The sequence below is a fragment of the Pseudomonas costantinii genome (genome assembly GCF_001870435.1).
GTDB lineage: Bacteria > Pseudomonadota > Gammaproteobacteria > Pseudomonadales > Pseudomonadaceae > Aquipseudomonas > Aquipseudomonas costantinii.
Map to the genome: position 1 here is coordinate 227,223 of NZ_MDDR01000016.1, position 56,193 is coordinate 283,415.

A 56,193-nucleotide genomic window follows, 5' to 3' on the forward strand; every position below is an offset into this window, starting at 1 on the left:
GCGATGTAGGTGACGCCCCCGCAGATAACGATTTCAATGCCCTTGCCGCGGATGTAGTTAGCGATCTGGCGATTCATCTCCTCGGCCACCCGAGTAATCAGCGCCCGTTCACGCGGCAGGTAACCGCGCACCCAGCGGCCAATCATTTCGCGGTCCTTGAGGAAGAAAAACACCAGAATCGGCACCAGTACCAGGTAGATCATGATGTTGACCAGCAGCGGCAGGCTGGACAGGGAAAAAGTCAGCGCCCATTGCCCGAATTTTCCAATCTCGCCGCGCGCCACTTCGATTGCCTGAAGCACCTGCTCATCCGACACCAGGTGCGGATAGCGCTCCGGCAGCAGTAGCAACAGCGATTGCCACTTGGCGAGCATACCCGGCAACTCATTGAACAGGGTGATCAACTGATGCCACAGCAATGGCAGCACCACCACGATGAACACCACCAACAGCCCCATGAACAAGGCAAACACCAGCCCCACCGCCACTCCGCCCGGCAAGCGCAACCGCTCCAGGGTGGTGACCAGGCCCTGCATCAGGTAAGCAAGCACCATCCCCGCCAGTACCGGCGCCAGCATGCCGCCCAAGGTGAGCACGGCGGTAAAGGCCAGGAACAGCAGAACCGCCAGCACCACGGCTTCTTCGTCGGAGAAATAGCGCTGAATCCAGTCTCGTAACACTTTGAACATCAATCAACCTCGGGCGGTAGGGGCAAACGGTTCAAGCCTTGCGCAACCAGTAACGGTAAACACCGGCAGCGTCTTCTTCGTGTAGCAGAGTGTGCCCGGCCAACTTGGCAAACGTGCGGAAGTCACGTTGAGAGCCTGCATCCGTGGCGATTACCTTGAGCACTGCACCACTGGCCAATCGATTGAGTTCCAGCTTGGCCTTGAGTAAAGGCAACGGGCAATTGAGGCCACTGGCATCGAGTTCGGCATCAAAGGCTACAGCGTCGCTCATGGTTTTCTCCGGACAAGCGTTTGGGGTGCTTAGAATATCTGGTCCGGAGCTCAGTGTCCGGCTACAGTAAGCTCTTTGTCGAAAGGCTTTGTGCATGACTTTTTTGCGCCCTACCCTGCTGACGCTGGCTTGCCTGCTGGCCTCTCCAGGCTTTGCTGACGACCTGCCGTCACTTGGCGACGCCAGTTCTGCCATTGTCTCGCCACAACAGGAATATCAGTTGGGTCGTGCCTGGCTCGCTTACTTGCGAGGCCAGGTCTCGCAGCTCAATGACCCACAACTCAAGGATTACGTCGAAACCAGCGTGTACAAGCTGGTAGAGACCAGCCAGGTCAATGATCGACGTCTGGAGTTTATCCTGATCAATAGCCCGCAACTCAACGCCTTTGCCGCACCGGGTGGGATCGTTGGGGTCAACGGTGGTTTATTTCTCAACGCCCAGACCGAAGGCGAGTATGCCTCGGTATTGGCCCACGAATTGGCTCACTTATCTCAGCGCCACTTTGCTCGGGGCGTGGAAGCACAGTCGCGCATGCAGATCCCGATGATGGCCGCTCTGCTCGGCGGCATTATCGCAGCAGCAGCGGGCGCGGGTGATGCCGGTATTGCCGCAATCGCCGGCAGTCAGGCAGCAGCAATCCAGGAGCAACGTCGGTTCTCGCGCCAAAACGAACAGGAGGCTGACCGTATCGGCATCCTCAATTTGGAGAAGGCCGGTTACGACCCGCGCTCCATGCCAACCATGTTCGAACGACTGATGCGCCAATACCGCTTTGACGCCAAGCCACCGGAATTCCTGCTGACTCACCCCGTTACCGAGTCGCGGATCGCCGACACTCGCAACCGTGCGGAACAATCCAAACCCGGCGGAAAGGAAGACAGTCTGCGCTATCAATTGATTCGCGCGCGGGTGCAGTTGCAATACGAAGACACGCCCGGCCTCGCCGCCAAGCGCTTCCAGGCGCAATTGGACGAGAACCCGAAAAATGATGTGGCACGTTATGGCCTGGCCATCGCCCAGATCAAAGGCACCCAGTACAAAGAGGCACGGGAAAGCTTGCAACCGTTGCTGGCCAAGGCACCCAATGACATCACCTACAACCTGGCGCAGATCGAGTTGGACATAGCCAACAACCGCTTACCAGATGCCCAGCAACGCACTGATCGGATGCTCACCCAATACCCCGGCAACTATCCGTTGAACCAGGTACGGGTAGACTTGCTCCTCAAGCAGAATCGTACCGCTGATGCAGAAAAGGCCTTGGACGGCTTACTGAAGTCTCGTCCCGACGATCCGGATGTGTGGTATCAGGTCGCCGAGACGCGCGGTCTGTCTGGCAACATCATCGGCTTGCATCAAGCCCGCGCCGAGTACTTTGCACTGGTGGGCGATTTCCAGCAGGCTATTCAGCAACTGGACTTTGCCAAGCGCCGGGCCGGCAACAACTTCCCATTGTCCTCTCGTATCGACGCGCGCCAGCGTGAGTTGATCGAGCAGGAACGCCTGGTAAAAGGGATGATGAGCTAAACCCATCACCCACAAAAAAGCCCCGCCTTCGTTAACCGAAGACGGGGCTTTTCATTTGGCTAGCGAGTTATTCAGCCAGCTTGAAGGTGATGAAGCTGGCGCGCCCTTGACGCAGAACACGCATCGACACCGAGCGATTCTTCGGCAACGCCTTGGCGATGTCGGTGAATTCCTTGGTGGAGTTGATCGCCTGGTTGTTCAAGTGAGTGATTACGTCACCCGGCTGCAGGCCGATCAGGGAGGCAGGGCCATCCTGCACTTCCTTGATCACAACACCGCTCTTGAGGTCGAAGCTCTTTTTCTGCTCATCGGTCAGCTCAACGACGGCAATTCCCAACCGGTTGCTGCTGCGTTCAGCACCCGGTTTGGCATTACCCAGGGCATCCAAGGTCGAGCCCTCTTCCGGAATTGCACCTACGGTCAGTTCAACGGTCTGGCGTTTGCCTTCACGAATCACTTCCAGCTTGGCTTTGCTACCAGCCTTGAGTGCGCCCACCAGATGTGGCAAATCAGCCGACATGACGATCGGTTGGCCGTTCATGCTCAGGATCACATCACCCACTTGCAGGCCGCCCTTGGCAGCCGGGCCGTCGTCCTGAATCTGTGCGACCAAGGCACCGGCCGGCTTATCGAGGCCAAAGGATTCAGCCAAGTCTTTATTCACTTCCTGGATGACTACACCCAACCAGCCACGACTAACTTTGCCACCGTTCTTCAACTGGTTGGAAACATCCATGGCCACGTCGATCGGGATCGCGAAGGACACGCCCATGAAACCACCGGAACGGGTATAGATCTGCGAGTTGATACCGACCACTTCTCCCGCCAAGTTGAACAGCGGACCACCGGAGTTACCTGGATTGATCGGCACGTCAGTCTGGATGAACGGCACATAGTTTTCATTTGGCAGGCTGCGTCCGATAGCACTGACAATGCCTTGGGTGACGGTATGGTCAAAGCCGAACGGCGAACCGATCGCTACCACCCACTGACCGGCTTTCAGGTCCTGGGATTTACCCAGCTTCAGCACAGGCAGGTCTTTGCCATCAATTTTCAGCAACGCCACGTCGGAGCGAGGGTCCGTACCGATCAACTTGGCTTTCAGTTCACTGCGATCAGCCAAGCGCACGAGGATCTCGTCAGCGTCGGCAATCACATGGTTGTTGGTAAGGATGTAGCCATCGGGGGAAATGATGAAACCCGAGCCCAAGGACTGCGCTTCACGCTGGCCACTGCCACCACCGCGGGGGGAGCGCTGTTGCGGCATGCCACGCTCGAAGAACTCGCGCAGCATTGGCGGCAAACCTTCAAGGTCCGGCATCTGCTGGTTCGAGACTTTGCGATCCGGCAGTTTCTGCGTGGTACTGATGTTCACCACGGCAGGCGAAGCCTGCTCTACCAGTTGGGTGAAATCAGGCAGCTCGGCCGCTTGCGCGGACACGGCCTGACCCAGCACCAGCACCGTGGCGACTATGGATAGGTAAGACTTCAAGCGTGGTATCGACATACAGCTCCCGTTACGACGAGCAGGGTTGAGCGACAGGGTTCAAGAAACGCCGAAAACTGCGACCGACATCTTTGTTCCGCGAACAAAACAAGGCCAGAGCCGACAAGCTCTGACCTATAAAAAACATGGGGATTTTTTGCAAGTGAAAATACTGATCCAGACATTTCATGCTCTCAGCAACCAACCAAGCATAGGCTCACATTGAAAGGTCAGGATGAACATAGGATTAACAACTCACGGCTTGGAGGCTGTCTTTTCACCACGAACCGACAGAGCGATACGCTCGGCAGTACCAATGGGGATTTCACCGACAACGGTCACCATCACCTCGCCATCTGCTGTGTTCAGACGACGAGACACGGCAACCGTCGGGCCCAGCTGAGTACGGGTCTCGCTCACACTCGCACCGTCGGTCGACTCAAGAAATACCGAAAAACGTGCAAGCCCATCGTCATACATCAGGCTGTCGACGGTGGATTTGGTCTGGATGTCTTTGCGCGCGGTACTGTTGGTTAGCTGGAAACCAGGAGGCAGCCAATCCAAATGCCACGCCTGAGTGGCTGGCACTTCCGGCGCTTTGCTGTTGGCAAGCGCTATAGGTGTGCACTCGCCACTGGGCTGCAAATCGTGATCAGAGGGCACTGCCGACGTATCCAGTCGAGTGAACTGGAAACGCTCTAACAACTGCCCCAAGTCGTTGAGCAACAAAGACTTGAGCGGCAGAGCGGTTTCACGATCCAGATGTAACTCGAAGCCATAGCGGTATTGGTCACGCGGAGTGATCGACACAATCACCGCATTACGACCGGCCACACGCGATTTGCCGATTACGGCCAGTTCGTAGAATTGGGTGAGTTTTTGCGGATCAAGTGCGCGCGAAGGTGCATCACGCGAGTTGCCAAGGCCTGCAACCAAAGTGCCACTGACACATTCAGTTCGACCGTCTACCCGCAGCACTTCCTGAGCCGAACCATCAAGCTGCAATAGCCGCTCACGAACGTGACCGTCTTGGACACGATGCCAGATGTCATGGGTAGAAAAACTGCCATTACGTTCGTAGATGAACGTACCTTCGAAGCTTTGCTGCTGCTCTGCACGCCCAAGTCGAGTCAACCAGTCTTGGGCTTCCTCGGCGTGGGCGGATAGTGCAAACCAACCACTGAGCAAAAGCGTAAGGAGCTGTATGGCGCGCATAGGGCTCCTTATAGATTTAGCGGTTTTCCAGGCTTGCAGCACGTGCGTATGGCAGAGCGCTTTCAGTCCCTTTCAAGGCTGATTCCTGTGCGTGCTGGCGCAGGTAGCCTGGAAGACGCTGATCCTGCCAGCCGGACTGCCCTTGAAGTACGCCATTAGCCATAGGGCCAGTGGTGTCGGAGCTTTCCTTGTAGCCGGCCAGTACAGCTGGGCCCTTGACTTGCGGACCGGCCATAACCGGTTGCTGAGTCTGTTGAGCCAGTTCGGCACCAGCGATTTCGTCCTGGTTGTATAGGCGAACACCTGCCAGCACAGCAATAGTCACCGAGGCAGCGACTGCCAGGCGACCCACGCTACGCCAGGGACCACGAGCAGCTTTTGCTGGAACGGCTTCATCGGCCAGCGCAGCAGAAACGGCCGCAGCAATATCCAGACGAGGGATTAGAAGATCCTTGTGCATCACCGCCCGAGCGACTTGGTAACGAGACCAGGTATCACGGGTTTCGGCATCATCGAATGCATTGAGCACTCGGCGAAGTTCCAGTTCATCCGCTTCGTTATCCATCACTGCGGACAGCGATTCCTGCAGGGCATCACGACTCATGGCGGTTCCTCTCTTGGCTGTCGCCGCTGTCTTTAGTTTTCCTGCAACAACGGTTGCAAGGCTTTATCGATGGCTTCCCGGGCCCGGAAAATCCGTGACCTTACAGTCCCCACCGGACACTGCATGACGCTCGCAATGTCTTCGTAACTGAGACCATCGAATTCACGTAAAGTTAACGCTGTACGCAAATCTTCCGGCAGTTGCTGAATTGTGCGATGAACGGTGCCTTCGATCTCGTCGCGCAGCAATGCTCGCTCCGGCGACTCGAGATCCTTGAGGCCGTGATCACCATCGTAAAATTCTGCATCTTCTGAACTTACATCACTATCCGGTGGGCGGCGTCCGCGAGACACCAGATAGTTCTTCGCCGTGTTGATGGCGATGCGATATAGCCACGTGTAAAACGCACTATCACCGCGAAAATTGCCTAGCGCACGGTACGCCTTGATAAAGGCTTCCTGTGCAACGTCCTGCGCTTCATGGGTGTCGTGCACAAACCGCACGATCAACCCGAGAATTTTGTGCTGGTATTTCAGCACGAGCAGATCAAATGCCCGCTTGTCGCCGCGTTGAACGCGCTCGACCAGCTGCTGATCCTCTTCCTGGGTTAGCATGAACACTCCTCGTTGTACTTGAAGGAGGCTTGCATAACTAAACGATCAGGCTTGCAAACATAGACTCGGACTTTTCGCAAAAGTTCTCCCCCTCCAAGCAAGTTTCCGGCACGCACTGATTTGGCACACACGAAAAGCGCAGCACGAGCAATGCCGGCTGCGCGAATAATCTTGTCGCCGGTTTTCTGACGCGCCTGATGCCCGACGGGTCAATAAACTCAACGTTTTCCCAGCTTTCGGGCAACCTGCTATTGAGTCAGGGCTCATGCAAAAAGTTCCCGCTTCAATAACCGGCTGATTTCACCCGCGCCGTGCACCGTAATCTCACATTGCCACGAATGCCCGGCTATTGTGCCGCTCCCCCCCTCTATATACTAGTGGCCTGTGTGACCCTTTGATTCGCCGATCCAGGCGTCCTGTTTGCAGCCCCCTTTGGATCGCTTTTTGCGGAATCCTTCAAATGAGCCAACAGTTTCAACACGATGTCCTGGTGATCGGTAGTGGCGCGGCCGGCTTGAGCCTGGCACTGACCCTCCCAAGCCACCTGCGCATTGCAGTACTGAGCAAGGGCGACTTGGCCAATGGCTCGACATTCTGGGCCCAGGGCGGTGTCGCCGCAGTGCTGGACGACACCGACACGGTGCAATCCCACGTCGAAGATACCCTCAACGCTGGCGGCGGCCTGTGCAACGAAGACGCTGTACGCTTCACCGTCGAGCACAGCCGCGAGGCCATTCAATGGCTGATCGACCAGGGCGTGCCGTTTACCCGCGACGAACACGCCAGCAGCGACGACGGCGGATTCGAGTTCCACCTGACCCGTGAAGGTGGCCACAGCCATCGCCGCATCATCCACGCCGCCGACGCCACTGGCGCCGCGATCTTCAAGACACTGCTCGACCAAGCCCGTAAACGCCCTAACATCGAACTGCTGGAGCAACGGGTTGCCGTCGACCTGATCACCGAGAAACGCCTGGGCCTGGAGGGCGAGCGCTGTCTCGGTGCCTATGTGCTCAACCGCAGCAGCGGCGAAGTCGACACCTACGGCGCGCGCTTCACCATTCTCGCCTCGGGCGGCGCGGCCAAGGTCTACCTCTATACCAGTAACCCCGACGGTGCCTGCGGCGACGGCATCGCCATGGCTTGGCGCTCCGGCTGCCGGGTGGCCAACCTGGAATTCAACCAGTTTCACCCCACCTGCCTGTATCACCCACAGGCCAAGAGTTTCCTGATCACTGAAGCCCTGCGCGGTGAAGGTGCGCACCTGAAGCTGCCAAATGGCGAGCGCTTCATGCAGCGTTTCGACCCGCGCGCCGAGCTTGCACCCAGGGATATTGTCGCCCGTGCCATCGACCACGAAATGAAGCGGCTAGGCATCGACTGCGTTTATCTGGACATCAGTCACAAGCCCGAAGACTTCATCAAGACCCACTTCCCGACGGTGTACGAACGCTGCCTGGCCTTCAACATCGACATCACCAAAGGCCCGATCCCCGTGGTGCCGGCCGCGCACTACACTTGCGGCGGCGTGATGGTCGACCAGCACGGCCGCACCGACGTACCCGGCCTGTATGCGATTGGCGAAACCAGTTTCACCGGCTTGCACGGCGCCAACCGCATGGCCAGCAATTCGCTGCTGGAATGTTTTGTTTACGCCCGCTCGGCAGCATCCGACATCCTCGAACAACTGCCACGCATTCCCGTACCGGCCGCCCTGCCCCGCTGGGACGCCAGCCAGGTCACGGATTCGGACGAAGACGTGATCATCGCCCACAACTGGGACGAGTTGCGACGCTTCATGTGGGACTACGTGGGGATTGTGCGCACCAATAAGCGCCTGCAGCGCGCACAACACCGCGTGCGACTGCTACTGGACGAGATCGACGAGTTCTACAGCAATTATAAGGTCAGCCGCGACCTGATCGAGTTGCGCAACCTCGCCCAAGTGGCGGAACTGATGATCCGCTCAGCCATGGAACGCAAGGAAAGCCGTGGCCTGCACTACACCCTCGACTACCCGCAGATGCTGCCCGAGGCCCGCGACACTATTCTGGTGCCAACCACCTACGGCGGCTGAACTTCAGGCGTACCCGCAGGCGCCGATGCACATCGGCGGCCTGCGAGTCTTTCGGCACACAGATCGATTGCACCCGCCATTCGCCCGGCACTCGGTAGCGCAGCACCACGATCAGCGGTAATGCCAGGCTGTCGGGACGCAGCTGCACGCTGTGCCAACCCCGCTCAACACTGAATAATTGCCAACCGTCTTCGTCGCGACGCAGACCACGAATCGACGAACGGTGGGTTAACAGGATATGCCGCGGTAAAACCCAGGCGGCATGAGCCAGGCAGAACAACATGCCCAGGCTGGAGAAAGGCAGATCGATAACCAGCAAGGCACCCAGCGCGAACAACTGGGCAAGAAGATAGGCCGCCAGCAACAGCCGTGAGGCCTGCCAGCGGCATTCGAAGCTATTACTTGGGCTGGACACGATCCAGGATCATCCGAACCATGCGCTGCAGCTCCGGGTCCTCAGATTCGGCACGCTCCATGAACCAGCCGAACATGTCCTGGTCTTCGCAAGTCAGCAGCCTGACGTAGAGATCGCGATCCACTTTATTGAGCGTCGCGTACACCTCTTTAGTGAAAGGTACCAGCAACACATCCAGCTCAAGCATGCCACGGCGGCTGTGCCAGTAGAGGCGATTGAGTTCTACATCTTCGACCATGGAACGCTCCTCAAATAGAGCGCAAGTATACAGACCCGACGGCACCGGAACAGTCGGCTTTGGTCGCCCCACACGGAAACTATCCATTTACCGGGCGCCCCTCTATGATGCACCCATGACTTTTTGACCTGCGATGACCCATGGCTGACTCTGCTTTCTTTTGCCCCCTGTCTCACGAAGGCGTTCTCGCCGTCCGCGGCTCTGACGCTGCCAAGTTCCTGCAAGGGCAGCTGACCTGCAACCTCAATTACCTGAGCGACACCCAGGCCAGTCTCGGTGCGCGCTGCACGCAAAAAGGGCGTATGCAGTCGAGCTTTCGCATCCTGCTGCAAGGTGACGGCGTACTTCTGGCAATGGCCACGGAACTGCTCGAACCGCAATTGGCAGACCTGAAGAAATACGCCGTGTTCTCCAAATCCAAACTCACTGACGAAAGCGCCGCCTGGGCGCGTTTCGGCCTGTCGAATGCGGATCAAGCGCTGGCGACCCTGGGCCTTGAACTGCCTGCCGAGACTGACAGCATCGTGCGCACCGACACGCTGATCGCCATTCGCGTCTCCCCCGACCGCGCCGAACTCTGGGTGCCTGCCGAGCAAGCCGAAACTGTACACAACCAACTGGCCGCACAGCTAAAAGAAACCGACTTGAATGAATGGCTGCTGGGCCAGGTCCGCGCCGGCATCGGCCAGGTCATGCCCCAGACCCGCGAACTGTTTATCCCGCAGATGCTCAACCTGCAGGCGGTCGGCGGTGTCAGCTTCAAGAAAGGCTGCTACACCGGCCAGGAAATCGTCGCGCGCATGCAGTACCTGGGCAAACTCAAGCGCCGTCTGTATCGCCTGAGCCTCGATGCGGCCGAATTGCCCGAGCCAGGTACCCCGCTGTTTTCCTCCAGCCATAACAGCTCGATCGGCGAAGTCGTCATCGCAGCAAAAGCTGACCAATCGATTGAACTTCTGGCAGTACTGCAAGCCGAAGCTGCCGACAGTGGTGATGTACATTTAGGCACCCTCGAAGGCCCCGGTTTGGAGCTGCTTGAACTGCCCTACCAACTGGACCGTGATCGAGAGATCCAGCGTTAATCGCCGTACCCTTTTGCAATACCCTAGAGAGCGTGAATGAACAAGCTGGCGGAGAAAGTCCAACAGGCTTTGGTGATGGCCATCGACAACGATGACCTGGTTCTGCCGACATTACCGGAAGTGGCCCTTAAAATTCGTCAGGCCGCCGAAGACCCGGATATCAGCATCAGCCACTTGAGCAAAGTGATCGGTCGCGATACCGCCCTGTCGGCGCGCCTGATCAAAGTGGTCAACAGCCCACTGCTGCGGGCAACCCAGGAAGTTACCGACCTGCACACCGCCATTACCCGGCTGGGCACCAACTACAGCAGTAACCTGGCGATCGGCCTGGTGATGGAACAGATCTTCCACGCCCGGTCCGACGTCGTCGAACAGAAAATGCGTGATGTGTGGCGCCGCAGTCTTGAAGTGGCAGGCGTCAGCTATGCCTTGTGCCGTAGCCACAGCCAGCTCAAGCCGGACCAGGCAGCCCTCGGCGGTTTGGTGCATCAGATTGGCGTGCTACCGATTTTGACGTATGCCGAAGACCATTACGAACTGCTGTCGGACCCTGTCAGCCTCAACCATGTGATCGACAGCATCCATCCATTGCTGGGGGACAAACTGCTGCGTGGCTGGGACTTCCCGGAGATGTTGGCGAACCTGCCGGGGCAATACCTGGACATGGAGCGCGACTCCGCAAACCTGGACTACATCGATCTGGTACAAATCGCCGTGCTGTATTGCCACCGCGGCACCAACCACCCCCTGGCGAACGTGCCTATTTCCAGCCTGCCGGCGATCAAGAAACTGCAGGTCGACCCCTACAGCGATGCCCTGCGTGCCGAGCTGGATGAAGCACGGTCAATGTTTTACTGATTAACCCGCGATAAAACTCACACGCACCTTCAACCCCGCCAACTCACCATCATGCAGGCTGATCTGCGCAAGGTGCGCGCGGCAGATCTCCCCAACAATCGCCAGCCCCAGCCCCGAGCCAACACCCTGCTGGCTGCGACGGTAGAACCGTTCAAATACCCGGTCCCGTTCATCCAGCGGGATTCCCGGGCCATCATCTTCTACTTCCAGGACCGCAGGCGCCGTGACCCGAAGGATCACATTACCACCCGGTGGTGTATGGGCCAGGGCGTTATCGACCAAGTTGCTCAGCAGCTCGTTCAACAAGGTCGGCTCGCCCCGCAGCCACACAGGCTCATCCGCTTCCAACGCCAGGGCGACGCCGCGCGCGTGGGCCAGCGGCGCCATGGCCATACCCAGCTCACGAGCCAACTGACTGAGGTCGAGTAATTGCGCACCACCTTCGGCAATCGCCCGTGCGCCGTTTTCGATACGCGCAAGCGACAGCAATTGATTGGCCAGATGGGTCAGACGGTCGGTACCTTGTGCGGCGGTTTCCAGCGTGCTGCGCCACGTCGCCGGAGCGTCGCTGCGCAGGCCAAGCTCCAGCCGAGCCTTGAGCGCAGCCAGCGGAGTACGCAGTTCATGGGAGGCGTCGGCGATAAACTGCGCCTGACGCTCGAACTGGCCACGCAGGCGTTCAGTGAAGTGATTGAGGGAACGCACCAACGGGCCAAACTCATGTTGTACCTCCACCAGCGGTAACGGCCGCAAGTCGTCGGGCTGGCGCTCTTCTACCGCCGTACGCAGGCGCTCCAGCGGGCGCAGCGCGGCACTCACGGCAAACCACACCAGCAGCAACGCGCCGATAGCCAACATCCCAAGACGCAGCAATGTATCGGCCAGCAGGCTACGGGCCATGCTCTCGCGCGCTTCATCGGTCTCTGCCACGCGAATTTCCGCCATACCGTTCATATTCGGCTCGGAGACGGCCTTGAGCAGGCTGACAACGCGTACATGCTGGCCCTGGTACATGGCGTTGTAGAACCGCGCCAACGCGGGGTAATCATCGGTGCGCGGCGTACCGGGGGGCGGGCCGGGAAGATTTTCGTAACCGGAGATCAGCTTCTGATCAATATCATTGACCTGATAATAAATACGCCCGGCGCTGTCGTAAGCGAAAGTGTCCAGCGCCACATACGGCACATTGGCACTCAGGGTGCCATCCACCTGCGTCAAACCGGCGGCGATGGTGCGGGCCGAGGCCAGCAGTGTGCGGTCATAGGCGGTGTCGGCGGCTTCACGACCGTTCCAGTAGGCACTCATGCCGCTGGCGAGCATCAACACCACCAATAGCAGCGCCAGGTTCCACAGCAGACGCCAACGCAGGCTGCTGGGCTTATGCATCGCGGGCTTCCAGCAGGTAGCCGAGACCTCGGAAGGTCACGATGGCGATGGGTTGGCCATCGAGTTTCTTGCGCAGGCGGTGTACGTAGATTTCGATGGCGTCGGGGCTAGCCTCTTCGTCCAGGCCGAATACTTGGGAAGCAAGTTGCTCCTTGCTCATTACGCGGCCCGGGCGAGCGATCAATGCCTCAAGCACGGCCTGCTCGCGGGAGGTCAACGTCATCAGTTCGCCCCCCACCGTGAAACGTCGGGTATCCAGGTCGTAGACCAACACGCCGCACGCCTGCTGGCGCTCACCACCCAACACGCTGCGTCGCAACAGCGCCTTGACCCGCGCTTCCAATTCAGTCAGTTCAAACGGCTTGGCGAGGTAGTCGTCAGCCCCCAGGTTCAGGCCATGCACACGGTCCTTCACATCACTGCGTGCCGTCAGCATCAACACAGGCAGATTTTTCCCACGCGCTCGCAACCGCGCCAGTACCTCGAAGCCGTCCATGCGCGGCAACCCCACATCGAGGACCATCACCGCATATTCCTCGCTGCTCAAGGCCAGGTCCGCGGCCACCCCATCGTGCAGCACGTCGACGGTCAACCCCATGCTCTTGAGCGCTTGGGCGACACTTTCGGCGAGCTGCAAATGGTCTTCAACCAAGAGGACACGCATGGATTTCCACCTCATTCGGGCGTGATCGACGCCACGCTTTGCGGGGCAGTTTACAGGCGCCACCTGCCCTGTGAAGCCCGAAAACATTGAAAGACAACTGAAAGGTTAGTGAAAGCTTCGCCCACTAGCATCCAACGACGGTGGGGAATACCCGCCCAGCTACCTGACCCGTAGCGCCCGAAAAACGCCTCGAAGCGTTTTCGCCAACATAAGAACAATAACGGAGTACTCAACGATGCTGTCGACACAGCCCCAGGCGCCCTCGTCTGTTCGTTTTTCCCGCCTGACCCAGACCGCCCTTGCCAGTGCCACCGCCCTCGCCAGCTTTTCGCCGCTTAGCCAGGCCGCCTTCTTCGAAGACAGTAGCGGTACCCTCGAAACCCGCAACATGTACTTCAATCGCGACTTTCGCGACGGTACCAGCAAGCAGCAATCCAAGCGCGATGAATGGGCCCAGGGTTTCATGCTCAACCTGCAATCGGGTTACACCGACGGTACCGTCGGCTTTGGCGTGGACGCACTGGGTATGCTCGGGGTCAAGCTCGATTCCAGCCCTGACCGCACCGGCACGGGCTTATTGCCCACCGACAACGGTCGGGCCGTCGACGAGTACTCCAAACTCGGCCTGACCGGCAAAGTGAAGATCTCCGCCACGGAGCTTAAGATCGGCGCGCTGATCCCCGAACTGCCGATCCTCAAGCCCAACGATGGCCGGATCCTGCCGCAAACCTTCAACGGCGGCCTGCTGACGTCGAAAGAGTTCAAGAATCTGGTGTTTACCGGTGGCCGTCTGGACAAAGCCAAGGATCGCGACTCCACCGACTACGAAGACATCGCCCTCAACAACAAGAACAGCCGCTTCCTCAGTGGCGCCACCGGCAAGCATTTCAACTTCGGTGGCGTCGACTACAAGTTCGCCGACAAAATAACCGGCAGCTACCACTTCGCCCAGCTCGACGACGTCTACCGCCAGCACTTCCTCGGCTTGGTCGCCGCCCGCCCGATGGGCCCCGGCACCTTCGCTGCCGACCTGCGCCTGGCCATCAGTGATGACGCAGGCGCGGCCCGTGGCGGCAAGATCGATAACAAATCCCTCAACGGCCTGTTCAGCTATGCCCTCAATGGCCATAAGCTCAGCGCCGGCTACCAGCACATGTCCGGCGACAGCGCGTTCCCGTATGTGGATGGCAGCGACCCGTACCTGGTCAACTTCGTGCAGATCAACGACTTTGCCGGCGCCGAAGAACGCTCCTGGCAGGCACGCTACGACTACGACTTCGCCAAGTTGGGGATTCCAGGCCTGAGCTTCATGAGCCGTTACCTGTCAGGTGACAACATCAAACTCAAGAACGGCGAGACCGGCAAGGAGTGGGAACGCAACAGCGAGATCCGTTACGTGGTGCAAAGCGGCACATTCAAGGATGTGGCCGTACGCCTGCGCAATGCCACGTACCGCTCCAACTATTCAGCCCGTGATGCGGATGAAGTGCGCTTGCTGGTGAGTTACAGCCTGGCCCTTTGGTAAGTAGAAACTCATAACAACAAAGACGGAGAAAACCATGACCCTTTCACTGCGTAAGTTGGCCCTCGCCGCCGGCTGCATGATGTTCGCCGGCCAACTACTGGCCGCCGATGAACCCAAGCGCCCGGAATGCATCGCCCCAGCCTCCCCCGGCGGTGGTTTTGACCTGACCTGCAAACTGGCGCAAAGCGCGCTGGTCAACGAAAAACTGTTGAGCAAACCGATGCGCGTGACCTACATGCCTGGCGGCGTGGGCGCGGTGGCCTACAACGCCGTGGTGGCCCAGCGCCCTGCGGACGCGGGCACGCTGGTGGCGTGGTCCAGCGGTTCGCTATTGAACCTGGCCCAAGGCAAGTTCGGTCGCTTCGATGAAAGCGCCGTGCGCTGGTTGGCGGCGGTCGGTACCAGCTACGGTGCCATCGCAGTGAAAAGCGATTCGCCCTACAAGACCCTCGACGATCTGGTTAAAGCCTTGAAGAAAGATCCGGGCAGTGTAGTCATCGGTTCCGGCGGCACCGTCGGCAGCCAGGACTGGATGCAAACCGCCCTGATCGCCAAGGCCGCCGGGATCAACCCGCGCGAGCTGCGCTATGTAGCCCTCGAAGGCGGCGGCGAAATCGCTACCGCCCTGCTCGGCGGTCATATCCAAGTGGGCAGTACCGACATCTCCGACTCCATGCCGCACATCCTCAGCGGTGATATGCGTCTGCTCGCAGTGTTCGCCGAACAGCGTTTGGACGAGCCGGAAATGAAGAACATTCCGACCGCCAAAGAGCAAGGCTACGACATCGTCTGGCCGGTGGTGCGCGGCTTCTACCTCGGGCCAAAAGTCAGCGATGCCGATTACGCGTGGTGGAAAGACGCGTTCGACAAACTGCTGGCCTCCGAAGAGTTCGCCAAACTGCGTGACCAGCGCGAGCTGTTCCCCTTCGCCTTGACCGGCCCGGAGCTGGACACCTACGTGAAGAAACAGGTGGCTGACTACAAAGTGCTGGCCAAAGAGTTCGGCCTGATCCAGTAATCGCCCCTCTTTTGCGCGGCCGCGCCCTCATGAACCGGGGGCTCGGCCCAGGAGTTCCACATGCTCTTACAACGCATTTTTGCCTCCGTGATGCTGCTGGTCTGTGCGGGGCTCGCGCTGATGGCATTACCGTATCAGGCGTCGTTTTCCTACGAACCGGTAGGGCCTCGGGCCTACCCGCTACTGATGCTCGGGCTGATGAGCCTGGGCCTGATCTACATGCTGTTTCGCCCACAGCCCACCAAGCACACCGAAGAAGAACCCGCGCTGGACCGCGAAACCCTGATCAAGATCAGCGTCTGCGTGGCGCTGTTGATCGTGTTCGCCGGTACCTTCGAATCCCTGGGCTTCATCCTCAGCAGCATGCTGATCGGCATTCCGATGGCACGCCTGTATGGCGGCCGCTGGTTGCCCAGCGTGGTGATTGTCAGCCTGATCGCCATCGGTCTTTATCTGTTGTTCGATAAAGCCATGGATGTACCGCTGCCGCTTGGTCTGCTTGAGTTTCTGGAGAACTGACATGGATACTTTCAGCTATTTGGGCCAGGGCTTCGGCGTTGCGCTGTCCCCGTACAACCTGGTGACTGCGCTGTGCGGCACCTTGATTGGCACCGTCGTCGGCCTGTTGCCTGGCCTGGGCCCGATCAACGGCGTGGCATTGCTGATCCCGATTGCATTCGCCCTTGGCCTGCCACCTGAGTCCGCATTGATTCTGCTGGCAGCCGTGTACCTGGGCTGCGAATACGGCGGCCGTATCAGCTCGATCCTGCTGAACATTCCAGGCGAAGCCTCCACCGTGATGACCACCCTTGACGGTTACCCAATGGCCCGTAAAGGCCTGGCCGGGGTGGCGCTGTCGTTGTCGGCGTGGAGTTCGTTCATCGGCGCGTTTATCGCCACCTGCGGCATGGTGTTGTTTGCGCCGCTGCTGGCCAAATGGGCGATTGCCTTCGGTCCGGCGGAATATTTCGTACTGATGGTGTTCGCAATTGTCTGCCTCGGCGGCATGGCCGGTGACAAGCCGCTGAAGACGTTTGTCGCGGCGCTGATCGGCCTGTTCCTCTCAGCGGTCGGCATTGACGCCAACAGTGGCGTGTACCGCTTTACCGGCGACAACATCCACCTGACCGATGGCATCCAGTTTGTTGTGTTGGTGCTGGGGTTATTCTCCATCAGCGAGATCCTGTTGCTGCTGGAAAAAACCCACCGTGGCCAGGAGGCGGTGAAAGCCACCGGACGAATGATGTTCAACCTGAAGGAAGCGTCCTCCGTCTTCGTGGTTAACATCCGTTGTGGCCTGCTGGGTTTCATCATGGGCGTATTGCCGGGTGCCGGCGCCACCCTGGCGTCGGCCGTTGCCTACATGACCGAGAAACGCCTGGCAGGTGCCAGCGGTAAATTCGGCCAAGGCGACATGCGTGGCCTCGCCGCGCCGGAAACCGCGATCGGCGCGTCCGCTTGCGGCGCCCTGGTGCCGATGCTGACCCTCGGCGTGCCAGGTTCGGGCACCACGGCGGTGATGATCGGCGCGCTGTCGCTGTACAACATCACTCCTGGCCCGCTGCTGTTCCAACAGCAACCGGACATCGTCTGGGGCCTGATCGCTTCGTTGTTTATCGCCAACATCATGCTGGTGATCCTCAACATCCCGATGATCCGCATCTTCACCCGCATCCTCGCCGTGCCGAACTGGGCGCTGGTACCGGTAATCGCCATCATCACCGCGATTGGTGTGTACGCGGTTCACGCCACCACCTTCGACCTGTTCCTGATGGTGGGTATCGGCATTTTCGGCTACATCCTGCGCAAGCTGGACTTCCCGCTGTCGCCGGTACTGCTGGGCTTTATCCTCGGCGGTTTGATGGAGCAGAACCTGCGCCGTGCGCTGTCGATCTCCAACGGTGCGCTGGACATCCTGTGGTCGAGCCCGATCACCTTCGGTGTCTGGGTACTGACCGCATTGATGCTGGCCTTCCCGCTGGTGCGTATCTACCGCAAACGTGCCCAGCAGCGTCGTGCCGTGGCCGATGCCTGAGGTCACCTTTAAACAATGGTGGGCAACACCGCTGGTCGGCTTGGCCGGCGGTTACCTGGCCAGCCTCGTCGGCTGGCCGTTGCCGTACATGGTCGGCTCGTTGCTGGCGATCATCCTGGTGCGCTGCCTGACACCTTGGCAGTTGGCTGAGATTCCCGGCGGGCGCAAATGCGGCCAATGGGTAGTCGGAGTCGGCATCGGTCTGCACTTCACCCCGGTGGTGATCGAGCAAGTGATGAGCCACTTCGGTTTGATTTTTTTCGGTGCGCTGATCACCAGTTTGTCGAGCATTGTCGGCGTGTGGCTGATGCGCCGCAGCGGTGAAGACCGCGCCACCGCGTTTTTCTCCAGCATGCCGGGCGGTTCCGGTGAGATGGTCAACCTCGGCGCGCGCAATGGCGCGGTGCTCAGCCGTGTCGCGGCGGGGCAGAGCCTGCGGGTGCTGGTGGTCGTGCTGTGTGTGCCGGCGATCTTCAAGTACGTGCTGGAAGGCGGTGCGCCACAGTTTCATCCGGCACCGGTAAGTTGGATGTGGCTGGCGCTACTGTTTCCAATCGGCGCGCTGGTGGCTTGGGGATGGCAGCGTTTACGTCAGCCGAACCCGTGGCTGTTCGGGCCGCTGCTGGTCAGTGCTACCGCCAGTGTTGTGTGGGACTTGCACATCGGCCTGCCCGATGGCGGCAGCCAGATCGGCCAGTGGCTGATCGGCAGCGGCTTGGGTTGCCACTTCAACCGCCAGTTCTTCCGCCGGGCGCCATCGTTCATGGGACGCACCTTGATTGGCACGGCTTTGACCATGGCACTGGCGACGTTGGCGGCGGTAGGCTTGAGTGCGCTGACGCACTTGGACTTGCGTTCACTGACCTTGGGCATGATGCCCGGCGGCATTGCCGAAATGAGCCTCACCGCCGAGACCTTGCAACTGTCGGTGCCACTGGTAACAGCGATGCAGGTGATGCGCTTGTTGTTTGTGCTGTTTCTGGCGGAGCCGTTGTTTAGGCACTGGAACCGCCAACCGGAAAAAACTTAAGTCTCCGACACCGTTCAAGATGTGGGAGGCCTCAAATTGGCGGCAACCGCCACTCAATCGGCATCTCGCCATTCTGCTCAAGAAACTTGTTGGTGCGGCTGAAATGCCCACATCCCAAAAACCCACGATACGCCGACAACGGCGATGGATGCACCGAGGTCAACACCAGGTGTTTAGTCGCATCCACCAGCTTCTGCTTGCCTTGCGCATGGGCGCCCCACAGCAAAAACACCAAATGCGGCTGATGCTCGCTGACCACTTCGATAATCCGGTCGGTAAAGAACTGCCAACCCTTGCCGGCATGGGCATTGGCGTTGGCGCGCTCCACGGTCATGGTGGTGTTGAGCATCAACACGCCCTGGTCGGCCCAGCTTTGCAGGCAGCCGTGGTTGGGAATGTCGATATTCAAGTCGCGCTTGAGTTCTTTGTAGATATTGACCAAGGACGGCGGCGTCGGCACGCCCGGTTGTACCGAGAAACACAGACCGTGGGCCTGGCCGGGGCCGTGGTACGGGTCTTGCCCGAGAATCACCACCTTGACCTTGTCCAACGGCGTAGAGTTGAGCGCATTGAAAATCAGCGGGCCGGGCGGGTAGATCTCTTTGCCGGCGGCATGTTCCTGACGCAGAAACTCGCGCAACTCGGCCATGTAGGGCTGATCGAACTCATCGCGCAGGGCGTGTTTCCAGCTGGGTTCGAGTTTGATACGGTCGCCTTCGGTCATGGTGGGATCATCGTGTAAAAAAAGAATGGGCGAACCCTAGGAAAGCCGACCCCGCTTGTCAATTGATCTGACACACAACCGGCACTTTCCGTTGAAGCGATCATACTGAACCTTCACTGTCTGGATTGAGGTCACGATGAACCTGCACTTCGAAGAACTGACCGGCAGCGACGGTGCCCGCCTCGGCATCGCCAGCCTGGACGCGGAAAAGTCCCTCAACGCGCTCTCCTTGCCGATGATCCTGGCCCTGGGCGAACGCCTGGACGCCTGGGCCAAGGACCCGAATATCGTCTGCGTGCTGCTGCGTGGCAATGGGCCCAAGGCCTTTTGCGCCGGTGGCGAAGTGCGCAGCCTGGCCCTGGCCTGCCGTGAACATCCAGGTGTTGTGCCAAGCTTGGCCGCGCAATTTTTTGCGGCGGAATACCGCCTCGACTATCGCCTGCACACCTACCCAAAACCGCTGATCTGCTGGGGCCATGGCTATGTGCTGGGTGGCGGCATGGGCTTGCTGCAAAGCGCGGCAGTGCGCATCGTCACGCCGAGCAGCCGCCTGGCTATGCCCGAAATCAGTATCGGTCTGTACCCGGATGTGGGCGCGAGTTGGTTCCTGTCACGCCTGCCCGGCAAGCTCGGCCTGTTCCTTGGCCTCACCGGCGCGCACATCAACGGTCGCGATGCTTTGGACCTGGGCCTGGCCGACCGCCTCCTGCGCGACGACCAGCAAGAGGAACTGATCGAAGGCCTGCTGCGACTGAACTGGCAGGAACAAACCCCGATGCAGCTCAATAGCCTGCTTAAAGCGCTGGCCCAGGAAGCCGTGGGCCAGCAACCCGAAGCGCAATGGCTACCACGCCGTGCACAGATCGACGAATGGCTGGATGTGGGCGATGTGCGCTGTGCCTGGCGGGCCTTGAGCCTATTGCGCGACCACGCCGATCCGCTGTTCAACCGCGCAGGCAAGACGCTGAGCGAAGGCTGCCCGCTGACCGCACATCTGGTGTGGGAGCAAATCCAGCGTGCCCGGCATCTGTCCTTGGCCCAGGTGTTCCAGATGGAATACACCCTGAGCCTGAACTGCTGTCGTCACCCGGAGTTCGCCGAAGGGGTACGCGCACGGTTGATCGACAAGGACCAGCAGCCTCATTGGCACTGGCCCGATATCAATACAATTCCCGAGGCTGTAGTAGAGGCACACTTCCACAAGGCTTGGGAAGGCCGGCACCCGCTGGCGGATTTGTCCGATTTTTAACGGTGCCCGCCATGGCCTCCGCCCCGGTTGCCGCCGCCGTTATGACCTCCGCCGTTGCCCCAACGATTGCCCCAGCCCTGGTTTGGGTACGGCCGGTAACCGGGCCTTGGGTAATACCCCGGCGCAGGCTGGTAATAACGCGGCGCCGAATAGTAGCGCGGCGGCGGCGCATAGTAGCTGCGCCCATAATAGGCGGGGCCGCCGTAGTAATAGGCCGGGGCCGGGGCGGTGTAAACCTCGGAGCGATAGTAAGTGGCGCCACCATCGTAATAGGGCACACACGCAGAAAGGGTCAGGCCGAATAAAGCGCTAAGAAGCAGTCGTCGATACATGGCGGCCTCCTGGACCGCGGAAGAGCACCTCCAGCGACGCTGGAGGGCGGCATTCATCTTTCATTGAATGACGAAGTATCTGACATCAAAAACCGAATCTGGTGCGTTTTTGACACAGGCTGAAACATCTGTTTCGGACGAGCTGAGCGCCTCATTGCAGTGCGGCGGCGCACCAGCACAACGCATTGCCATCCGCTTGCCCATCGCACCCATCGCTCAAACCCGCGATCTACACGCCCGCCCCTTACTTGGCACGACTCTCGCTTTGCCTACCCCGTGCAGGATTCATCACAGGTTCGCGGCACCACAATTTGCAATGGCTGACTAGGGTTCCGGCTCGCTTGACGCGAGTGGCTGGTCCGAGAGTTGGCGACCTCCAGTTGAGGTTACACGGCGGGATAAAAGCCCGGGAGACAAGCCACCGTTTACGGTGCCGCGTTGCTCCTGCTCGCCCTTGATCAACTGGAGAAACCCCATGCCATCACCCCGTTTACCCGCCCTGCTCGCCGCCGCCTTCGCCGCCGTACTGAGCTTCCAAACCCAAGCTGCCCCCAAAGACCACTTCAGCGTGTGCTGGACCATCTACGCCGGTTGGATGCCCTGGGAGTACGCCGGCAGCCAAGGCATCCTCGACAAGTGGGCCAAGAAATACGGGATCAAGATCGACATGGTCCAACTCAATGACTATGTCGAATCCATCAACCAATACACCGCCGGCCAGTTCGACGGTTGCACCATGACCAACATGGACGCCCTGACCATCCCCGCCGCCGGTGGCGTGGACAGTACCGCGCTGGTGGTCAGCGACTTCTCCAACGGCAACGATGGCGTGGTGATCAAGGGCACCGGCAAGACCGTGGCCGACCTCAAAGGCATGAACGTCAACCTGGTGGAGCTCTCGGTATCCCACTACCTGCTGGCCCGCGCATTGGAGTCGGCCGACCTCACTGAAAAAGACCTGAAGGTCGTCAATACCTCTGACGCCGATATCGCCGCGGCCTTCAACACCGACCAGGTACAAGCCGTGACCACCTGGAACCCGATGCTTTCCGAGATCAAGGCCAAGCCTGGCGTCACGCAAGTGTTCGATTCCAGCAAAGTGCCCGGCGAAATCATGGACATGATGGTCGTCAACACCCAGACCCTCAAAGACAACCCGGCCCTGGGCAAAGCCCTCACCGGCGCCTGGTTTGAAGTGGTCGCCTTGATGAACGCCAAGGGCGCCGCCAGCACCGAAGCCCTCGAACATATGGCCAAGGCATCCGGCACCGACCTCAAGGGTTTCCAGTCGCAACTGGACACCACCAAGCTGTTCGCCACGCCAAAGGAAGCCCTGGCCTTTGCCACCAGCGCGCAGTTGCCCGCCACCATGCGCAAGGTTGCCGAGTTCTCGTTTGAACACGGTCTGCTCGGTGAAGGTGCCAAGGACACCAGCGCCGTGGGCATGAGCTTCGCCAATGGCGTGACCAGCGGCGATAAGGCCAACCTCAAGCTGCATTTCGACCCCAGCTACGTGCAGTTGGCCGCCGACGGCAAGCTGTAAGAGGACCCGGTCATGCGCCTGATCAACCGTCACCCGGAACGCTCCAGTCGCCTGCTGTTGGTGATACTGCCGTTCGCCCTGCTGCTGTTCGCCTACTTTGTGGGCTCGGCCGAGCGGCTGGCGGATAACCCCAACGACAAGCTGCTGCCCAGCGCCATGCAAATGGGCGACGCGGTAAAACGCCTGGCATTCAGCGCCGATGCCCGCACCGGTGAATACGTGCTGTGGCAAGACAGCGCGTCGAGCCTGCGCCGCCTCGCCATCGGCTTGGGCATCAGTGCCCTCGCCGGCCTGTGCCTGGGCATCGCTGCCGGGACCCTGCCGCTGTTTGGCGCGCCGTTGTCGCCATTGCTGACGGTGCTGTCGATGGTGCCACCGCTGGCGATCCTGCCGATTCTGTTCATTGTGTTTGGTTTGGGAGAGCTGTCGAAAGTGATGCTGATCGTGATCGGTATCACGCCGTGCCTGGCGCGGGACCTGGAACAACGCGCGCGGGAAATTCCCGTCGAGTTGCTGGTCAAGGCGCAGACTCTCGGTGCCTCGACCTGGACCTTGATGCTGCGCGTGGTATTGCCGCAACTGCTTCCACGCCTGCTGATCTCGTTGCGGTTGATGCTGGGCTCGGCGTGGTTGTTCCTGATCGCCGCCGAGGCCATCGCTTCCACCGACGGCTTGGGCTACCGAATCTTCCTGGTACGCCGCTACCTGGCAATGGATGTGATTTTGCCCTACGTGGTGTGGATCACCCTGCTCGCCTGGCTGATGGACTGGGGCCTGAAGGCCCTGACCCGGCGCGCGTTCCCCTGGTACGAAGGAGCGCGAGCATGAGCTTTATCAGCGTCAACAATGTGTGGCAGCGCTATGGCGACCAAGTGGTGCTCGAAGGTCTCAACCTGCAGGTCGCCGAAGGTGAGTTCTGCACCTTGGTCGGCACGTCGGGTTGCGGCAAGTCGACCTTTCTGCGCCTGCTGCTGGGCCAGGAAACCGCGAGCAAAGGCCAAATCCTGCTGGACGGCCAAGCGCTCGCCGCCGAGCCGGATGCCAGCCGTGGCGTGGTGTTCCAGCGCTACTCGGTGTTCCCGCATCTAAGCGTGCTGGACAACGTCGCCCTTGGCCTGGAACTGCCCCGCTCACGCTTGCTGGGCAGACTGTTCGGCAAGGCGAAAAAAGACGCACGGGAACAAGCCGCCGCACTGCTGCATAAAGTCGGCCTCGGCCACGCGCTCGACAAGTACCCGGCGCAACTCTCAGGTGGCATGCAACAACGCCTGGCCATCGCCCAAGCCCTGATCATGAAACCCCGCGTATTGCTGCTGGACGAACCCTTCGGCGCCCTCGACCCGGGTATTCGCAAAGACATGCACCAGTTGTTGCTGGAGCTGTGGCGCGAGACTCGACTGACGGTGTTCATGGTCACCCACGACCTGAGCGAAGGCTTCAGCCTCGGCACGCGCTTGCTGGTGTTCGACAAGGTCCGCGTCGACCCCCACGCCCCCGGTGCTTATGGCGCCCGAATCACCTACGACATCCCTTTGAACAGCGAGCGCCGCAAGGCGATCGCCGCTGAACTTGGAGCAACTTCCAAATGACCGATTCCATTCAAGTGTTCCCCCCGTTCGCCGAGGAAATGCTCCCCGGCGGCGGTCACCGTTCGTTCGTGTTGAAACGCGGCCAACTGCTGCGCCTCACCGACCTGCGCGGTGGTGCCAACGTCAGCCTGACACTGCTCAATGCCAATGAAAAAACCGAGCGCCTGAACCTGCCCGACAGCCTCAAATGCCAACACACCGCCAAGCTCACCAACGGTCATTGCCTGTATTCGGACATGGGCCGCGTACTGGCTGCGATCACCGCCGACACCTGCGGCTGGAGTGACAGCATCGGCGGTGTGCTGTGCGCCGCTGAGGTCGCCGAAAAATACGGCCAAGGACGCTTCCAGGAACGGCGCAACGCTTTCTTCCGCAACGGCACCGACAACCTGTTGGTGGAGCTGGGCAAGTGGGGCCTGGGGCTGTCTGATTTGCTGATGACCCTCAACCTGTTCAGCAAAGTCAGCGTGGACGATGCCGGTGGCTTGCACTTTGTGCCGGGCAACTCCAAGGCTGGCGACTACATCGAACTCTACGCGCCGATGGACACGCTGGTGGTGCTCACAGCGCTGCAACACCCGATGGACCCCAACCCCGAGTACGCGCCGCAGCCGCTGAAACTGAGCTGGATGAACGCCGACAACAGCGTTGCCGAACACTGCCGCACTTCGCGCCCGGAAAACCAGCGCGGGTTTATCAATACCGACCGTCTGTTCGCCTGAGGAGCTGCCATGTCTATCGCACTGAAACAACCCGACGCAGCCGTATACCGCGCGACCATCCCCGCCGGTGAGCCGTGGCTGATGGAGGTCAAGGCCGGACAGACCTTGCGCATCCTCGACCTTGAGGGCAACCAGGCTGTCGACACACTGTTCTACAGCCTGCAAAACCCCAAGGAACGCTACGACGTGCAGCGCACGTTGCGTCGGCAAAACAGCGTCTACCTGAGTACCGGCAGCGTGCTGTATTCCAACCTCGGCCAGCCGATGTTGACCATCGTCGATGACACCTGCGGGCGCCACGACACCCTTGGCGGCGCCTGCGCCCAAGAGAGCAACACCGTGCGCTATGCCCTGGAAAAACGCTACATGCACAGCTGCCGCGACAACTACCTGCGGGCCTGTGCACACGACGGCCGCCTGGGCAAAAGCGACATCGGGCCGAACATCAATTTCTTTATGAATGTACCGGTGACGGCTGACGGTGGGCTGACGTTTGAAGACGGCATTTCCGCCCCCGGCAAGTACGTCGACCTGCGCGCGGAAATGGACGTGATCGTGCTGATCTCCAACTGCCCGCAACTGAACAACCCCTGCAACGCCTACAACCCGACACCTGCGGAGTTACTGGTATGGAACTGAAGCTCAAGCGCCTGCGTAAATGGTTGTTTGTTCTGTGCCAGGCTCGAGCCGGGCAGTGCATCCGCAAACAATAAAAATCAAAAAATGTGGGAGCTGGCTTGCCTGCGCCCACTGTTGATCTCTGTTTGTTTTGAGATTTGCGCCATGGACGACCCTGGCGCCTACCCCACTTTGCGGGACGGCCCGCATCCCAGGACAAGGCTGAACAGTTGTCAGCCTGCGGGGTTTTGCCATGTTTGAAAAACTGTTGATCGCCAACCGTGGTGCCATCGCCTGCCGCATCCTGCGCACCTTGCGCGAGCTGCAGGTCAAGGGTGTCGCCGTGTACGCCGAAGCCGACGCAGCCAGCCTGCATATCAGACAGGCCGATGAGGCCTACAGCCTGGGTGAAGGCGCGGCCGCCGGTACCTATCTGGCGGTGGAGAAAATCCTCGCCACCGCGAAGGCCAGTGGCGCCAAGGCAATTCATCCTGGCTATGGTTTTCTCTCGGAAAACGCCGCGTTTGCCCAAGCCTGTGAAAACGCAGGCATCGCCTTTGTCGGGCCGACGCCGCAACAGCTACGCGTGTTCGGCCTCAAGCACACCGCCCGTGCCTTGGCCAAGCAATATCAGATCCCACTGTTGGAAGGCACCGAATTGCTCGACAGCCTCGATGCTGCGCTATTGGCAGCCGACAACGTGGGCTACCCGGTGATGCTCAAAAGCACCGCCGGCGGTGGTGGTATTGGCATGCGCGTGTGCCGTAGCGCGATGGAATTGAGTGAATCCTTCGAAGCCGTCAAACGCTTGGGGCAGAACAACTTCAGTGATGCCGGAGTGTTCATTGAGAAGTACATCCAGCACGCCCGCCACCTGGAAGTGCAGGTGTTTGGCGACGGCGCGGGTGAGGTGATCGCCCTCGGTGTGCGCGACTGTTCCGTGCAACGACGGAACCAGAAAGTCCTCGAAGAAACACCTGCGCCGAACCTGCCGGAGGGCATGGCCGATGCGCTGTGTTCAGCCGCTATTACCCTGGCCAAGGCGGTGAATTACCGTAGCGCCGGGACCGTGGAGTTTATCTTTGATAGCGCCGACGGCCGCTTCTACTTCCTCGAGGTGAACACCCGCCTGCAAGTGGAACACGGCGTGACCGAGCAGGTGTGGGGCGTAGACCTGGTGCGTTGGATGGTGCAACTGGCAGCCGGTGAATTACCGCCGTTGAGTGAGCTTGCGTTAAAACCCCATGGCCATGCGATTCAGGCACGGCTGTATGCGGAAGATCCGGGCAAGGATTTCCAGCCGAGCCCCGGACTGTTGACCTGTGTGGATTTCCCGATTGCCGAAGGTTTGCGCATCGACACCTGGGTGGAAGCAGGCTGCGAGATTCCACCGTACTTCGACCCGATGATCGCCAAGCTCATCACCTGGGCACCTACCCGCGAACAGGCACGTCTGGACTTGCATCAGGCCTTGAGCGACAGCCGACTGTACGGTGTGGAAACCAACCGCGATTACCTGCGCCAGATACTGCTCGCCGCGCCGTTCGCCAGTGGTCGTCCGTGGACGCGTTGCCTGGAAGATATGGTCTACAGCGCCAACACTTTTGAAGTCCTCAGCGCCGGTACGCAAACCAGCGTGCAGGACTATCCCGGCCGCCTCGGTTATTGGGCCGTGGGTGTACCGCCGTCGGGGCCGATGGACAGTCGCGCCCTGCGATTGGGTAACCGTCTGCTGGGCAATAGCGACGGCGCGGCAGCGCTGGAAATCACCATGGGTGGGCCGATGTTGCGCTTCAACTGCGCGGCGGTTGTGGCAATCACTGGGGCTGATATTCCGCTGCGGTTGAATGAGCAAACGGTGCCGATGAATACCGCACTGTTGATTGAGGCGGGGTCGGTCTTGAGCCTTGGCACCATCGCCGGAGCCGGTGCGCGCAGTTACCTGTGCCTGCGTGGCGGGCTACAAGTGCCGGACTACCTGGGCAGTAAAAGCACCTTCACCCTGGGCCAGTTTGGCGGGCACGGTGGGCGCGCACTGCGAACCGGTGATGTGTTGCATGTGTTGCCGCTGGCGGACACGAGTGCCGGACAAAATCTGGTCGCCGAACCTTTGGCGCAAACACGTACATTGCGTGTGATTTATGGCCCGCATGGGGCGCCGGAATACTTCAAGCCTGAGTACATCGACACCTTCTTCGCGACGCAGTGGGAAGTGCATTTCAACTCCAGTCGAACCGGCGTGCGGTTGATCGGGCCAAAGCCTTTATGGGCACGGACGGACGGGGGTGAGGCGGGGCTGCATCCGTCGAATATTCATGACAACCCCTATGCCATCGGCGCGGTGGATTTCACCGGGGATATGCCAGTGATCCTGGGGCCGGATGGGCCGAGCCTGGGTGGGTTTGTGTGCCCGGTAACGGTGATCGAGGCGGACTTGTGGCAACTGGGGCAGCTCAAGGCGGGGGACAAGCTGCGCTTTGAACCCGTGAACCTCGAGACCGCTCGATTCCTCGCCTTGAAATGGGATCAAGGTGGCAGCAGGCTTCAGGCAGACCGCAGTGATCTCAATCCACTTCAGATTGAGTCGCCGGTGGTGCTGGACATCGGTCAGGCCGACACACGCCTCGTCGCCAGAGTGGCCGGCGACACCCATCTGCTGCTGGAAATCGGCGCCCCTGAACTCAACCTGGTGTTGCGCTTTCGCGGCCACGCCCTGATGCAAGCGCTTGAAGCCCGCGCGTTGCACGGCGTGATCGACCTGACCCCAGGCATTCGCTCACTGCAAATCCACTACCAACCCGAACAGTTGCCCCTGGCTGACCTGTTGCCGCTGATCGCCAACGAATGGACCACCGTGTGCGCCACGCAAAACCTGCAAGTGCCGTCGCGCATCGTGCATTTGCCATTGTCCTGGGACGACCCGGCGTGCCAGTTGGCCATCGAAAAATACATGACCACCGTGCGCAAAGACGCGCCCTGGTGCCCGAGCAACCTGGAGTTCATCCGCCGCATCAACGACCTGGCCAACCTCGATGAGGTGCGCCACACCGTGTTCGATGCGAGCTACCTGGTGATGGGCCTGGGTGACGTCTACCTAGGCGCCCCGGTGGCCACCCCGCTGGACCCGCGCCACCGTCTAGTGACCACCAAATACAACCCGGCCCGCACCTGGACCGCCGAGAACTCCGTGGGCATCGGTGGCGCCTACCTGTGCGTCTATGGCATGGAGGGGCCTGGTGGTTATCAGTTTGTGGGGCGCACCTTGCAGATGTGGAACCGCTATCGGGAAGTGGCAGCGTTTGATGGCAAGCCGTGGCTGTTGCGGTTCTTCGACCAGATCCGGTTCTACCCAGTGAGTGCTGAAGAGCTGGTGCAGATCCGCCGGGACTTCCCCCTCGGGCGCTTTGAATTAAGCATCGAGGACAGCCAGTTAAATCTGACGGATTACCAGGATTTTCTAGAGCGAGAGGCATCCAGTATCGGTGCGTTTCGTGAACATCAGCAGCATGCCTTCAATGCCGAGCGCGAACGCTGGATCGCCAGCGGCCAGGCACATTTCTACAGCGAAGAACTGGCGGCAACCCAAGGTGAAGACACACCGCTGCAGGCCAATGAAGTCAGCATCGACAGCCCTATCGCCGGCAATCTCTGGCAGGTCCAGGTAGCTGTGGGTGAGCGAGTGTTGGCTGGCGATGTGCTGGTGATTCTGGAGTCAATGAAGATGGAAATTCCGGTACTGGCGCCCTTCCCTGGCACCGTGCGCGAGATCCCGGTGCAACCCGGCAGCGGCATTGGCGCCGGGCAACGGGTAGTGGTGCTGGAACGTGACTGACTTTTCTATTTCTACAGGCGGACAAGCCATGAATCTGCAACTGGACAACCTGCGCAATGCCTATCTCAGCGGCGACACCACCCCACGTGATGTACTGCTGCACCTGCGCGAAAAAGCCGCGCAATTGAACCCCGACAATCACCTGTTTATCCACCTGCTCAGCCTGGAAGAACTGGAGCCATACCTTGTGGCACTGGAGGGTCGCGATCCGTGCGAACTACCGTTGTTCGGCGTGCCCTTCGCGATCAAAGACAATATCGACCTGGCGGGCATTCCCACCACCGCCGCCTGCCCGGCCTTTGCCTATGTGCCGCCACGCAGTGCAACGATTGTCGAGCAGTTGATCACCCTGGGCGCGGTGCCGCTGGGCAAGACCAACCTGGACCAATTCGCTACCGGGCTCAATGGCAGCCGCTCGCCGTATGGCGCCTGCCCCAACAGCGTGTTGCCGCAATACCCCGCAGGCGGCTCGAGTGCAGGATCTTCGTTGGCTGTCGCCCTGGGCGTGGCGAGCTTTGCCTTGGGCACCGACACCGCCGGTTCCGGGCGTGTGCCGGCGGCGCTGAATAACCTGGTGGGGCTCAAGGCGAGCAAAGGGCTGATCTCCACGGCGGGCGTGGTGCCGGCGTGCCGCACGCTGGATTGCGTCACCACCTTTACCCGCACCGCGCGCGAGGCCAGCCAGTTGCTGGCACTGACCGCCAGGCTTGACCCGCTGGACGCCTACAGTCGCCAGAACCCGGCGTGGAATGACGCCTCGGCGTTTGGCGCGCCAAGGCCGTTTCGCTTTGGTGTACCACGCCAGGAGGACCTGGAATTCTTCGGCTGCACGCAAGGCCCAACACTGTTTCAGCACGCCATCACCCGCTTGATTGCCCTCGGCGGCGAACCGGTAACGCTGGACCTGTCGCCCTTCCTCGAAGCCGCGCGCCTGCTCTACGAAGGGCCATGGGTGGCCGAGCGCTACAGCGTGGCCGGTGAACTGATGGAGCGAGATCCCGAGGCGGTGCTGCCGGTGATTCGTGCGGTGCTGGCCAAGGCGCCAGCGGTGACCGGTGTCGACACCTTCCGTGCCGAGTACCGCCTGCAATCGCTGAAAGCACTGTGCGACCGCGCAATGGAGGGGCTGGACTGCGTGCTGACGCCAACCATCGGCCGCCCGGTCACCCTGGAAGAACTGCATGCCGAACCGGTGCTACGCAATGCCGAACTGGGCTACTACACCAACTTCATGAACCTGCTCGACTACGCGGCCGTCGCCGTGCCCAGCGGGTTGATGCACAACGGTTTGCCCTGGGGGGTGACGCTGTTTGGCCGAGCGTTTACCGACCAATACCTGCTGGGCGTGGCGGATGCCTTACAGCGTCAGCAGGATGCGTCGCTGGGTGCGCCCACGAGTACCGCCAGCCATGACTGCACACGGCTGGTGGTCTGCGGCGCGCACCTGCAAGGGTTGGCGCTTAACGGCCAGTTATTGCGCCGTGGCGCGCGTTTGTTGGAGTGCACCCACAGCGCTGCGGACTATCAACTGTTCGCCCTAGCCGGTGGGCCGCCTTATCGTCCCGGCATGCTGCGGGTCAGCGACGGCGGTGTAGCCATCGAAGTGGAAGTGTGGGAGTTGCCAAGCCGCGAACTGGGCTCATTTCTCACCGGTATCCCTGCGCCACTGGGCCTTGGCAAGGTGCAACTGGCGGATGGACGCTGGGAAAGTGGTTTCATCTGCGAGCCCTACGGCTTGAAGGACGCCGTGAACATCAGCCACTTCGGCGGCTGGCGCAACTACCTGCGCAGCTTGCAATAGCGCAACGGCGCTGTATCGTGCAGGGAACTCCGGGGCCCTGCCCAACCCAGCCTGAACCGACCGATGACCACGCCAACCCTCTGCCCCGCCTGCGGTGCCCGCAACGACTGTACCCTGGCCGACCCGCGCACTGCCGACCAAGCCTGTTGGTGCTACAGCGTCACCATCGACCCGGCGGTGCTCCAAGCCCTGCCGGACGAACTGCGCAATAAAGCCTGCTTGTGCCCGCGCTGTGCCCAGGTGGATGAGCAATTGCGTGGGGCTGAACAACCGTAATGCGCGTAGATCGTTTCCTCAGCAACCTACCGCGTTTCAATCGCCAGCAAGTGCGTGTGCTGTTGGTGGAGCGACGGGTGACCGTCGATGGCGTAGCGGTCAGCGACCCACACCACGAGGTGCGCGAGTTCAGCCGTGTGTGCGTTGACGATGAAGTGCTGCAAGCGGGCAAAGCAGCGCGTTACTTCATGCTGCATAAACCTCAAGGCTGTGTGAGCGCCACCTCGGACCCGCAACACCCCACCGTCCTCGACTTGCTGGATGAACCAGACAAAAGCGAGCTGCATATTGCCGGTCGCCTGGATTTCAACACCACCGGGCTGATGCTGATCACCAACGACGGCCAGTGGTCGCGGCGCCTGACGCAACCGCAAACCAAACTGCCCAAGGTGTATTTCGTGGAAACCGAGCAGGATATCGGGCCGGAGTATGCGGAGACTTTTGCGGCGGGCCTGTATTTTGCGTTTGAAGACCTCACCACCCAACCCGCTGAACTGGAACTGCTGAGCACCAGGACGGCGCGCCTGAGCATCATTGAAGGGCGTTATCACCAGGTGAAGCGCATGTTCGGGCATTTTGATAACAAAGTGATCGGCCTGCACCGTGAGCGAATGGGGCCGTTGGTGCTGGATGCATCCCTTGCGCCAGGCGAGTACCGGGCGTTGACTGACGACGAAATCCAACAGGTCTGACGACCGTTCGGCCGATGATGGCAAAAAACCAGCCGATCACCTTGCGAGCTGGCCCACCTCCTGCTTGAATCTTTTTACCAGCCAAATTATGACTGGTGAGTCGCCTATAACCTCCAAGAAACACTTTGCCCCGCCCGCGCTTGATCTACGGGCCTCTCAGGCAAACAGCCCGCTATAACAACACCCGTCGGCCAGCCGTCACCGGATCGACATGGGCTCTCATTTTCAAGGCGTATGCCTACCTGTCACAAAGCTCGTGCAGAGTGATCTGCGCGCCCTACCCGCTTGCCAGGAGTCTTATGACATGAGGCCAGAAATCGCTGTGTTGGATATACAGGGTCAGTATCGGGTTTACACGGAGTTCTATCGCGCGGACGCAGCTGCCAAGACCATCATCCTGGTCAACGGCTCCATGGCAACCACCGCTTCCTTCGCCCAAACCGTGAAAAGCCTGCACCCGCAATTCAATGTGGTTTTGTACGATCAGCCCTACGCTGGCCGTTCCAAAATCCATAACCGCCATGAGCAAATGCTGACGAAGGAAGTCGAAGGCCAGATCCTCCTGGAGCTCATCGACCACTTCGCCGCCGAACACGTGCTGTCGTTCTCCTGGGGTGGCGCCGCTGCCCTGGTCGCCCTCGCCCACCGACCCCGTCGTGTGGAAAAGGCGGTGATCAGCTCGTTCTCCCCAGTGATCAACGCGCACATGCGCGACTACCTCGAACGCGGCGTCGACTACCTCGGCAGCCTCGACCGCGACCGCGTCGGCCACTTGGTCAACAACACCATCGGCAAACACCTGCCGTCGCTGTTCAAACGTTTCAACTACAAACATGTGAGCAGCCTGGCCGAGCATGAATATGGCCAGATGCACTTTCATATCAGCCACATACTCAACAGCGATCGGCTCTGCTATCTCAAAGCGGCCAAGCAGATCGACATTCCGGTACTGTTTTTGAACGGCGAATGGGACGAATACACCAGCGCCCAGGATGCCAAGCTGTTTGGCCAACACGTGGCAAACAGCAGTTTCAGCACCATCCAGGCCACTGGGCATTTTCTGGATATGGAGCACAAGGCGGCATGCCGGGATAGCCGGAACGCGGTGGTGGGCTTTTTGAAATCAGAACGGCAGGTCAGCCGATTGCGCTATCACCACGGCCAGACGCAGCATGCATTGGGGATATGAAATGAGATCCTTTGCAGGAGCAAGCTTGCTGTGGCGAGGTAGCTTGTTCCTGCATGGGGTCCGTTCGTCGCGTTGATTGATGAACGCAACCCACACATTTTTCGAAGAAAAACTTCAAATCCCGATGAACATCTGGTACAAAGTCAGCCGTTCTGAGCGGGTATAGTTTAGTGGCAAAACGAAAGCTTCCCAAGCTTTAGTTGAGGGTTCGATTCCCTCTACCCGCTCCACTCAAATTTTGCTTTCACGTCAGGTTGGTTGTGACGGGAAGGCACGAAAAAACCGGCCTTTGGTGGCCGGTTTTTTTATGGGTGAAATTTAAGGGTGGGGAGGTCGCCAACCACTCAATTATTTGAGTGTACAGCCACGCTGCACCACCCACGCCAACGGCAACGTCACCAACAACATCCCCGCCAGCACCATCACCGCCACCGGTACGCCCAACACATCCCCCACGCCACCAAACACCACCGGTGCCAACGCCCCGCCGCCGATCGTGCCTGTATAGAACACCGCGAACGCCTGCTCGCGTTTCTCCGCGCCCGCCAGGTCGGGCACGGCGCCATACAGCACTGAAGACGTTCCATTGAGCACCAGCCCCAATACCGGCAACATCACCATCAACCCACTCAGCGGCAGGTATACCGCTGCGACGATCAGCAGCGCCGTGCTGGTTTCCGTCAGCCACACCGTCTTCATCATGCCGATGCGTGCACCCAGGTAGCCGCAGAGCAACTTGCCGAACGCACCTCCGATAAACAGCAGAGTCAGAGCCAGGCCGATGCCCGCCGTACCTGCGCCTTTGGCTTGCAGCAGGAACGGCAGGAAGGTGAGAAAGCCCATACGCACCGCGCTGTCGAGGGTGCCGGTAAGGATCAGTGCGCGCAGGCCGGTGACAGAACCGGTTCCCACAATGGGTTTGGCTCTTTTAGTGGATGCGGTTGCGGATGGTTGGGAGGGGATCAGCCACCACAACAACCCCGCCGCCGCCAGGCCGAGCAGCCCCAGGAGTGTGGCACTGGCGCGCCAACTGATGATGGTGAGCAGCAGGCCAACCAAACCCGGAATCAGGGTCTTGCCGATGTCGCCGGAGAAGTTGTATTGGGACAACGCTTGTTTGACCCCGCCACCGCCCTCGTAGGCGTCGGTGATCATTGAGGAGGCCAATGGATGTTGGGTACTGGCGCCTAACCCGCCCAACAGCAATGCCAGCAGCAACAGGGTCAACCCGGTGGCCTGTCCCACTAATACGTAGGCGACACCCGCGAGTGCCGTGCCCCCAACGAGCATCGGTATACGGCCCCAGCGTTTAGCGGCGCGGCTGGCCATCAGTTGGAACACGGCCATCATCCCGGAGTAAGCGCCGCGTAGCAGACCGATCTGGGCATAGGACAGCGCGAACTGCGCTTGCCAGATCGGCAGCAGCACGTAGATGACGTCGGTCAGACCATCGTGAACGGCGTGGGCGCTGCAGCCGGCAATCAGCGAGCGACGCCGGGTTAATGTTTCGCAAGCAGGCACAGCGACGGTGTCGGTCATGATGTTTGGATCAACTCAGGTTTTAGGGGCTTGCAGCCTGTCAGGGCGATCAGCAGGGTCAGCAGTTGGAAACCGATAATCAGCGTCACGCAGCCTGCCCAGCCCCACCGCTCCCAAATTAAGGCCGGGGCGATGGCACCGCAGCTGCCGCCCAGGTAGTAGCACGTGAGGTAAACGCCCACGGCGCCCGCCTTGTTGTCACGAGCAGTCGCAGTGATGAAGGCGTTCGCGGCCGCTTGAGCAAGGAACACGCCAGTGGAACTGAGGGCTAGGCCTACGACGATGCACCCTAGCGACGGCATCAGGGTCAGCGCCGAACCACTCACACCGAGCACGGCAGCGACAGTCAGCAGTTCGGCGTGGGGTCGGGCCTTGCTGAGGCGGCCAGCGATAGGGATCACAATCAAGGCCAACAGAAACACCATGTAAAGTGTGCCCAAGGCCGCAGGTCCCAAGCTGAACGGCGGTAAGCCAAGGTACAAACCTGCGTAGGTAAAAGCGGCGACTTGAGAAAACAACACACAAAAACCTACGGCGTACGCGGCCAGCAAGGGCTTGTGAAAAATACCCGACCTAGATGCCTTAACCGCTGACGTCTGCTGGCGGTTGGTTGGCAACAAAAACTGGATAAACCCACCCACCATCAGACTCAGTGCTGCCAGTAATTCAAAGGCTTCCCGCCAGCCCACATATTCAGTCATCACGCCCGTGACGAAACGCCCGGCGAACCCGCCCAATACGGTGCCCGCCACATAAAGGCTGGTGACTTCGGTAACGGCCCCGCCACGCCAACGATCACCGATATAAGCCACGCTGGTGGCAAACACCACAGGGATCAACATGCCTTCGACAAACCGCCACACCAGCACTTCGGTAAAGCTATCGGCGTAGGCGGTCATCAACGCAGGCACCGCCAACAACAGCGCGGCCACAGCAATCACCGTGCGTTGCTCGAAGCGCCCGGTCAGCCGGCTGACAAAGGGGGCGGTGATCGCCACAGCCAAGGTAGTGACCGTGATACTCCAGCCCGCGGTCTTGGCGCTGATATGAAACTGCGCGGCAAAGGTCTGGAGAATGCTCTGGGTCGCATAAAGGTTCAGAAACGCCGCGCAACCACACAGGAACAGGGCAAGGCGGGCACAATGCAGGCGCGGTTTCATGAAACCTCTCGTTTTATTTTGTGAGGTCTTTATAGAATGGCCGACCGGTTTTAAACCAATACCGATTTCGAACCGATCAATACCAGAGGACCAGGATGCTCGACCTACGCAAGCTGCGTTACTTTCTGACAGTCGCCGAAGAGTTGCATTTCGGCCGCGCGGCACTTCGCCTGCACTTGGCCCAGCCGCCGCTGACCCGGCAGATTTCGGCGCTGGAAGCGGAATTGGGTTTCAAGCTATTTGATCGCACCAGCCGCACGGTGTCCCTCACCGCTCAGGGGCGTTCGTTCTTGCCCTATGCGCGTGGCGTGTTGGAGCAGGTTGAGTTAGCGCAGGTGATCGCAGGCAAGTTGGCTGCTGGTACCGCTGGGCAGTTGGCGTTGGGATATGTCAGCTCGATCGCCTTGTCGGATCTGTTCAGTCAGGCGATCCAGGCATTTGCCCAACGCTTTCCCGATGTGCAGTTGACCTTGGTGGAGTGTGCCTCCGGCAGCCTGGGCGCGCAGGTGGCGGATGGGCGGTTGGATATTGGGCTGAGCCGCCTGCTGCCGCAAAACGAAGAGGTGCAAGCGCTGTCACTGGGCGAGGAGCGATTGGTGGCGGCGGTGTCCAGTGAAAGCCCGCTGGCGAGCCTGGCTGAAGTCAGTCTGGCGCAACTCAGTGCTTATCCGCTGATTCTGTTTCCGTCGGATTATGGATCGGGGCTGAATCAATCCATTGAACAGCTTTACCGACACCACGGCCAGGCTCTGCGTCCTGGGCCGACCGGGCGGCAGATCACCTCGATCATTGCACTGGTGGCGGCCGGACAGGGGGTCGCGCTGGTACCTGAATGTACAAAAAGCTTGATGAACAAGGGCGTCACGTATAGGCCGATAGTGGAGCCGGATGCCTGTGCGAAATTGTTGGTACTGACCCCTACGGCAAGAAGAAGTGTGTTGGTTGATGCGTTTCTCGCGGTTATCGCGCAGACCTTACACACCCGGTAACGCCTCCGTAAAACCTCGCAATACCTCTCTCCGGCGCCATTTCTACGCGCTCATACACTTCATTCACCGCCTACCGAAACGCCGGCCATCGACCGCCGGTAGGTAGAGTGTTGATAATTTATTTTCAGTGGTTATAGTCACCACCAACACACACCACAAGGAGGTGATGTGGATAGCCGATATTTGATAGGTCATATCGTTGCGGATGGCTGGTATCTGGTGCGCACCAGAGGCAGTCATCATCATTTCAAGCACCCGACAAAACCGGGGCTGGTGACGATTCCCCATCCAAAAAAGGATTTGTTGGACAAGACCGCCAAGAGCATTTTGAAACAAGCTCTGTTGAGTTAACCGTCCCTGGAGGACAACAGACATGCTTTACCCCATCGCAATTTCAACCGGAGACGACGATCACGCTTGGGGCGTGGAAGTCCCGGACATTCCTGGCTGCTACTCTGCGGGTGACGATCTGGACGACGCCATGGCCATGGCCCGTGAAGCGATCGAAGGGCACTTCGAGATCCTTGCGGAAGACGGCGCACCGATTCCCAGCGCGCAAAAAGTCACTTTGCATGCGGCCAACCCACAGTACGCCGGCTGCACCTGGGCAGTGGTGGATATTGACGTCACTAAGTACCTGGGCAAGGCGCAAAAGCTCAACATTACCCTGCCGGGCTACCTGTTGAATCGTATTGATGAATACGTACTGCACCATCCTGAAGAAAAAAGCCGTTCAGGCTTTCTGGCATCCGCGGCGCTTAAGGTGTTGCAACAGGATCGGTAGCTGCAACTCAGCAAAGTCCGAATGCCGCGAGGAACCCATATCGTGATGATGTCAGCTCGTCAGCCCTGGAATCGGGATTACTGCAATGCTTGAGTCTAAACAGCACACGCCAAAAGCCATACTGCGCCAGGTGATAGGCTGGGTGTTGGTTTTGCCATTACTGGTCTCGTTTGTAAGGCTGCCATTTCCCCTTGGGTTGGTCCTGGGGCTGGGAGCGATTGCAGCGTCGGCTTATGGTGTACGGCTGGCCAGACGCCACGCCAGCCGACGCGTAACCGTGTTCGCCTTGATCGTCACTCTACTCAATGTCATTTCGTTGGTCGTGATGGGGACCGCCTCAGTACTCATGGGACTCTATTACGTAGCCTGGATTTACGGTTATCCGCATTACTCCAGCTGGGTTTACTGGAACTTTTAAACTCAGGAAAATTTGACCGCAAGAAACGTAGTTTCCAGCAGGGCTAATGGAACTACAGTCACATCGTAACGTTTACATCCTTCCAAGGAGCCCGCACATGTCCTACGAATACAAGCTCATGCCCTCCCCCGTCGGCCAGCTCACCCTGGTCGCGCGCAATGGCAAACTCAGTGCAATTTTGTGGGAAGTAGAGCGAGCCAACCGTGTACGTCTGGGTGAATTGCACGAGGCGAATGACAGCCCGGTGCTATTGAACACCGAGCGCCAGTTGAAGGAGTACTTCGCCGGCACCCGCAACCGGTTCGAGCTGGAACTGGACTTCTCGGGCACCGACTTTCAAAAGCAAGTCTGGCAGGCACTGCTGACCATTCCCTTTGGCGAAACCCGTAGCTACAGCCAGATCGCCCAACAGATTGGTAACCCGAAAGCCGTGCGTGCGGTGGGGGCAGCCAATGGGCGCAATCCGATCTCGATCATCGCACCATGCCATCGAGTGATAGGTGCCTCAGGCGGGCTGACCGGCTTCGCTGGTGGGCTGGAAGCCAAGCAGTATTTGCTGGCATTGGAAGGCACCGGCCAGGCAGAACTGGCGTTCTAGAGACTAACCTGGACCACACATAAAAACGGCGGTTGGAAATCATCCAACCGCCGTTGCTCACTTCAAGTGACGGATTCAACCCTCGCTTTGACGACCTTTACCGTAGGTCGACGCGAGGGCACGGGCTTTTTGCAGACGCTCTTCCAACTTGGGCAGTGTCTCATCCACCAACGCTTTTATTTCCGGCACATCCGACACCGCGCCTTCCTGCTTAAAGAGGGCGATGGCGTCTTCGTTTTCCTTGACCTGTTGCGCGGTATAAGCGGCGTCAAAGGAGTCGCCATCCTTGAGTGTGGGCATCAGGGTTTCGGCTTTATCAACAATTTTTTCGCGCGGAACCACGGGCAAGTCGAGCTTCTTGGCGATAGCCGCCAAGTGCTGATTGGCCAGCGTGCGCTCGTTGATAACCTCGATGGTGTAGTCCTTGATTTCCTGAGACGACGTTTTGGCGTGGGCCATGCGACTGGTTTCGATATCGGCCATGCCTTTGGCTGAAGCCTCCTCGATGAATTCAGCCGGCGACTGGGCGAAAGCATTGCTGGCGCCGAGGCCCAGCAGCATCGCGAAACTGGCGGTGCGTAACCGGATAGCCATACGGCTCATGATAGGTTCCTCCAGGGCAAAAATAAGTGCGAGGGATGACACCTCGCCCTGTATTCGAATTTTCAGGGCGGCAAAGGTTTAGAAAAAACTCACCCGTGCGACGAACGGTTTTCGTCGCATCAGGCCGGTTTACTGCCAAACAAGCCCGGTAAAGCGTGCGCCAGTGCGTTGATGGCGAAGCCGATAAACATCACGCCACACAGCTTGGTAATCAGGATTTCATGGCGCTGATACACCGTGCGCACCCGCTGGGCGCCGACCACACCGATCAGAATCGCGTAGGCCAGTACGCCGCCTACGAAGCTCAAGAAGATCAGCGACGGCAGCATCGACCACGTCAACAACTCGGCACGGCTGGACAACAACGCAGTGAACGTTGCCACCGCCACCGGGTAAGCCTTGGGGTTGGTCAGGCCGAATAGAATGCCATGCCAAAACGGATGCCGCGCCGCGCCCTGAGGCGCATCGCTGCTGCGACGCTGGGTGCGAATCGCGCGCCAGCCGAGCCAGAACAGGTAAAGTCCGCTGAGCACGCCCAGCACATCAAATGCACCGCTGCCGACCTCCCGCGCGCCGACAATCGCAATCAGCGCCGTACTGCACCACACCACGTCCCCGAGCAAATGCCCACACAGGAAACCCGCTCCGGCGCGACGACCACGGGCAGCACCGATACCAAACACAGCCAAGACGCCCGGACCAGGCGTAATACCGTAGATAAAACCCGAAGCGAGAACGGCGAGCAGCAAGGATGGGGTCATGGGCGCGACTCTGACAGACGGTTGAGAGGTGGATGGATTCTGCACGTTCTCACGCTAGGGGTAAAACTTCATTCCTGCGTAAGGTTTATCGCGACACGCTTGCAGGCGCGATGCCAAATCGCCGACATGGGCTTCAAGTTTATGGCCATCGGGATCGAGAAAATAAAACGAGGCGCCTTCACTGCGGTTGTCGCGCCATTCCTGCACACCAGCAGCCAGCAGACGTTCTACCAGCGCGGTGAAATCACGCGCATCGACCGTGAACGCATAGTGGGTGTAGTCCACCGCCGGCGCCGAGTGACACAATGGATCGAGTGACAAGCACAGCCATAGTCCGGGCAATGAGAGGTAGGCGCCGTTGTCCCAGGTAGCGTCGAGCCGAAGTTGCAGCACATTACGGTAGAAGCCGATGCTGCGATCCAAATCGGTGACGGCCAGGGTCAGGTGATTGAGACCTGAGAGCATGCGGTTTTTCCTGTTATCGATGACTTGCAGACAATACACCCTGCACTTGCCCAATCAACCACTGCAACCCCGAATCCCCACCCCGCCGTGCATGCCACGCCAGCTCAACGGCAAACGAGGGGATATGAAACGGTGGCGGCACGGCAGACAGGTGCTGGTGATCGATGTTGAGCAAGCCCCGGGACGACACGGTCAGAATCAAATCGGTTCCCTGGATCAACTGTGGCGCCACGCCCCAGTGCGGCAAGCTGACCGCCACATGCCGCCGCTCACGAATCGCCGTCAATGCCCGCTCGATTTCCGGGGTGCCGCTGCCACGCATTTCCAGCAGCACATGGGGGCGCGAGAGATAGGTGGGTAGATCAAGCACGCCGTTTTCCGGCAGGCTGTTGCGGTCCACCAGACAGGTGTAATGCTCCTCGAATAAGGGCGTGGTGCGCAGTTCGGCGGGCATATCGGGGAAGACTCCGGCGGCCAGATCGATGTCGCCATTGAGTACCCCGTCCACCATACCTTCGCGGCTGGCCTGGATGATTTGCAGGTCGATGCCAGGCGCTTCATGGCGCAAGACACGGACCAAGCCCGGCAGGAAAATCGCCGCGCTGTAGTCCGACATCGCCACGCGAAATCTGCGTTTGGTTGACTCCGGTTCAAAGCGGTTCGGCGCCAACAGTGCCTGCACCTGGGCCAGGGCCTCGGCCAACGGCATCGCCAACTCCAAGGCACGCGCCGTCGGCACCAATGTGCCGCCCTGGCGCACCAACAATGGGTCACCCAGCAAATCGCGCAAGCGCGCCAACGCATGGCTGACCGCCGGCTGGCTCAGGTGCAAACGCTCCGCCGCGCGGGTGACATGTTGCTCGCAGAGCAAGGCGTCGAGGATCACCAGCAGATTGAGATCGATGCGACGAAGAGTATTCATCAGCTGCATGCTCAGCATAAGAACTTGGAATTTAAATTTGCGCGACGAATAACCTAGAGTCCAGAAAAACCTTTGGAAGAATCGATATGACGACGTTGAATTGGGTGGGATTGTTAGTGCTGGCGGTTATCGCCGGGGCAGTGGTGCCGTTTCAGAGCGCGATCAATGCCAACCTCGGGCGCGGGCTCGGTCACCCGCTGTGGGCCACGCTGGCATCGCTGCTGGTGAGCATTATCGTATTGCTGCCGGTAATTCTGGCGCTACGCCTACCACTGCCCAGCCTGACCTTTATCAGCAAGGCACCGTTGTGGATGTGGGCCGGTGGTGCATTTGGTGTGTGCTTTATTTCGCTGGCATTGATGCTGCTGCCCAAGCTCGGCGCGTCCGGGTTTATTGCGCTGGCCATGGCCGGGCAGATTCTCGCCTCGCTGCTACTCGATCACTTCGGTCTGTTCGGCCTGGTTGAGCGCCAACTGACAACGCCCCGGGTGCTGGGGGCGTTGTTGTTGATTGGCGGGGTGGTGTTGATTCAGTTCAGCAGCACGCCCGCCCGTGCGCTAACAGCAGCGGGTTGATCAGCCCTTATCCAAAGTGCGCAGTTTTTGCGGCAAACCCCACAGCAAAAGCGCCGCCGCCAATAGCGCACAGACACCGATCACATACAGCGCCGGGGTGGTACTGCCGGTGAGGTCCTTGATCCGCCCCACCATCACGGGGCTGACAATACCGCCGAACTGACCGAGGGTGTTGATCACCGCAATGCCACCCGCCGCACCCGCACCGGCGCCCGCCAACAACTTGGGTGGCAAGGTCCAGAATGTCGGGATCGAAGCAATGATGCCGGCGCCCAACATGCCCAAGGCGATGATCAGGAAAGTGGTGTGGTCGGCAAAAATCCCGGCGCTGAAGAAGCCGATCGCTCCCAGCACCACCAGACCGCAGACGAACTTGCGACGCTCGCCGGTGGCGTCCGACAGCCGCCCGATCACCACCATGCTGATCGCGCCGCACACATAGGGAATCGCCGTGAGCAGGCCGATCATCACCGGGCTCTGGGTGCCGGCGCTGCGAATCAATTGCGGCGCCCAGAAGTTAAGGCCGTAGGACGCCACCTGGATCAGGAAGTAAATAAAGCCGAGCATCAAGAAGCCTGGAATGCGGATAGCCGACAGCAACGAACCACCATGCTGGTTCGGTTCATGCTTCGCAATACGGCTCGACAACAGCGTCTTCTCCGCCGACGTCAGCCAATGGGCGTCCTCAATGCGATCCTTGAGCCGGGTCAGCACCAAGAAGCCCAGACCGATGCAGGGTAAACCACCGAGCAGGAACAGCCAGTGCCAGCCGCGCATCTGCAATACGCCGTCGAGGTGTTCCAGCACCAACCCGGAAAACGGCGCGCCCACCAGCCCCGCGAAAGCCGACGCCAGGAACAGCATCGAAGTGATCCGACCACGGAAGTGTTGCGGGAACCACAACGTCAGGTAATACAGCACGCCCGGTGCAAAGCCCGCCTCCATTGCGCCGATCAGGAAACGCAGCGCATAGAACTGCCATTCGGCGGTGACAAACACCATGGCCGCCGTCGCCAAGCCCCACGACATCATGATCCGTGCAATCCAGCGCCGCGCGCCGACCTTGTACAGCATCATGTTGCTCGGCACTTCGAAAATCACATAACCCACCACAAACAACCCGGCGCCCAGGCCGTAAGCGGTGTCGCTCAGGCTCAAGTCAGCCTGCAGCTGGAACTTGGCGAAGCTGATGTTGATACGGTCAAAAAACGCAAACAGATAACACACCATGATCAGCGGCATCAGGCGCCAGGCGACCTTGCTGACCAGGGCTTTTTCAGCATCAATTTCACCAGCCGAGCGCGCGCCGGCCTCTAACGTATTAGTGCTCATTGTTTCTCTCCAGCGGACTGCTCACAGGCGTCCGATTGTTTTTGTTGTCTGGTGCGGCGTTACAGCGTGGCGATGTATTCGGGCGGTGAATGCAAGTCGCAGTTGCGCCCGGCCTTGGCGACTTGCCCAGGCAATTCATGGCCCAACAGCGCCGGCAAGCGCCGGGACATTTGCAGCAGATGTGGCAGGTCGATACCGGTGTGAATGCCGACCTCCTCGCACAGGTTGACCAGGTCCTCGGTGCAAATATTGCCCGACGCTCCCGGCGCAAAAGGGCAACCGCCGAGGCCACCCAGGGCCGCGTCAAACCGACGGGCACCGGCTTCGTAGGCGGCCAGCACATTGCACAACCCCAGGCCACGGGTGTTATGGAAATGCAGGGTCAGATCGCTGGCCGGTACTCGCTCCAACACGCGCTTGACCAGGCGCTCCACCTGGCGCGGATTGGCCATGCCGGTGGTGTCGGCGAGGCTGATGCCCTGGATACCCAACGCTTGATAAGCGTCGACAATTTGCAGCACGCGGTCTTCATCGATCTTGCCTTCGAACGGGCAACCAAACGTGGTGGCGATGCTGCCATTGAGGCGCACCGGGTGGTCGGCGGCAAAGCTGACGATATCGCCGAAAGCGGCCAACGACGCTTCGCAACGCATGCGCATATTGGCCAGGTTGTGGGTCTGGCTCGCGGACATCACCAGGTTCAGCTCATCGGCCCGGGACTCGATGGCGCGCTGGGCACCCTTGAGGTTGGGGATCAGCGCCACGTAGATAACCCCGGGTCTGCGTTCGATGCCCTGGAACACGTGCTCGCCATCGCGCAGCGCAGGGATGGCCTTGGGCGAAACAAACGAACCGGCTTCGATCCGTGAAAAACCGGCCAGGGACAACTGGTCGATCAACGCTATCTTGTCCGCAGTCTCGACCCAGGTCGGTTCGATTTGCAGGCCATCGCGCGGGGAGACTTCCTGCACGATCAGCGGGTCGGAATAATCGGTGATCATTGCACCACTCCCGAGGTTTTCAGGCGTTGGATATCGGCACCGGTCAGGCCCAGGCTGCCAAGGATGTCGTCAGTGTGCTGGCCGAGGGTCGGACCTTGCCAGTTCACCGCGCCGGGGGTTTCGGAAAGCTTGGGAACGATGCCGGGCATCTTCACCGAAACACCACCGGGCAGTTCGACGTTGAGCAACATATCTCGCGCCTGGTAGTGCGGGTCGCTGACGATATCAGCCACGGAGTAGATGCGCCCGGCCGGGACTTCAGCGGCTTCCAGGGCACTGAGTACGTGGTCGATGGGCAGGCTGCTGGTCCAGTGGGTGATCGCCGCATCGAGCAAACCACTTTTTGCCGCACGACCATCGTTGTGGGCGAACTCAGGTGCCTCGGCCAGGTCGACGCGGCCGATTGTGATCATCAGGCGCTTGTAGATCGGGTCACTGTTACCGGCGATCACCACGTAAGCGCCGTCGGCGGTCAGGTAGGTGTTGGACGGTGCGATACCCGGCAAGGCGCCGCCACTGCGTTCGCGCACATGGCCGAGCATGTCGTACTCCGGCACCAGGCTTTCCATCAGGTTGAACACGCTTTCGGCCAGGGACACATCGACAATCTGCCCGTCGCCCTGGCCGGTCTTGACCCGTAGCAGCGACATCAGCGCACCGATCACGCCGTGCAGGGACGCGAGTGAATCGCCGAGGCTCACGCCCACTCGCGCCGGTGGCGAGTCGGGGTTGCCGGTGGTGTAGCGAATACCGCCCATGGCCTCGCCGATCGCGCCAAAACCCGGGCGGTCGCGGTAAGGGCCGGTCTGACCGTAGCCGGAGATGCGCACCAGGGTCAGCTTGGGGTTGAGGGCGTGCAACACGTCCCAGCCCAGACCGAGTTTTTCCAGGCCGCCGGGGCGCAAGTTTTCAATCAGTACGTCGGCGTCGCCAAGCAGTTGCTTGATAAGGTCCAGCCCTTCACTGGACTTGAGGTCCAGGGCCAGGGACTTCTTGTTGCGCGATTGCAGGTACCACCACAGCGATGTGCCTTCGTGCAGCTTTCGCCATTTGCGAAGCGGATCGCCCTGCCCCATGGCTTCGATCTTGATCACCTCGGCGCCAAACTCGGCCATCAGCCGCGCGGCGAACGGCGCGGCAATCAGGGTGCCGATCTCGATCACCTTGATACCGCTCAGGGGAGCCGTCATGGGGTGTACCTCTTATTCTTGGAATGTGGCGCCAAGGCTAGAGGACAGCAGCGGGGGAAATCCAACCGTCAGTTGGCAAGGAGCGTTCGCGAAATGCGAACGACAATGGAATTACCTGTAAGAGCCGTCTGACTCAGCGCTGCCGCGCAAGTAGTCAAACAGCAGCCGACTGACCGGCGACAACTGCGCCTCATCGCGCACCACCAGGATCAAGCTGCGATCCGACCAGGCATCCGTCAGCGGAACGGCATGCAGGCCCAACGCCCGACCAAACAAATCGTAGGCTTTTTGCGGCAGGATACCGATGCCCATATTTGCCTGGACCATCCGGCACATCGCATCAAACCCCGGCACATGAATACGCAGGCGCAGCACTTTGCCCGCCTCACGCGCCGCGGCGTGGGTACGCATATTGATGGAACTGGCGGAGTGCAGGCCAACGTAATCGCTGCCCAGGGTTTCGGCGAATGCCAGGGTTTTGCGCGCCGCCAATGGGTGATCTGCGGGCATCAACACCACCAATTTGTCGAGACGATAGGTCACGCTGGGCAGGCCTTTGGTGTCGGTGTCGCTGGAGCAGATTCCCAGGTCTGCCACCCCATCCAGCACGCCCTGCACTACACCATTGCTGGGGCGCTCCTCCAGATCGGTTTTCACCTCGGGGTGCAACTCGGAAAAATCCCGCAGGTCTTCAGGAAGGAACTGAATGATCGCCGACAGATTGGCCAACATCCGCACATAACCACGCACACCATGGCTGTGTTCGCCCAGTTCCAGGCCCATTTTTTCGACGTTGAACAACATCTGTCGCGCATGGTGCAGCAGCGTTTCACCCGCCGCGGTCAGGTCCATGCCCTTGGCCCGGCGCACGAACAGGCTTACGCCCAGCACCTGTTCCAGCTCCATCAGGCGCTTGCTGGCCGCCGATACCGCAATCGCTTCACGGGCAGCTGCACGGGTCAACGTGCCCTCCTCAAACACCGCGACGAACAACTGCAAGGTGATCAAATCAAGGCGACGCACCAGGCTCTTGTGCAACATCAGCGGCGCTCGCTGGCCAAGCGATTGATCTCTGCCTGCTCTACCACCGCGTGCGGTGCGCCATGGCGCACCGCCGCCAACATCGCCTGGCCGACGGTCTCGGTGCTCACCACCCAGCTGGGTTTTACTCGACGCACAAACGAGAGCAACGGCCCGAGCACGGTATAGAAAGATTGGTACAGCGGCGTCTTCGAGCGTACGCCATGCAACGGCTGAATCACCCCGGGTCGAAACAGATACACCGCCTTGAACGGCAGGCGCAGCAAGGCGTTTTCAGTCTTGCCCTTGACCCGTGCCCACATCGACTTGCCCGCCTCGGAGCTGTCGGTGCCGGTGCCGGATACGTAGATAAACGTCATCTGCGGATTGAGTCGCGCCAGGGTGCTGGCGGCGACCAGGGTCAGGTCATAAGTGAGGTGGGTGTACTGGGTTTCATTCATGCCCGCCGACGAGACGCCAAGGCAGAAGAAGCACGCATCAAAGCCTTGCAGCAAGTTTTCCAGCGGTTGGAAATCCAGCATGTCGCTGTGCAGCACCTGGTGCAGTTTGTCGTGTTCCTGGGTCAAGGGCGTGCGGCCGACGGCGACGACTTCCTGAACGTCAGCGGCCAGCAGGCACTCGCGCAGCACGCCTTGGCCGACCATACCGGTGGCGCCGAATAGCAGAACTCTCATAAGGGGACCTCAGCGGCAAGCCGCAAGCTTCATGCTCAAGTTGAATGCAGTGCGAGACTCACACCTTAGCAGCTTGTAGCTTAACGCTTGCAGCGAGCGACTGCCCCGTCAGAACGCGCTACGAAAGATCTCTTCAATCTGACGCTGATCAGCCCGCCGTGGGTTAGTTAACCCACACGCATCCTTCAACGCGTTAGTGGCCAGCAGCGGAATATCCTGCAGCTTGGCACCCAGCTCGCGCAGGCCGGCCGGGATCTCAACGTCCTGGGACAACGTGCGAATGGCAGCAATGGCGGCTTGGGCGCCCTCTTCCGGGGTAATCCCTTTGACCTCGGCGCCCAACGCGTGAGCCACGTCGCTCAAGCGCTTGGCGCTGACACTGGCGTTAAAGCTTTGCACATGGGGCAACAACACCGCGTTGCACACGCCATGAGGCAAGTCGTAGAGGCCACCCAACTGGTGCGCCATGGCGTGCACAAATCCGAGGGACGCATTGTTGAACGCCATACCGGCGAGGAACTGCGCATACGCCATGTTTTCCCGTGCCACCTTGTCGCTGCCGTCCCGCACTGCCAGGCGCAGGTTGGCGCTGATCAATTCGATGGCCTTGATCGCACACGCGTCGGTGATCGGCGTAGCAGCCGTGGAGACATAGGCTTCGATGGCGTGGGTCAGGGCATCCATGCCGGTGGCGGCGGTGAGGCCCTTGGGCATGCCGACCATCAGCGCTGGGTCGTTAACCGACAACAGCGGCGTGACGTTGCGGTCGACGATGGCCATTTTCACGTGACGGGTTTCATCGGTGATGATGCAAAAGCGGGTCATCTCGCTGGCGGTACCGGCGGTGGTATTGATGGCCACCAGCGGCAGTTGCGGCTTGGTCGACTGGTCGACGCCTTCGTAGTCGCCGATATGCCCACCATTGGTAGCGCACAAGGCGATGCCCTTGGCACAGTCATGGGGCGAGCCGCCGCCCAGGGACACCACGAAATCACACGCGCTCTGCTGCAACAGGGCCAGGCCTTTCTCGACGTTCTCCACGTTGGGGTTGGGCTTGGCACCGTCGTAGATCACCGAATCAATATCCTGCATCGCCAGCTTCTCGGCGATCATGCTTGCCACGCCTGCCTTGGCAAGGCCTACGTCGGTGACGATCAGCGCCTTGCGAAAGCCGTAGTTGCGAATGGCGGTCATGGCTTCGTCTAGGCAGTCGGTGCCCATGATGTTGACGGCGGGGATGAAGAAAGTGCTGCTCATGGCGAATCCTCAGAGGCGTTATGCCTACAGGATCAACCTGTGCCGCGCGGCGCATCTTGATCAGGATCAATACCCGCTCGTGATAAAGTCACGCTCCCGCCGATTTCGAGTAGACCCGCCGCAATGAAGGATTTCCAGGATATTGACGCCCACCTTGAAGACTGGAGCGCACTGCGCAGCAGCACGGCCTTCAACGGGATTCTGATCGGCAACGGTGCCAGCCGGGCGATTTGGGAAGACTTTGCCTACGACTCGCTGTTCGAAAACGCCCGCACCGTCGAAGAAAAGCCTCTGAGCCAATCCGAGTTGAGCGTATTCGACGCCCTGCAAACCCGCAGTTTCGAGCAGGCGCTGGGCGCGCTGAAAACCACCAGCCGGGTCAACAAGGCGCTGGCGGTCAGCTCGGCGGCGCCGCGCAACCGCTACTACGCGATCAAGGAAGCGTTGATCAATACCATCCACGGCGTGCACATCCCGTGGCGCCTGGTGCAGCCGTCAACGCTGGCGACGATCAACGCGGAGCTGGCCCACTATTCCACGGTGTTCACCAGCAACTACGATTTGCTCAACTACTGGGCGATCCTGCACACCCCGGGCATCGACGACCTGTTCCGCAGCGCCGACGCCAGCTTCGATCTGCGCAATACCCGCACCGATGCCACGCGCATCCTCTACCTGCACGGAGGCCTGCACCTGGTGCGCAACCTCGACGGTACGGCGCGCAAACTACCGTCCACCGACAGCACGCTGCTCAGCAGTTTTGCGATCAACAACACCATCAAGACCCTGGACGATGTGCCGTTGTTTGTCAGCGAAGGCAAGGTGGAAGAAAAGCTCAAGACCATCCGCAGTTCGGATTATTTGTCGTTTTGCTATGCACAGCTACTCAGCCATGAAGGGGCGCTGTGCATCTTCGGCCATGACTTGGGGCCGCAGGATAAACACCTGGCGGATGCGATTCGCCAGGCCAGACTGACGACCCTGGCGATCTCGGTATCGGGGCGCAGTGACGGGTTTATTCGCCAGCAGAAGCGCCGGTATTCGGAGCTGTTTGATGGCATGGGGGTGAAATTGAAATTCTTTGCGGCGCGCACGCATCCGCTGGGTAATTCGGCACTGTCCGTACCGGTCGAACGCTGACTTCCTGAAAGTGGAGATCAACTGTGGGAGCTTTTCAAGCTCCCATCTCGGTCACTCTTCCGAGCTGTGTACGACCACCAGCAACTGCGCCTGAACCGGCCCCACCGAACGAAGCCTATGGGGTTTCTGCGCATTGAAGTGCAGCGCGTCACCCCGCTCCAGAATCACCCGTTCGTTCATGAAGTCCACTTCCACCTGGCCTTCATGCACGAACAAAAACTCTTCCCCCATGTGTTCCTTGAAGGTCTTATCGGTGAACTCCGCCGGCGGGTAGATGATGAACGGCAGCAGGCTGCGTTCGCTGACTTGATGGGCCAGCACCGCATAACCTGGCGAGGTGTCCGGCCGCTCATGGCTGCGTACCAGGCTGTAGCTGTCGAGGCTGACGCTGTCTTCGCTGAAAAGCTCTTCGACCTTCACGTTCAACGCCTTGGCCAGTTTCAGCGCGGCGGCAATCGACGGCGTATTGAGCCCACGTTCGACCTTGGACAGGTAACTCTTGGTCATTCCGGACTTTTCGGCCAGGGTTTCCAGGGTCACGCCAAGTTTTTTTCTCAATAATTTCAAACGGATAGACATGTGCTGCGGTTAATCCATGCAGAAAACGATGAGCCGTGCTTGCCAATGACACAAAGTGTCATATAGCATCATTGGTGTCATTTGCACTCACCAAGGGCACCCGATATGGCCAAGACATTAGCACTCCCGAAAGACCAACTGGTCAAGCAAGCGCTGATCCAGATGCAAAACACCCTGGCGGATAATACGTGGACCGACCGGCAAAAGCTGGCCCTCACCTGCCGCATTCTATTCGAACACGGCCACGACTCCGGCCTGGCCGGGCAGATCACCGCGCGTGGGCCGAAGCCTGGTACCTATTACACTCAGCAACTGGGCCTGGGGTTTGATGAGATCACTGCCAGCAATCTGTTGCTGGTGAATGAGGATCTTGAAGTGTTGGAAGGCCACGGTATTCCCAACCCGGCCAATCGTTTTCACACCTGGGTGTACCGCGGGCGGCCGGATGTGAACTGCATCATCCATACGCACCCGACGCACATCGCCGCACTGTCGATGCTGGAAGTCCCGCTGCAGGTGTCTCATATGGACCTCTGCCCGTTGTACGAAGACTGCGCTTTCCTGGAAGCCTGGCCGGGCGTGCCGGTGGGCAATGAAGAAGGGGAAATCATCACTTCGGCGCTGGGCGACAAGCGCGCGATTCTGCTCTCGCACCACGGCCAGCTGTCCACCGGTGCGAGCATCGAAGAAGCCTGCGTGATCGCACAGTTGATCGAGCGTGCGGCCAAGTTGCAGTTGCTGGCGATGGCGGCGGGCACGATCAAGCCGATTCTGCCGGCGCTAGGACGCGAGGCCCATGACTGGATCTCCAAGCCCAAGCGCCATGGTGCCGCGTTCAATTACTACGCTCGGCAGAACCTGCGCAAACACGCCGATTGCCTGAACTGATTGCCTTTTTTTCGACCGGAGACTTTCCATGCCCAACCCAACTATTCACGGCATCATCGGCTACACCATCACCCCATTCAGCGCCGACGGCCAGCACATTGACCTCGATGCACTGGGCCGCTCCATCGACCGTTTGATCGACGGTGGCGTGCACGCCATCGCACCGCTGGGCAGCACTGGCGAAGGCGCTTATTTGAGCGATGCTGAGTGGGATGAGGTCAGCGCCTACAGCCTTGCAAAAATCGCCAGGCGCGTGCCGACCATCGTCAGTGTGTCTGACCTGACCACCGCAAAGGCTGTGCGCCGTGCCCGTTACGCCGAAGCCAATGGTGCCGATGTGGTAATGGTGCTGCCGGCCTCGTACTGGAAACTCAGCGAAGCGGAAATCCTCGCCCACTATGCCGCGATTGGCGACAGCGTCGGCGTGCCGATCATGCTCTACAACAACCCGGCCACCAGCGGCACGGACATGTCGGTGGAGTTGATTCTGCGCATCGTCAAACAGGTCGCCAACGTGACGATGGTCAAGGAAAGCACCGGGGATATTCAGCGCATGCACCAGTTGCATCGCCACAGCGATGTGCCGTTCTACAACGGTTGCAATCCGCTGGCTCTGGAAGCGTTTGCTGCGGGTGCCAAGGGTTGGTGCACAGCGGCGCCGAACCTCATCCCGCAGCTCAATCTGGAGTTGTATGACGCAGTGTTGGCCAATGACCTGACAAGAGCGCGTGAGTTGTTCTATCGCCAATTGCCGTTGCTGGAATTCATCCTCAAGGGCGGTTTACCAGCGACGATCAAGGCAGGATTGCGCTTGACCGGGTTGGAAGCAGGTAATCCGCGGCTGCCGGTTTTTCCATTGGGTGAAGCGGGGATTGAGCAGCTAAAGACATTGCTGCGCTAAAACAGTAGCCCCCTGTGGGAGCTGGCTTGCCTGCTCCCACATTTTAAGCGAGTGCATCCGTTATTTAGCGACAAATGACAATAATTCTCGATATCATTCGCGACTTTTCTACGTCGCGCTTCGTCAAGAAGGATATCCATGTCTCGTCCCAAGCCCGACCCGTTGTCGGCCGATGCTTTTCGCAGGTTTTATGCAGACATCCTGTATTTCCTGCGCAAACGCACGGACAACGCCAGCGACGCGGCGGACATGGCCCAGGATGTCTTTACCCAATGGCTGGACTACCGCGACAGGGCCAAGGTCGAGCAGCCACGGGCGTTTCTGTTCCAGATGGCGCGCAACCTGCTGCGTGATCACTGGCGCAAACAGAAGGTACGGCAGACCGCCCACGCAGATCAGGCCGAAAGGGACGCGGAGCCTGCCAACGACGAGCAAAACGACCCCATGGTCGCCGCACTTCGCTTGCAACGCCTGGAACAGTTGAAAGAAGTCCTCGCCGAACTCTCGCCCCGCAGGCGAGAAGCCCTTATGCTGCACCGCTTCGAAGGCTTGAGCCAGGCGCAGATCGCCGAGCGCATGGGCATTTCGACCAGCATGGTGGAAAAGCACATCGCTTTTGCCTTGCTGCATTGCAAGCGACGCCTTCAACACGAACCCGGCACGGAGCAGCCAGAATGAACCGCCTGAGCGACATCGACGCCCTGGATATCGAGGCGAGCGACTCCATCGATGCCCAAGCCGCCAGCTGGTTTGCCCGCAACCGCAACCTTGCTGCGCGCGCCGACCGCAAGGCCTTTGCCGCCTGGCAGGCCGAGCCGGCCCATGCCCGTGCCTATGCCGAGTTCGAACAACTGTGGGCGGACCTTGCCCAACTGCAGCAACTGAAAAAAACCGTGGCGCTGCCCAAGCGCAAACCGTCGATCTGGCGCCCAGCCCTGGCGGTGGCAGCCGCCTTGATCTGCGCGGTGCTGACGATACAGATCGGTGCGCCCCGCGAGCTCTACCACACCCAGGTTGCGGCCCATGCCAAAGGTATGCGCACCCTGCACCTACCGGATGGCAGCACGTTGTATGTGAATGCCAACACGCGCCTGCGGGTGGATTTCACCGCCCATCAACGCATCGTTCATCTGGACAAGGGCCAGTTGTACATCGAGGTCGCCGCCGACAAGGAACGGCCGCTATACGTGCAAGCCGGCGAGGCGAACGTGCGGGTGGTTGGCACCGGTTTCGATGTACGGCGCAGCCAGCAGCAACTGGTGGTCAGCGTCGCACATGGCCAAGTGGCGTTCGAGCCCGACGCCAAAACTCCGGTGGCCTTGCTCGGCGCCCGGCAACGCGCCATCTACAGCTACGCCAAGGGCACCTTGCAGCAGCAGCCGCTCACCGCTGAGGAGGTGGCCGATTGGCGCAGCGGGCACCTGTCATTTCGCGATCGCGAGTTGGCCAGCCTGATCGATGAACTGAGCCTCTACCGTCCCCAGGCACCGTTGCAGGTCAGTCGCGCCGTGGCGCAACTGAAGGTCTCAGGCAATCTGGATGTGAATGACCCAGATGCCCTGCTCAATGCCCTACCCGCCCTGCTGCCGGTGAAAACCGTAACCTCAGCCGATGGCATCGTGAGAATCGAACCACGCAAGTAGGGTCAAAAAAACCACACTTGAGAATATTTTGCATTCGCATGTGTGGATTTTTTTACCTGCCCCGTCTTCCTCCCGTCTGCGTTTGATACGCACACCTTTTTGGCTATTTAGCCGCACCGGGGGATCTCATGTTTCGCGCGCCTTGCCACGCTTCGCACCTGTTTCTTCGACCGACCCTTATTGCCAGTTGCATGGCGTTCAGCCTCAGTGCCCAGGCCGAGTCGTTCAAGCTGCAACTGCCCGCCCAACCACTGGCCACGTCCCTTAGCCAGGTAGCGCAGCAGGCGAAAATCCAGCTGCTGTTCGATGAAGCGCTGCTCAAGCATGTGCAGGCACCAGCGCTCAACGGCGAATTCACTCCGGAAGTGGCCATTCGTACCCTGCTAAAAAAGGGTGAATTCACCCTGATCAAGGTCGGCACGACATATGTGGTACGCCCCGACGAAGGCAAGACCACTAACAGTGGCGCAATCCAGCTGGACACCCTCAGCGTGATCGGCACCGGTACCGAGGTCAATTCCAGCACCGTCGGCCGCTCAACCCTGAGCCAGACCGATATCGACCGCTACCAGTCCAATAACATCCCCAGCCTATTGCAGACCCTACCCGGTGTCAGCCAGGGCGGCTCGCTGAAACCCGGCGGTCAAACCATCAACATCCGCGGTTTCGGCGATGCCGAAGACGTGCCGATGACCGTCGACGGCGCCACCAAGAGCGGCTTTGAGCGCTATCAACAAGGCACGGTGTTTATCGAACCTGAATTGATCAAGAGTATCGAAGTCGAGAAAGGCCCCAACTCACCGTTCACCGGCAACGGGGGGTTTGGCGGCACGGTCAACATGACCACCAAAGATGCCCCGGACCTGCTCCAGGACGGCCGCAACAGCGGCGCGATGCTCAAATACAGTTACTCCAGCAACGACCATGAACAGGTCTACAGCAGTGCCGTGTATGGCCGCACCGACGACGGCCGTTTCGACGCCCTGGCTTACCTCACTCAACGTGACGGCGGCGATATGAAAGTGGCCGCCAAGCTGCCCAACGAAAACAACCAGTACCCGATCAACCCCCAGCGCCTGCCCAACAGCGCCCAGGATGTGGATGGCAAGCTGTTCAAGGTCAACGCGCACCTCACCGACGAGCACAGCGTCGGGCTTTCCTACCTGCGCTCCCACAGTAATCGCTGGACACCCTTCTCCGCCGCCAGCTACCCGACACCGCCGACCCAGGCCAACATTAACCGCTACGGCTACGAAAGCGCGTTGAAACGTTTTTTAGCCCAGCGCGACACCACCGACACCACCTGGTCGGGCAAGTATGAATACCAGCCGCTGGACAACCCGCTGGTGGACCTGACCGTCAAATATTCCCAGTCCAACACCGACCAGACCGACGAGCGTGACGCCACGGCGTTTTTCCAGCTGGCCACTGGCGGGCGCAAGATGGACACCGCCTACACCGACAAGAACCTCGACATCCGCAACATCAGCCTGTTTGACACCGGCCCCTTGCAGCATGCGCTGACCCTCGGCGGGCAGATCCGCAAGCACATCCGCGAAACCGAGATGTGGATGCCCGGCGCCACCTACAACACCGCGCGCTACAACTACGGGCATTTCCAGCCAGGCTTCATGCCCCACGGCAAAGTCGACACCAACAGCTTCTTTATCCAGGATGCAGTAACCCTCGGCGACGTGACCATCACCCCATCCCTGCGCTACGACCACGTACGCAACCGCGGCGAAGGCAACGATGCGCCGTACTACAACAATCCGGCCCCATCCTTCGGGCACGATTACAGCGACCGCACCTACACCGGTTGGTCGCCGCGTCTGGCGGTGTTCTGGACCGTCAACCCGAACCTCGGGCTGTTCGCCAATTGGAGCCAGACCTGGCGCGCGCCTGTGATTGACGAGCAGTATGAAGTCCAAGGCCTGGGCAGCCGCACCGCCACCAGCGTCGATCTTGACCCGGAACGTATCACCTCGATCACCGTGGGCAGTGTCACCAGCTTCGACAACCTGATCGCCAGGGACGACAACCTGCAAGTACGTACCACCCTGTTCCATAACAAAGTCGAAGACGAAATCTTCAAAGCCACTGGCGTCGGCTGTCAGAACCAGGCCATCAACGGCGGCACGATCTCCAGCGCCTGCCCAGCGGGAGCGATGTCCAATTACCGCAACATCGGGGGCCTGACCATCAAGGGCTTTGAGCTCGAATCGTTCTACAACTCCACCTACCTGTTCGGTTCGATGTCGTTCGCCTACGCCAAGGGTGATCACCAAGGCGCCTACACCAACCCATGGGGGCCGGATGTGGCGGCGCGCGATATTCCACCGACCAAATGGGTGCTGGTCTTGGGTACCAACATTCCCGCGTGGGATGCCCAAGTGGGTTGGATGGGCCAGTTCATCGGCGCCACCGACCG

57 protein-coding genes, 1 tRNA gene and 1 riboswitch (2 of these 59 running past the window's edge) are annotated in these 56,193 nt (G+C 59.9%); of the genes, 33 read left to right on the forward strand and 25 right to left on the reverse strand.

What is annotated here, in order from left to right:
* A protein-coding gene (locus tag BFL40_RS09465; protein WP_071483717.1) for an AI-2E family transporter crosses the window boundary here: on the reverse strand, window positions 1-689 show its 5' portion. It extends 382 nt beyond the left edge of the window; only the first 689 of its 1,071 coding nucleotides appear in the window; it begins with the start codon at window positions 687-689; its stop codon lies beyond the left edge, outside the window.
* A 31-nt stretch (window positions 690-720) separates the two neighbouring features.
* Entirely contained in the window at window positions 721-960 is a 240-nt protein-coding gene (locus BFL40_RS09470; RefSeq protein WP_071483718.1) for a sulfurtransferase TusA family protein, read from the reverse strand.
* Window positions 961-1,054: 94 nt separating this feature from the next.
* On the opposite strand from BFL40_RS09470, the gene BFL40_RS09475 reads away from it, so the two are divergent.
* The gene (locus BFL40_RS09475; protein WP_071483719.1) at window positions 1,055-2,488 is read left to right on the forward strand and encodes a M48 family metalloprotease; all 1,434 of its coding nucleotides are present in this window, start codon (window positions 1,055-1,057) and stop codon (window positions 2,486-2,488) included.
* Between the two features lie 67 nt (window positions 2,489-2,555).
* On the opposite strand, the gene BFL40_RS09480 is transcribed toward BFL40_RS09475, so the two are convergent.
* The 4 genes from BFL40_RS09480 to rpoE form a co-directional block, all read right to left on the reverse strand.
* Window positions 2,556-3,995, reverse strand: a complete 1,440-nt coding sequence (locus BFL40_RS09480) for a DegQ family serine endoprotease (RefSeq protein WP_071483720.1) — start codon at window positions 3,993-3,995, stop codon at window positions 2,556-2,558.
* A 234-nt stretch (window positions 3,996-4,229) separates the two neighbouring features.
* Window positions 4,230-5,189, reverse strand: a complete 960-nt coding sequence (locus tag BFL40_RS09485; protein ID WP_071483721.1) for a MucB/RseB C-terminal domain-containing protein — start codon at window positions 5,187-5,189, stop codon at window positions 4,230-4,232.
* Between the two features lie 16 nt (window positions 5,190-5,205).
* Window positions 5,206-5,793, reverse strand: coding sequence for a sigma-E factor negative regulatory protein (locus tag BFL40_RS09490; RefSeq protein WP_071483722.1), 588 nt, complete (start codon window positions 5,791-5,793; stop codon window positions 5,206-5,208).
* Window positions 5,794-5,825: 32 nt separating this feature from the next.
* Window positions 5,826-6,407 carry an RNA polymerase sigma factor RpoE/AlgU gene (gene rpoE / locus BFL40_RS09495; RefSeq protein WP_003172477.1) on the reverse strand — a complete coding sequence of 194 codons (582 nt, stop codon included), beginning with the start codon at window positions 6,405-6,407 and terminating at the stop codon, window positions 5,826-5,828.
* 460 nt (window positions 6,408-6,867) lie between these two features.
* On the opposite strand from rpoE, the gene nadB reads away from it, so the two are divergent.
* Window positions 6,868-8,484, forward strand: a complete 1,617-nt coding sequence (gene nadB, locus BFL40_RS09500; RefSeq protein WP_071483723.1) for an L-aspartate oxidase — start codon at window positions 6,868-6,870, stop codon at window positions 8,482-8,484.
* Here nadB and BFL40_RS09505 read toward each other — a convergent pair.
* A complete protein-coding gene (locus BFL40_RS09505; protein ID WP_071483724.1) occupies window positions 8,453-8,899 on the reverse strand; it encodes a protein YgfX in 447 nt (148 codons plus the stop codon). The genes nadB and BFL40_RS09505 overlap by 32 nt on opposite strands.
* Window positions 8,883-9,137 carry an FAD assembly factor SdhE gene (locus tag BFL40_RS09510; RefSeq protein ID WP_071483725.1) on the reverse strand — a complete coding sequence of 85 codons (255 nt, stop codon included), beginning with the start codon at window positions 9,135-9,137 and terminating at the stop codon, window positions 8,883-8,885. Before BFL40_RS09510 ends, BFL40_RS09505 begins: the two co-directional genes overlap by 17 nt.
* Before the next feature lie 140 nt (window positions 9,138-9,277).
* On the opposite strand from BFL40_RS09510, the gene ygfZ reads away from it, so the two are divergent.
* Window positions 9,278-10,219: a CAF17-like 4Fe-4S cluster assembly/insertion protein YgfZ gene (gene ygfZ, locus BFL40_RS09515; protein ID WP_071483726.1), complete on the forward strand. Its 942-nt coding sequence runs from the start codon at window positions 9,278-9,280 to the stop codon at window positions 10,217-10,219.
* A 36-nt stretch (window positions 10,220-10,255) separates the two neighbouring features.
* The gene (locus BFL40_RS09520) at window positions 10,256-11,077 is read left to right on the forward strand and encodes an HDOD domain-containing protein (RefSeq protein WP_071483727.1); all 822 of its coding nucleotides are present in this window, start codon (window positions 10,256-10,258) and stop codon (window positions 11,075-11,077) included.
* Here the strand turns inward: BFL40_RS09520 and tctE are convergent, their stop codons facing one another.
* On the reverse strand, window positions 11,078-12,463 hold the full coding sequence (gene tctE, locus BFL40_RS09525; RefSeq protein ID WP_071483728.1) for a sensor histidine kinase: 1,386 nt from the start codon (window positions 12,461-12,463) through the stop codon (window positions 11,078-11,080).
* Window positions 12,456-13,127 (reverse strand): response regulator, encoded by a 672-nt coding sequence (gene tctD / locus BFL40_RS09530; protein ID WP_071483729.1) that lies wholly within the window; start codon window positions 13,125-13,127, stop codon window positions 12,456-12,458. Before tctD ends, tctE begins: the two co-directional genes overlap by 8 nt.
* A gap of 235 nt (window positions 13,128-13,362) precedes the next feature.
* On the opposite strand from tctD, the gene BFL40_RS09535 reads away from it, so the two are divergent.
* From BFL40_RS09535 to BFL40_RS09555, 5 genes are read left to right on the forward strand one after another with little or no spacing between them, the layout of a single operon-like run.
* Entirely contained in the window at window positions 13,363-14,652 is a 1,290-nt protein-coding gene (locus BFL40_RS09535; protein WP_071483730.1) for an OprD family porin, read from the forward strand.
* Window positions 14,653-14,686: 34 nt separating this feature from the next.
* Window positions 14,687-15,670: a Bug family tripartite tricarboxylate transporter substrate binding protein gene (locus tag BFL40_RS09540; protein ID WP_071483731.1), complete on the forward strand. Its 984-nt coding sequence runs from the start codon at window positions 14,687-14,689 to the stop codon at window positions 15,668-15,670.
* Window positions 15,671-15,730: 60 nt separating this feature from the next.
* Window positions 15,731-16,189 carry a tripartite tricarboxylate transporter TctB family protein gene (locus tag BFL40_RS09545; RefSeq protein ID WP_071483732.1) on the forward strand — a complete coding sequence of 153 codons (459 nt, stop codon included), beginning with the start codon at window positions 15,731-15,733 and terminating at the stop codon, window positions 16,187-16,189.
* 1 nt (window position 16,190) lies between these two features.
* Window positions 16,191-17,705 (forward strand): tripartite tricarboxylate transporter permease, encoded by a 1,515-nt coding sequence (locus BFL40_RS09550; protein ID WP_071483733.1) that lies wholly within the window; start codon window positions 16,191-16,193, stop codon window positions 17,703-17,705.
* A complete protein-coding gene (locus BFL40_RS09555) occupies window positions 17,698-18,735 on the forward strand; it encodes an AbrB family transcriptional regulator (RefSeq protein WP_071483793.1) in 1,038 nt (345 codons plus the stop codon). Before BFL40_RS09550 ends, BFL40_RS09555 begins: the two co-directional genes overlap by 8 nt.
* Window positions 18,736-18,766: 31 nt before the next feature.
* Here BFL40_RS09555 and ung read toward each other — a convergent pair whose 3' ends face one another.
* Entirely contained in the window at window positions 18,767-19,459 is a 693-nt protein-coding gene (gene ung / locus BFL40_RS09560; protein WP_071483734.1) for a uracil-DNA glycosylase, read from the reverse strand.
* A 136-nt stretch (window positions 19,460-19,595) separates the two neighbouring features.
* Between ung and dspII the strand changes: the two genes are divergently transcribed.
* Window positions 19,596-20,708 carry an enoyl-CoA hydratase/isomerase DspII gene (gene dspII, locus BFL40_RS09565; RefSeq protein WP_071483735.1) on the forward strand — a complete coding sequence of 371 codons (1,113 nt, stop codon included), beginning with the start codon at window positions 19,596-19,598 and terminating at the stop codon, window positions 20,706-20,708.
* On the opposite strand, the gene BFL40_RS09570 is transcribed toward dspII, so the two are convergent.
* Entirely contained in the window at window positions 20,705-21,040 is a 336-nt protein-coding gene (locus BFL40_RS09570; protein ID WP_071483736.1) for a hypothetical protein, read from the reverse strand. The two genes, dspII and BFL40_RS09570, sit on opposite strands and share 4 nt — an antisense overlap.
* 313 nt (window positions 21,041-21,353) lie before the next feature.
* Window positions 21,354-21,455, forward strand: a riboswitch (guanidine-I (ykkC/yxkD leader).
* A 60-nt stretch (window positions 21,456-21,515) separates the two neighbouring features.
* Between BFL40_RS09570 and BFL40_RS09575 the strand changes: the two genes are divergently transcribed.
* The 11 genes from BFL40_RS09575 (at window position 21,516) to BFL40_RS09625 (ending at window position 33,532) form a co-directional block, all read left to right on the forward strand.
* A complete protein-coding gene (locus tag BFL40_RS09575; protein WP_071483737.1) occupies window positions 21,516-22,583 on the forward strand; it encodes a putative urea ABC transporter substrate-binding protein in 1,068 nt (355 codons plus the stop codon).
* Window positions 22,584-22,595: 12 nt separating this feature from the next.
* Window positions 22,596-23,411, forward strand: a complete 816-nt coding sequence (locus BFL40_RS09580) for an ABC transporter permease (protein ID WP_071483738.1) — start codon at window positions 22,596-22,598, stop codon at window positions 23,409-23,411.
* Window positions 23,408-24,172, forward strand: coding sequence for an ABC transporter ATP-binding protein (locus tag BFL40_RS09585; protein ID WP_071483739.1), 765 nt, complete (start codon window positions 23,408-23,410; stop codon window positions 24,170-24,172). Before BFL40_RS09580 ends, BFL40_RS09585 begins: the two co-directional genes overlap by 4 nt.
* Window positions 24,169-24,894, forward strand: coding sequence for an urea amidolyase associated protein UAAP1 (locus tag BFL40_RS09590; protein ID WP_071483740.1), 726 nt, complete (start codon window positions 24,169-24,171; stop codon window positions 24,892-24,894). Before BFL40_RS09585 ends, BFL40_RS09590 begins: the two co-directional genes overlap by 4 nt.
* A gap of 9 nt (window positions 24,895-24,903) precedes the next feature.
* A complete protein-coding gene (locus BFL40_RS09595) occupies window positions 24,904-25,533 on the forward strand; it encodes an urea amidolyase associated protein UAAP2 (RefSeq protein ID WP_071483741.1) in 630 nt (209 codons plus the stop codon).
* Window positions 25,534-25,765: 232 nt separating this feature from the next.
* A complete protein-coding gene (gene uca / locus BFL40_RS09600) occupies window positions 25,766-29,344 on the forward strand; it encodes an urea carboxylase (RefSeq protein WP_071483742.1) in 3,579 nt (1,192 codons plus the stop codon).
* A 28-nt stretch (window positions 29,345-29,372) separates the two neighbouring features.
* Window positions 29,373-31,145 carry an allophanate hydrolase gene (gene atzF, locus BFL40_RS09605; RefSeq protein WP_071483743.1) on the forward strand — a complete coding sequence of 591 codons (1,773 nt, stop codon included), beginning with the start codon at window positions 29,373-29,375 and terminating at the stop codon, window positions 31,143-31,145.
* A 63-nt stretch (window positions 31,146-31,208) separates the two neighbouring features.
* Entirely contained in the window at window positions 31,209-31,421 is a 213-nt protein-coding gene (locus BFL40_RS09610) for a cysteine-rich CWC family protein (protein ID WP_071483744.1), read from the forward strand.
* Window positions 31,421-32,113: a 16S rRNA pseudouridine(516) synthase gene (locus BFL40_RS09615; protein ID WP_071483745.1), complete on the forward strand. Its 693-nt coding sequence runs from the start codon at window positions 31,421-31,423 to the stop codon at window positions 32,111-32,113. Before BFL40_RS09610 ends, BFL40_RS09615 begins: the two co-directional genes overlap by 1 nt.
* Before the next feature lie 304 nt (window positions 32,114-32,417).
* A complete protein-coding gene (locus tag BFL40_RS09620; RefSeq protein WP_071483746.1) occupies window positions 32,418-33,302 on the forward strand; it encodes an alpha/beta fold hydrolase in 885 nt (294 codons plus the stop codon).
* Between the two features lie 156 nt (window positions 33,303-33,458).
* Window positions 33,459-33,532 (forward strand) — tRNA-Gly (locus BFL40_RS09625).
* A 118-nt stretch (window positions 33,533-33,650) separates the two neighbouring features.
* Here BFL40_RS09625 and BFL40_RS09630 read toward each other — a convergent pair.
* Together BFL40_RS09630 and BFL40_RS09635 are read right to left on the reverse strand one after the other, a co-directional pair.
* Entirely contained in the window at window positions 33,651-34,841 is a 1,191-nt protein-coding gene (locus BFL40_RS09630; RefSeq protein WP_071483747.1) for an MFS transporter, read from the reverse strand.
* Window positions 34,838-36,001 carry an MFS transporter gene (locus BFL40_RS09635; protein WP_071483748.1) on the reverse strand — a complete coding sequence of 388 codons (1,164 nt, stop codon included), beginning with the start codon at window positions 35,999-36,001 and terminating at the stop codon, window positions 34,838-34,840. Before BFL40_RS09635 ends, BFL40_RS09630 begins: the two co-directional genes overlap by 4 nt.
* A gap of 95 nt (window positions 36,002-36,096) precedes the next feature.
* Here BFL40_RS09635 and BFL40_RS09640 point away from each other — a divergent pair, with 95 nt between their 5' ends.
* The 5 genes from BFL40_RS09640 to BFL40_RS09660 all read left to right on the forward strand — a co-directional run bounded on the left by BFL40_RS09640 (window position 36,097) and on the right by BFL40_RS09660 (window position 38,790).
* Entirely contained in the window at window positions 36,097-36,990 is an 894-nt protein-coding gene (locus BFL40_RS09640; protein ID WP_071483749.1) for a LysR family transcriptional regulator, read from the forward strand.
* 168 nt (window positions 36,991-37,158) lie between these two features.
* Window positions 37,159-37,341: a type II toxin-antitoxin system HicA family toxin gene (locus BFL40_RS32885; protein WP_017736377.1), complete on the forward strand. Its 183-nt coding sequence runs from the start codon at window positions 37,159-37,161 to the stop codon at window positions 37,339-37,341.
* A 22-nt stretch (window positions 37,342-37,363) separates the two neighbouring features.
* A complete protein-coding gene (locus tag BFL40_RS09650; protein ID WP_071483751.1) occupies window positions 37,364-37,774 on the forward strand; it encodes a type II toxin-antitoxin system HicB family antitoxin in 411 nt (136 codons plus the stop codon).
* An 85-nt stretch (window positions 37,775-37,859) separates the two neighbouring features.
* Window positions 37,860-38,192, forward strand: coding sequence for a hypothetical protein (locus BFL40_RS09655; protein ID WP_071483752.1), 333 nt, complete (start codon window positions 37,860-37,862; stop codon window positions 38,190-38,192).
* A 97-nt stretch (window positions 38,193-38,289) separates the two neighbouring features.
* Window positions 38,290-38,790, forward strand: a complete 501-nt coding sequence (locus tag BFL40_RS09660; protein ID WP_071483753.1) for a methylated-DNA--[protein]-cysteine S-methyltransferase — start codon at window positions 38,290-38,292, stop codon at window positions 38,788-38,790.
* A gap of 75 nt (window positions 38,791-38,865) precedes the next feature.
* Here the strand turns inward: BFL40_RS09660 and BFL40_RS09665 are convergent, their stop codons facing one another.
* The 4 genes from BFL40_RS09665 to BFL40_RS09680 form a co-directional block, all read right to left on the reverse strand.
* Window positions 38,866-39,393, reverse strand: coding sequence for a DUF4142 domain-containing protein (locus BFL40_RS09665; RefSeq protein WP_071483754.1), 528 nt, complete (start codon window positions 39,391-39,393; stop codon window positions 38,866-38,868).
* Between the two features lie 119 nt (window positions 39,394-39,512).
* Window positions 39,513-40,154, reverse strand: coding sequence for a LysE family translocator (locus BFL40_RS09670; protein WP_071483755.1), 642 nt, complete (start codon window positions 40,152-40,154; stop codon window positions 39,513-39,515).
* Between the two features lie 54 nt (window positions 40,155-40,208).
* Window positions 40,209-40,619, reverse strand: a complete 411-nt coding sequence (fos, locus tag BFL40_RS09675) for a fosfomycin resistance glutathione transferase (RefSeq protein WP_071483756.1) — start codon at window positions 40,617-40,619, stop codon at window positions 40,209-40,211.
* Window positions 40,620-40,632: 13 nt separating this feature from the next.
* Window positions 40,633-41,550 (reverse strand): LysR family transcriptional regulator, encoded by a 918-nt coding sequence (locus tag BFL40_RS09680; protein WP_235864728.1) that lies wholly within the window; start codon window positions 41,548-41,550, stop codon window positions 40,633-40,635.
* Window positions 41,551-41,627: 77 nt separating this feature from the next.
* Here BFL40_RS09680 and BFL40_RS09685 point away from each other — a divergent pair, with 77 nt between their 5' ends.
* The gene (locus tag BFL40_RS09685) at window positions 41,628-42,116 is read left to right on the forward strand and encodes a DMT family transporter (RefSeq protein WP_071483758.1); all 489 of its coding nucleotides are present in this window, start codon (window positions 41,628-41,630) and stop codon (window positions 42,114-42,116) included.
* Here BFL40_RS09685 and BFL40_RS09690 read toward each other — a convergent pair whose 3' ends face one another.
* The 6 genes from BFL40_RS09690 to yiaY form a co-directional block, all read right to left on the reverse strand.
* Complete coding sequence (locus BFL40_RS09690; RefSeq protein ID WP_071483759.1) at window positions 42,117-43,448, reverse strand: MFS transporter; 1,332 nt, start codon at window positions 43,446-43,448, stop codon at window positions 42,117-42,119. It abuts the gene before it with no gap.
* 59 nt (window positions 43,449-43,507) lie between these two features.
* Window positions 43,508-44,449: a hydroxymethylglutaryl-CoA lyase gene (locus tag BFL40_RS09695; protein WP_071483760.1), complete on the reverse strand. Its 942-nt coding sequence runs from the start codon at window positions 44,447-44,449 to the stop codon at window positions 43,508-43,510.
* Window positions 44,446-45,639, reverse strand: a complete 1,194-nt coding sequence (locus tag BFL40_RS09700; RefSeq protein ID WP_071483761.1) for a CaiB/BaiF CoA transferase family protein — start codon at window positions 45,637-45,639, stop codon at window positions 44,446-44,448. The genes BFL40_RS09695 and BFL40_RS09700 overlap by 4 nt, the downstream gene beginning before the upstream one ends.
* A 111-nt stretch (window positions 45,640-45,750) precedes the next feature.
* Window positions 45,751-46,680, reverse strand: a complete 930-nt coding sequence (locus tag BFL40_RS09705; protein WP_071483762.1) for a LysR family transcriptional regulator — start codon at window positions 46,678-46,680, stop codon at window positions 45,751-45,753.
* Window positions 46,680-47,354 (reverse strand): NAD(P)H-binding protein, encoded by a 675-nt coding sequence (locus BFL40_RS09710; RefSeq protein ID WP_071483763.1) that lies wholly within the window; start codon window positions 47,352-47,354, stop codon window positions 46,680-46,682. The genes BFL40_RS09705 and BFL40_RS09710 overlap by 1 nt, the downstream gene beginning before the upstream one ends.
* A 108-nt stretch (window positions 47,355-47,462) precedes the next feature.
* The gene (gene yiaY / locus BFL40_RS09715) at window positions 47,463-48,611 is read right to left on the reverse strand and encodes an L-threonine dehydrogenase (protein ID WP_071483764.1); all 1,149 of its coding nucleotides are present in this window, start codon (window positions 48,609-48,611) and stop codon (window positions 47,463-47,465) included.
* 123 nt (window positions 48,612-48,734) lie between these two features.
* On the opposite strand from yiaY, the gene BFL40_RS09720 reads away from it, so the two are divergent.
* On the forward strand, window positions 48,735-49,751 hold the full coding sequence (locus BFL40_RS09720; RefSeq protein ID WP_071483765.1) for a DUF4917 family protein: 1,017 nt from the start codon (window positions 48,735-48,737) through the stop codon (window positions 49,749-49,751).
* A gap of 51 nt (window positions 49,752-49,802) precedes the next feature.
* Here the strand turns inward: BFL40_RS09720 and BFL40_RS09725 are convergent, their stop codons facing one another.
* Window positions 49,803-50,330 (reverse strand): helix-turn-helix domain-containing protein, encoded by a 528-nt coding sequence (locus tag BFL40_RS09725; RefSeq protein ID WP_071483766.1) that lies wholly within the window; start codon window positions 50,328-50,330, stop codon window positions 49,803-49,805.
* 105 nt (window positions 50,331-50,435) lie between these two features.
* Between BFL40_RS09725 and BFL40_RS09730 the strand changes: the two genes are divergently transcribed.
* The 5 genes from BFL40_RS09730 to BFL40_RS09750 all read left to right on the forward strand — a co-directional run.
* Window positions 50,436-51,218 (forward strand): aldolase, encoded by a 783-nt coding sequence (locus tag BFL40_RS09730; RefSeq protein ID WP_071483767.1) that lies wholly within the window; start codon window positions 50,436-50,438, stop codon window positions 51,216-51,218.
* Window positions 51,219-51,246: 28 nt separating this feature from the next.
* Complete coding sequence (locus BFL40_RS09735) at window positions 51,247-52,119, forward strand: dihydrodipicolinate synthase family protein (RefSeq protein WP_071483768.1); 873 nt, start codon at window positions 51,247-51,249, stop codon at window positions 52,117-52,119.
* Between the two features lie 138 nt (window positions 52,120-52,257).
* Complete coding sequence (locus BFL40_RS09740) at window positions 52,258-52,797, forward strand: RNA polymerase sigma factor (RefSeq protein WP_071483769.1); 540 nt, start codon at window positions 52,258-52,260, stop codon at window positions 52,795-52,797.
* Window positions 52,794-53,762 carry a FecR family protein gene (locus BFL40_RS09745; RefSeq protein WP_071483770.1) on the forward strand — a complete coding sequence of 323 codons (969 nt, stop codon included), beginning with the start codon at window positions 52,794-52,796 and terminating at the stop codon, window positions 53,760-53,762. Before BFL40_RS09740 ends, BFL40_RS09745 begins: the two co-directional genes overlap by 4 nt.
* 128 nt (window positions 53,763-53,890) lie before the next feature.
* Window positions 53,891-56,193: the 5' portion of a TonB-dependent receptor gene (locus BFL40_RS09750; protein WP_071483771.1), read on the forward strand. The gene runs 256 nt beyond the window's last position; 2,303 of the gene's 2,559 nt are visible here — the first part of the coding sequence; the start codon lies at window positions 53,891-53,893; its stop codon lies off the right edge, out of view.

Bases quoted from the DNA above. Each gene is read 5' to 3' on its own strand.
- BFL40_RS09470 (WP_071483718.1), bottom strand. From the start codon at position 960: ATGAGCGACGCTGTAGCCTTTGATGCCGAACTCGATGCCAGTGGCCTC.
- BFL40_RS09475 (WP_071483719.1), top strand. From the start codon at position 1,055: ATGACTTTTTTGCGCCCTACCCTGCTGACGCTGGCTTGCCTGCTGGCC.
- BFL40_RS09480 (WP_071483720.1), bottom strand. From the start codon at position 3,995: ATGTCGATACCACGCTTGAAGTCTTACCTATCCATAGTCGCCACGGTG.
- BFL40_RS09485 (WP_071483721.1), bottom strand. From the start codon at position 5,189: ATGCGCGCCATACAGCTCCTTACGCTTTTGCTCAGTGGTTGGTTTGCA.
- BFL40_RS09490 (WP_071483722.1), bottom strand. From the start codon at position 5,793: ATGAGTCGTGATGCCCTGCAGGAATCGCTGTCCGCAGTGATGGATAAC.
- rpoE (WP_003172477.1), bottom strand. From the start codon at position 6,407: ATGCTAACCCAGGAAGAGGATCAGCAGCTGGTCGAGCGCGTTCAACGC.
- nadB (WP_071483723.1), top strand. From the start codon at position 6,868: ATGAGCCAACAGTTTCAACACGATGTCCTGGTGATCGGTAGTGGCGCG.
- BFL40_RS09510 (WP_071483725.1), bottom strand. From the start codon at position 9,137: ATGGTCGAAGATGTAGAACTCAATCGCCTCTACTGGCACAGCCGCCGT.
- ygfZ (WP_071483726.1), top strand. From the start codon at position 9,278: ATGGCTGACTCTGCTTTCTTTTGCCCCCTGTCTCACGAAGGCGTTCTC.
- BFL40_RS09520 (WP_071483727.1), top strand. From the start codon at position 10,256: ATGAACAAGCTGGCGGAGAAAGTCCAACAGGCTTTGGTGATGGCCATC.
- tctE (WP_071483728.1), bottom strand. From the start codon at position 12,463: ATGCATAAGCCCAGCAGCCTGCGTTGGCGTCTGCTGTGGAACCTGGCG.
- tctD (WP_071483729.1), bottom strand. From the start codon at position 13,127: ATGCGTGTCCTCTTGGTTGAAGACCATTTGCAGCTCGCCGAAAGTGTC.
- BFL40_RS09535 (WP_071483730.1), top strand. From the start codon at position 13,363: ATGCTGTCGACACAGCCCCAGGCGCCCTCGTCTGTTCGTTTTTCCCGC.
- BFL40_RS09540 (WP_071483731.1), top strand. From the start codon at position 14,687: ATGACCCTTTCACTGCGTAAGTTGGCCCTCGCCGCCGGCTGCATGATG.
- BFL40_RS09545 (WP_071483732.1), top strand. From the start codon at position 15,731: ATGCTCTTACAACGCATTTTTGCCTCCGTGATGCTGCTGGTCTGTGCG.
- BFL40_RS09550 (WP_071483733.1), top strand. From the start codon at position 16,191: ATGGATACTTTCAGCTATTTGGGCCAGGGCTTCGGCGTTGCGCTGTCC.
- BFL40_RS09555 (WP_071483793.1), top strand. From the start codon at position 17,698: ATGCCTGAGGTCACCTTTAAACAATGGTGGGCAACACCGCTGGTCGGC.
- ung (WP_071483734.1), bottom strand. From the start codon at position 19,459: ATGACCGAAGGCGACCGTATCAAACTCGAACCCAGCTGGAAACACGCC.
- dspII (WP_071483735.1), top strand. From the start codon at position 19,596: ATGAACCTGCACTTCGAAGAACTGACCGGCAGCGACGGTGCCCGCCTC.
- BFL40_RS09570 (WP_071483736.1), bottom strand. From the start codon at position 21,040: ATGTATCGACGACTGCTTCTTAGCGCTTTATTCGGCCTGACCCTTTCT.
- BFL40_RS09575 (WP_071483737.1), top strand. From the start codon at position 21,516: ATGCCATCACCCCGTTTACCCGCCCTGCTCGCCGCCGCCTTCGCCGCC.
- BFL40_RS09580 (WP_071483738.1), top strand. From the start codon at position 22,596: ATGCGCCTGATCAACCGTCACCCGGAACGCTCCAGTCGCCTGCTGTTG.
- BFL40_RS09585 (WP_071483739.1), top strand. From the start codon at position 23,408: ATGAGCTTTATCAGCGTCAACAATGTGTGGCAGCGCTATGGCGACCAA.
- BFL40_RS09590 (WP_071483740.1), top strand. From the start codon at position 24,169: ATGACCGATTCCATTCAAGTGTTCCCCCCGTTCGCCGAGGAAATGCTC.
- BFL40_RS09595 (WP_071483741.1), top strand. From the start codon at position 24,904: ATGTCTATCGCACTGAAACAACCCGACGCAGCCGTATACCGCGCGACC.
- uca (WP_071483742.1), top strand. From the start codon at position 25,766: ATGTTTGAAAAACTGTTGATCGCCAACCGTGGTGCCATCGCCTGCCGC.
- atzF (WP_071483743.1), top strand. From the start codon at position 29,373: ATGAATCTGCAACTGGACAACCTGCGCAATGCCTATCTCAGCGGCGAC.
- BFL40_RS09610 (WP_071483744.1), top strand. From the start codon at position 31,209: ATGACCACGCCAACCCTCTGCCCCGCCTGCGGTGCCCGCAACGACTGT.
- BFL40_RS09615 (WP_071483745.1), top strand. From the start codon at position 31,421: ATGCGCGTAGATCGTTTCCTCAGCAACCTACCGCGTTTCAATCGCCAG.
- BFL40_RS09620 (WP_071483746.1), top strand. From the start codon at position 32,418: ATGAGGCCAGAAATCGCTGTGTTGGATATACAGGGTCAGTATCGGGTT.
- BFL40_RS09630 (WP_071483747.1), bottom strand. From the start codon at position 34,841: ATGACCGACACCGTCGCTGTGCCTGCTTGCGAAACATTAACCCGGCGT.
- BFL40_RS09635 (WP_071483748.1), bottom strand. From the start codon at position 36,001: ATGAAACCGCGCCTGCATTGTGCCCGCCTTGCCCTGTTCCTGTGTGGT.
- BFL40_RS09640 (WP_071483749.1), top strand. From the start codon at position 36,097: ATGCTCGACCTACGCAAGCTGCGTTACTTTCTGACAGTCGCCGAAGAG.
- BFL40_RS09650 (WP_071483751.1), top strand. From the start codon at position 37,364: ATGCTTTACCCCATCGCAATTTCAACCGGAGACGACGATCACGCTTGG.
- BFL40_RS09655 (WP_071483752.1), top strand. From the start codon at position 37,860: ATGCTTGAGTCTAAACAGCACACGCCAAAAGCCATACTGCGCCAGGTG.
- BFL40_RS09660 (WP_071483753.1), top strand. From the start codon at position 38,290: ATGTCCTACGAATACAAGCTCATGCCCTCCCCCGTCGGCCAGCTCACC.
- BFL40_RS09665 (WP_071483754.1), bottom strand. From the start codon at position 39,393: ATGAGCCGTATGGCTATCCGGTTACGCACCGCCAGTTTCGCGATGCTG.
- BFL40_RS09670 (WP_071483755.1), bottom strand. From the start codon at position 40,154: ATGACCCCATCCTTGCTGCTCGCCGTTCTCGCTTCGGGTTTTATCTAC.
- fos (WP_071483756.1), bottom strand. From the start codon at position 40,619: ATGCTCTCAGGTCTCAATCACCTGACCCTGGCCGTCACCGATTTGGAT.
- BFL40_RS09680 (WP_235864728.1), bottom strand. From the start codon at position 41,550: ATGCAGCTGATGAATACTCTTCGTCGCATCGATCTCAATCTGCTGGTG.
- BFL40_RS09685 (WP_071483758.1), top strand. From the start codon at position 41,628: ATGACGACGTTGAATTGGGTGGGATTGTTAGTGCTGGCGGTTATCGCC.
- BFL40_RS09690 (WP_071483759.1), bottom strand. From the start codon at position 43,448: ATGAGCACTAATACGTTAGAGGCCGGCGCGCGCTCGGCTGGTGAAATT.
- BFL40_RS09695 (WP_071483760.1), bottom strand. From the start codon at position 44,449: ATGATCACCGATTATTCCGACCCGCTGATCGTGCAGGAAGTCTCCCCG.
- BFL40_RS09700 (WP_071483761.1), bottom strand. From the start codon at position 45,639: ATGACGGCTCCCCTGAGCGGTATCAAGGTGATCGAGATCGGCACCCTG.
- BFL40_RS09705 (WP_071483762.1), bottom strand. From the start codon at position 46,680: ATGTTGCACAAGAGCCTGGTGCGTCGCCTTGATTTGATCACCTTGCAG.
- BFL40_RS09710 (WP_071483763.1), bottom strand. From the start codon at position 47,354: ATGAGAGTTCTGCTATTCGGCGCCACCGGTATGGTCGGCCAAGGCGTG.
- yiaY (WP_071483764.1), bottom strand. From the start codon at position 48,611: ATGAGCAGCACTTTCTTCATCCCCGCCGTCAACATCATGGGCACCGAC.
- BFL40_RS09720 (WP_071483765.1), top strand. From the start codon at position 48,735: ATGAAGGATTTCCAGGATATTGACGCCCACCTTGAAGACTGGAGCGCA.
- BFL40_RS09725 (WP_071483766.1), bottom strand. From the start codon at position 50,330: ATGTCTATCCGTTTGAAATTATTGAGAAAAAAACTTGGCGTGACCCTG.
- BFL40_RS09730 (WP_071483767.1), top strand. From the start codon at position 50,436: ATGGCCAAGACATTAGCACTCCCGAAAGACCAACTGGTCAAGCAAGCG.
- BFL40_RS09735 (WP_071483768.1), top strand. From the start codon at position 51,247: ATGCCCAACCCAACTATTCACGGCATCATCGGCTACACCATCACCCCA.
- BFL40_RS09740 (WP_071483769.1), top strand. From the start codon at position 52,258: ATGTCTCGTCCCAAGCCCGACCCGTTGTCGGCCGATGCTTTTCGCAGG.
- BFL40_RS09745 (WP_071483770.1), top strand. From the start codon at position 52,794: ATGAACCGCCTGAGCGACATCGACGCCCTGGATATCGAGGCGAGCGAC.